Origin of the sequence: Thermococcus gorgonarius, from assembly GCF_002214385.1 — an archaeon.
Lineage (GTDB): Archaea > Methanobacteriota_B > Thermococci > Thermococcales > Thermococcaceae > Thermococcus > Thermococcus gorgonarius.
In genome coordinates, this window is sequence record NZ_CP014855.1 from 1,425,824 (window position 1) to 1,481,243 (window position 55,420).

Below are 55,420 nucleotides of genomic sequence, written 5' to 3' on the forward strand. Positions count from 1 at the left end.
GAGTTAAGGCCCTGATGGGGCTTTTGAAGGAAAAGTTTGAGCTTGACGTCTTCTTCATAGACGAGCCGACAGGACTTTGAGGCTTTTACTTTTTCAGTGGATTTCCGAAGGGATCTATAAGACCGGCCCGTATAAGGGAAGAACTTATTTTGGGCCCGATCCTGCTCCTCACGAGCCCGATGGTTATTATATCAAGGGGTGGCAAACCCCTCTCTTCCCTTGCCTTGTTAACTACCAGAGCGCCCTTGTAGGTCTCTTCACTAACGACTATGGCCTCAAGGCTTTTCATCCTGTCGGCAAAACCGATGGCACTGTTAATCTTTATAATGCGGTAGTTGGAGTAGCCGTTGACCTCAAAGAACTTTATCAGATCCCTGAGACGGAGCTCATAGGGGAGGATCTTCTCTGCGTAGGGCTTGTTCCTTATCATCTCGTCCGAGGTGAGTCCGACGTATACGTATTTTCCCACTTCAAACGCCTTCCTCAGAAGGGCTTTATGGCCAAGGTGGAGCCTGTCAAAAGTGCCCCCAACCACTACCTTTCTGTAGGGCTTTCTCACCATCGCCGACCCTCACAGGGGCTCAAACTCCCTGAGGAGTAGCGCTTTCTGTTTCTCATCTAGGGCGTTCTCGTCTACGAAAACTATAAGGGCTTTCCTGCTTGAGACGATAATGTCCTTAAGGTTGATCAGGAACTTGAAGACTGCCGGAAAGTCGTTGTAGATTAGGAGATATTCCAGACAATCTATAACCACTATGGAGCCATTTTTCTCCGAGATAAATCTTATCGCCTCGTCCTGCATAACATGAAGGGCAGTGGGGGGAATCCCTTTTCCATATATCTGGGTTACCCACACGGGGACAACAAAGTCCCCAAGATCACTATAGAGGTCTGGATTCCTGGTAAAAACCAGCGTTGGCTCGCTGAGATCCTTAAGAATTTCAAGAAGGTCAAACACTTTTCCCCTGGATCCCAGGATTATATAAGAACCAGCCAAGGGGTTTGACTTTAAGCTATCTTTCCGTCCTTCCAAATCAGAGGGGATAACAACTGGAATGTACGATCTCTCAAGTGTCAGAACATAGGCTATCATAGTGTAGATGGATCCAATTATTGAGACCCCGTAGAAGGCCTCAATAAGATAATAATCATACGGAACTGGATAAAAATCAGCAATGAGATCAAGCATATTGCCCAAGACACCAAAAAACAGGAATAGAGAGGCTCTATTAACGAAAAACCTCAGTCCGGATACATAGATACGCCTACGCTTGAAGAAAAACCACCATATGTACGTTATCGCCAAAAGGAGTATTACATCATACACCACCTTCCACAGGGGCACCCTAAGGCTCATCCACGCATCCCCCAGTAAAGCAACACATGATAATTCCACCGGTTACTCCCATATAACCTCAACCTCATCGGTGCGGAACTTCTGTTTCACAACGGTATCCTCTATTTTAAACCTTACGCCACCGCGGTACATCCTCAGGCCGGTATAGGCTATCATGGCCCCATTGTCCCGGCATAGGTCGTAGGGTGGGACGAAAAACTCGATCCCCCTGTCTTCGGCCATTGTTTTGAGCATTTCCCTGAGCCTGTTGTTGGCTGCAACGCCTCCCACGAGGACTACCTCTTCCTTGCCGGTGTGTGCTACAGCTCTCTCGGTAACCTCCACCAAAGCCGCAAAGGCGGTCTCCTGGAATGAGTAAGCCAGATCCTCGACGCGGTACTTCCCGGTTCTGTACTTCCTGACAGCCTCGGTTAGGAGACCGGAGAAGCTCAAATCCATCCCCTTCACCGCGTAAGGAAGTTCAATGTAGCGCTCTCCCCTCTGGGCGAGCTTCTCTATCTTTGGGCCTCCTGGAAAGCCTATTCCCAGCTCCCGGGCAAAGGTGTCTATCGCGTTGCCTATGCCTATATCGAGCGTCTCGCCGAAGACGCGGTAGCGGCCGCCCTCAAGGGCAAGAACCTGTGTGTTGCCGCCGCTCACGTAGAGACCAACGGGGTCTTTGACGCCGAACATCTTGGTTATCTCAACGTGGGCGATGCAGTGGTTTACTCCAACTATCGGCTTGTTGTATTTTATTGCCAGCGCCCTTGCCGCCGTAGCGACAACCCGAAGTGCAGGGCCAAGACCCGGCCCCTGGGAGAAGGCTATCACATCAACGTCGTCCATCGTTATCCCAGCTGTCTCAAGTGCCTTCCTCAGAAGGGGCTTCAAAAGGCGCGCGTGGTGCTCAGCGGCCTCTTTCGGGTGAATACCACCCTTTTCAGTGGTGAGAGTATCGAATACGTTGGCGAGGACTTTCTTTTCGGTAACGATCCCGATGCCGAGGGTGTGAGCTGTACCTTCTATGCCTAGAGCTATCATAGTGGAACCCTCTAAAAAAGGCGTTAAAAAGGTTACCCGCCGGAAAAGTTGAGACGATAGTCGAAATCCACTACTGGAAAGGGGTACAGGAAGCAGTCGTCTCCTATTGTCTCGGCGTTATCTCCGAGGAGGAAGGAAATCACTTTGGTCGTCTCCGGATGCCTTATCCCGACATAGGGAATTCCGTGCCAGCTCTTCCAGCCAACTTCTCTACCACGATAGTTGAAAACAACCAGAGCGGCTATCAGAACTCCTGTATCTCCGTTCTTCTGGAGGTCTTCCATCAAAGTCCCGTTGGTGGAAAGAACCGCCAAAACCGTCTGCGGGATCGTGCCGTTTTGGGGCCTGATGGTTATCACACCGAGGTAGCGGAATTTCCCAGTAACGTTGTCAGGTAGGTAATCCGGGGTTCCAGAGCCCTTGATCAGGCTGTCTTGGAAGGAGTTTATGTCCTCAACGGTCCACAGTCTGCCTGCACCGCTGGTCGAGAACTCGACAGCACCGCCGGCGGGATTTAACGCGTATTCGTATCCCCGCAGTCCTCTTTTGAAACGGTAAGTGAAGGAGACCTCAAAGACTTTCTCGCCCGTTGCTTTGCCGTAGGGGACAGTTCCTTCAAGGGCCAACATCCGTGAGGGAGGGGCTTGGTCGGAGACATTTAGGAGCGAGTACCAGAGGTAAATCCTGATATCCTTTAGGGCTCCGGGGCCTTCAACGTGTGAAAACGAGAAGAGTATGAAGTTTGGAACACTCTTTCCGGGAGCGTATTCAAGGGGACAATCATAAATAGCCTGGACGTGGGTATCGTTCAGATATTTCTCCTCCCATCCAAAGGCAGGGCTGATCTCATATTCCCGTATTACATCAAAGGGGGCAATCGTGGGGCGAATGGAAGAGCCTGCGTACGCGGCATAAAAGCCGCCAATGAGAGCGGTGAGGATCACGAGGACTGCAAGCATTGATGTGGCTTTTTTCATCCTCATCACCGAGTACTTTCTACCCGTGCATGAATTATAAACTTTTTGTAGTATTTCTTCGAACTGCATGCTTTTTAAGCTCTGGAGCGGTGGGGGTAACATGCGTGTTATCGGTGTCATACGAAATTCGCGGCGTGAGAGGCTCAGCAGGGAGGAGTTCGAGGAGCTTTTGGAGAGTGCAGGGTATGAGGTTCTGGCGATACTTGAGCAGAATAGGGAAGAGCATCCGAGGTATAACATAGGCCGGGGAAAGCTTGAGGAGCTCAAAAGGCTCGTTGAAGATCTGAGGCCGGACAAAGTGGTCTTCGCCAACAAGCTCACCCCCAGTCAGGCTTACAACCTGTGGAAAGAGCTCAGGGTTGACGTCATCGACCGCTGGCAGCTCGTCCTTGAGATATTTGAGAAGAGGGCCCATTCCAAGGAAGCCAAGCTTCAGGTTGAGCTTGCCTCGCTCCAGTACGAAGTTCCCCTTGTGAAGGAGGCAATAAGAAGAATAAAGCTCGGTGACAGGGCGGGATTCAAGGGAATGGGTGAGTACCAAACTCAACAGTACCTGAAGCACATACGCTACAGAATGGGGAAGATAAGGAAAGAACTGGAAAAAGTCAGGGCGGACAGAGAAGTCAAGAGAAAAAGAAGGGAAGAAATGGGGTTTATTCTCGTGGCCCTGGTCGGTTACACCAACGCAGGCAAATCTACCCTGCTTAACGCCCTGGCGGGTGAAGAAGTCGAAGCCAGACAGCAGATGTTCACAACCCTGGCCACAACTACGAGGAGATTCAAACTCGGACGAAAAAGGGCCCTAGTAACGGACACGGTTGGCTTCATCGATAACCTTCCTCCCTTCATCGTCGAGGCCTTCCACTCAACCCTGGAGGAGATAACCCGGGCGGACATAATAGTCCTCGTTCTAGATGCGAGTGAGCCCTGGGCGGAGGTCAGAAGAAAAGTTCTGGCTTCACTCAGGGTTCTTAGGGAGCTTAAAGCCCCCGACAAGCCAATGATAATTGCCCTGAACAAGATAGACCTCGTGGAGGAGGAAGACGCCGAGGAGAAGGCGAGACTACTGGGAAAGCTCCTCGAAGAAGTTGCTCCAAACGTCAGGGCCATAGTTAAAATCTCGGCAAAGGAAGGCCGTCTCGAAGAACTCTATAGGGCACTTGAGGAATCGATTCCAGAGCTACCAAAGTACAGGGCATTTAGGGTCGTAATACCACCAACCGAGGACGCCGGGAAAGTCATCTCAACAATTGAGGCTATCGGAGAGGTTTTGGACGTTCAGTACGGGGAAAGCACCGTTGTCCACGCACTCATTCAGACTGGAATGATAAAAGAGCTCACAAAGATGAACGTCAGGATAGAACATCTAAACGAGTCCGACAAAGTGGAACAGCTGGAAAACGGCAAGTGATATTATTATCGCTATCGTTGGGGTTGCAACCCACCCAAAGACTATGTCCTTTATAACTCTTCTATCAACTCCCTCGCCGGTTATAAGACCAACACCGACAACTCCACCCACTATGGCCTGACTCGAACTCACCGGAAGGCCAAACATGTTGGCGAGACTCACGGATATTGCCGAACCGAACTGGGCTGCAAAAGCAGATATCGGGCCCAGAGCAGTTATCTTCTTGCCCACTGTGTGCATAACAGCGTAGCTGAACGTCAAAGAACCCATGGCTAGACTCAGAGCAACCAGGCTCCCCGCAACCCTGGGTTCAAGGAAACCCGCACCAACTATCGGTCCGGAGGCATTGGCAACCTCGTTCGTTCCAAAGTTAAACGCCATGTAAGAGCCACCAAGGATGGCGAGGGCCTTGTAGAGGGCCTCGATAGTGGATATGCTCTTTATGTTGGAGACAACCTTACCATAGAACTTGTAGAGCACTGCCGCGAGAACACCCGCAAGAATCGGGGAGAAAACCCATGCAAGGGCTATCTGGAGCATGGTGGTCCATCTTATGGGAGCACCTATGCTTATGCCAACCCCAACAACACCTCCGACTATGGCCTGGGTTGTAGATACCGGAAGGCCCTTTATAGTCGCTATCGTAACCCAAACCCCGGCGGAGAGGAGGGCTATAACGGCCAGCTCAAGGGTCAGGTAGCCGGGAGGCACGATTCCCTTACCGACGGTCTTCATGACTTTATATCCCTTGAGGTAAGCCCCCAGAAGGGTAAAGATAGCTATGGTGAGGGTGGCTTGCCTGAAGCTCAGTATTCCGGCCCCGACGGCTGTACCCATGGCATTGGCTGAATCGTTTGCACCTATGTTCCATGCGATGTAGAAGGCAACCGCTATTATTGCAACCGCCACTGCGTCCATGCCAGCCCCTCCACTATATAGACTATATGGTGTAATGTAGTCCATTAAAAAGTTTGCCTCAGCGAATACATCCATTTCCCCCTGCAGAGATATCATCATCAGCGCCCCAGAATGTTCACCTTTACCCAAAGACGCCTGTCGAGAAGGCCTTAGGTCAATACCGAAACCTAAATAAATGTGTTGGACTAATCCAAACTGAAAAAACCCAGGGAGGCATGAAAAATGATCGAGATTCGTTTTCACGGTAGGGGTGGACAGGGTGCCGTTACGGCCGCAAACATTTTAGCCTCAGCAGCCTTCAAGAGTGGCAAATACGTCCAGGCGTTCCCGTTCTTTGGCGTCGAGAGGCGTGGAGCGCCGGTTACAGCTTTCACAAGGATTGACGACAAGCCGATAAGAATTAAGACCCAGATCTACGAGCCAGACGTTGTCGTCGTCCTCGACCCATCGCTCCTTGACACCGTCGACGTTACCGCCGGTCTCAAAGACGGCGGAATCGTCATCGTTAACACCGAGAAGAGCAAGGAGGAAGTTCTCGAAAAGCTCAAGAAGAAGCCGGCAAAGCTGGCCCTCGTCGATGCCACAACCATAGCCCTCGAAATCCTTGGCCTTCCAATTACCAACACGGCCATCCTCGGGGCGGTTGCTAAGGCCACTGGGATAGTCGATCTCAAGTACGTCCAAGAGGCCATTAAGGAGACCTTCTCCGGAACTCTCGGCGAGAAGAACGCCAAGGCCGCCGAAGAGGCATTCAACAAGACCGTTGTTTACGAGCTCTGATTTTCTCTGCTTTCCTTAACTTTGGGGGAGGGGAGGAGCTTGAACACTCTGTTTGGAGAGAAAAAGGCGGAGGCAAAAAAGATAGTCTTCACCTCCGTTGATCAGTACCCTGAGGCCCCTATAAGCCTCGGGACTACCCTGAGCAACTTCACCGGTGACTGGAGAACCTTTATGCCTGTTGTGAACGAGGACAAGTGCGTCAAGTGCTACATCTGCTGGAAGTTCTGTCCCGAGCCTGCAATCTACATCAAGCCCGACGGCTACGTGGCCATAGACTACGACTACTGTAAGGGCTGTGGAATCTGCGCGAACGAATGTCCGACCAACGCGATAACAATGGAGAAGGAGGAGAAGTGATATGGCCGAGTACAAACCCATTAAGAAGGTTGTGAGCGGTAACTACGCGGCCGCTTACGCCGCACTCCACGCGAGAGTTCAGGTCGTTGCCGCTTATCCAATAACTCCTCAGACGAGCATCATTGAGAAGATAGCCGAGTTCATAGCCAACGGCGAGGCAGACATCCAGTACGTTCCCGTCGAGAGCGAGCACTCCGCTATGGCAGCCTGTATAGGCGCCTCCGCCACGGGAGCGAGGGTCTTCACGGCTACCGCCGCCCAGGGACTGGCTTTGATGCACGAGATGCTCCACTGGGCGAGCGGTGCGAGACTGCCGATAGTTATGGTCAACGCCAACAGGGCTCTGGCTCCGCCGTGGAGCGTTTGGGACGAGCAGACCGATTCACTCTCACAGAGAGACACCGGATGGCTCCAGTTCTACGCCGAGAACAACCAGGAGGTTTACGACGGCGTTCTGATGGCCTTTAAGGTAGCCGAGGACAAGCGCGTTTCACTGCCGGCAATGGTCATTGAGAGCGCCTTCATTCTGAGCCACACCTACGACGTCGTCGAAATGATTCCGCAGGAGCTCGTCGACGAGTTCCTCCCGCCGAGGGACCCGCTCTACACGCTAACCGACTTCGACAACCCGATTTCCGTCGGCGCTTTAGCCACTCCGAACGACTACTACGAGTTCAGGTACAAGGAAGCAATGGCCATGGAGAGGGCCAAGAAGGTGATCAAGGAAGTCGGCAAGGAGTTCGGCGAGCGCTTCGGAAGGGACTACAGCCAGATGATAGAGACCTACAGGACGGACGATGCAGAAATAGTGTTCATGGGAATGGGGTCACTCATGGGAACCGTCAAGGAGGCCGTTGACCTCCTCAGGAAGGAGGGCTACAAGGTCGGAGCGGCGAAGGTCCGCTGGTTCAGGCCCTTCCCGAAGGAAGAGCTCTACGAACTCGCCAAGGAGGTTCCAGCCATAGCCGTAGTCGACAGGAACTTCTCCTTCGGTCAGGAGGGAATACTCTTCAACGAGTCCAAGGGCGTTCTCTTCAACACCGACGCGAGACCCCTCATGAAGGACTACATCGTTGGTCTCGGTGGCAGGGACTTCACGGTAAACGACGTCAGGGCAATAGCCAAGGACATGAAGAAGACCCTTGAGAAGGGCAGGGTTGAGGAAGAGGTAGTGTGGTACCACCTTAAGAGGTGAGAGAGATGGAGATTCCCGAGAGCATTAAGAAAAGACTTACCCTTCCCGCTGAGGAGCACTTCTATGCAGGCCACACAGCCTGCCAGGGCTGTGGCGCTTCCCTTGGCTTAAGGTACGTCCTCAAGGCCTACGGGAGGAAGACGATAGTTACCATTCCAGCCTGCTGTTCAACAATCATAGCCGGTGCCTGGCCCTACAACACACTTGATGCCCCGCTCTTCCACACGGCTTTCGCAACAACTGGAGCCGTCATAAGTGGAATTGAGGCAGGACTCAAGGCCCAGGGCTACAAGGTCAAGGGCGAGGACGGCGTCATGGTCGTCGGATGGGCCGGTGACGGTGGTACCGCTGACATAGGCCTTCAGGCCTTGAGCGGTTTCCTTGAAAGGGGCCACGATGCTGTCTACATCATGTACGACAACGAGGCCTACATGAACACCGGAATCCAGAGGAGCGGTTCTACCCCCTACGGTGCCTGGACGACCAACACCCCGGGCGGAAAGAGGCACTTCCTTGAGAAGAGGCACAAGAAGAAGGTCATTGACATTGTCATAGCCCACGAAATTCCTTACGCGGCAACTGCGAGCGTTGCCTATCCAGAAGACTTCATAAGGAAGCTCAAAAAGGCTCAGAAGACACCCGGCCCGAGCTTCATCCAGCTCTTCGCGCCGTGCCCGACCGGCTGGCGCTCACCGACCGACAAGAGCATCGAGATAGCTCGTATGGCAGTCCAGACGGCTTACTTCCCGCTCTTTGAGTACGAGAACGGAAAATACAAGATAAACATGCCAAATCCAAAGAAGGAGCCGAAGCCCATAGAGGAGTTCCTCAAACTCCAGGGCAGGTTCAAGTACATGACCAAGGAGGACATAGAAATCCTCCAGGGGTGGGTCAACCACGAGTGGGAGAAGCTGAAGAAGCTCGCCGAGGTCTTCGGCTGACCCTTTCGTTTCATTTTTGTCCACGCAAAGTTTAAGTTTCAAGTTGATAACTCACCAGAGGTGATATATATGGCTGAGAGCCCGTTTAAGGCCGACATTGAGAGGGTTCAGAAGGAGTATAGCGAAAAGATGACACCCGGAGCGATAGCATACATCCCGGGAAGCAGCGTCGTCAACAAGACGGGAAGCTGGAGAGTTTTCATGCCGGAGTTCAACAGGGACAAGTGCGTCCGCTGCTACCTCTGCTACATCTACTGCCCCGAGCCTGCAATTTACCTGGATGAAGAGAACTACCCGGTCTTCGACTACGACTACTGTAAGGGTTGTGGAATCTGCGCCAACGAGTGCCCAACCGATGCAATAGTTATGGTTAGGGAGACCAAGTGAGGTGGTGAAAGATGCCGATTAGGACCGTTATGAAGGCCAACGAGGCGGCCGCCTGGGCGGCTAAGCTCGCAAAGCCGAAAGTTATAGCCGCGTTCCCGATTACGCCCTCGACACTCATTCCCGAGAAGATAAGCGAGTTCGTTGCCAACGGAGAGCTCGATGCGGAGTTCATCAAGGTCGAGAGCGAGCACTCAGCGATTTCAGCCTGTGTTGGAGCTTCGGCAGCTGGAGTTAGAACATTCACGGCAACGGCCTCCCAGGGTCTGGCTTTGATGCACGAGGTTCTCTTCATCGCCGCTGGAATGCGCCTTCCGATAGTCATAGCCGTTGGAAACCGCTCACTCAGCGCTCCAATCAACATCTGGAACGACTGGCAGGACACCATAAGCGAGCGCGACACCGGCTGGCTCCAGTTCTACGCCGAGAACAACCAGGAGGCCCTAGACCTCATACTCATAGCCTTCAAAGTCGCTGAAGACGAGAGGGTTCTCCTACCGGCCATGGTCGGCTTCGACGCGTTCATATTGACCCACACCGTTGAGCCCGTGGAAATTCCTGACCAGGAAGTTGTTGACGAGTTCCTCGGTGAGTATGAGCCAAAGCACGCCTACCTCGACCCGGCCAGGCCGATAACCCAGGGCACCCTTGCCTTCCCGGCCCACTACATGGAGGCTAGATACACCGTCTGGGAGGCCAACGAGAACGCCAAGAAGGTCATCGACGAGGCCTTTGCCGAGTTCGAGAAGAAGTTCGGAAGGAAGTACAGCAAGATTGAGGAGTACAGAACTGACGACGCCGAAATAATCTTCGTCACCATGGGTTCACTCGCCGGAACCGTCAAGGAGTACGTTGACCACCTCCGCGAGAAGGGAATCAAGGCCGGTGCCGCGAAGCTCACCGTTTACAGGCCGTTCCCGACCGAAGAAGTTAGGGAGCTTGCAAAGAAGGCCAAGGTCCTGGCTTTGCTCGAGAAGAACGTCACCTTCAGCGTCGGTGGAGCCCTCTTCCAGGACTTCAGCAGGGCTTTGATCAACCAGAAGGAGAAGCCGATACTCGTTGACTTCATCCTCGGCCTCGGTGGCAGGGACGTCACCTTCAAGGAACTCGACGAAGTCCTTGAGATAAGCAAGAAGGCCCTCGCCGGAGAGGAGTTTGATGAGGTCAACTGGATCGGCCTGAGGAAGGAGATACTGTGAGGTGAGGAAGATGGCCGTTAGGAAGCCCCCGATTACCACTCGCGAGTACTGGGCACCCGGTCACGCCGCCTGTGCTGGCTGTGGCTGTGCCACTGCTCTCAAATTAGCTACCAAGGCCTTCAGCGAGGCCATGGAGGAGAAATATGGCGATCCCAACGCCTTCGCCATAGCCCAGGCAACCGGATGTATGGAGGTTGTTTCAGCAGTGTTCCCGTACACGGCGTGGAAGGTTCCGTGGGTTCACGTGGCCTTTGAGAACGCAGCAGCAGCTGCCAGCGGTGTTGAAGCCGCTTGGAAGAAGCTCGGCAGGAAGGGCAAGATATTGGCCATAGGCGGTGACGGTGGTACCGCTGACATAGGCCTTCAGGCTTTAAGCGGTATGCTCGAGAGGCGCCACAACGTGGTTTACCTCATGTACGACAACGAGGCCTACATGAACACCGGAATCCAGAGGTCAAGTTCAACCCCCTATGGTGCCTGGACCACCACCTCACCACCGGGCAAGTACTCCATCGGTGAGGACAAACCCAAGAAGTGGGTCGCCCTAATAGCTGCCGCTCACCAGATACCCTACGTCGCCACCGCGAGCATAGGAAACCCCTTCGACTACGTCAGGAAGATGAAGAAGGCGGCAAAGGTTGATGGACCAGCCTTCGTGCAGGTCCACTGCACCTGCCCGACCGGCTGGAAGAGCCCGCTCGAGAAGGGCGTTGAGATAGCTCGCCTTGCCATCGAGACCGGCGTCTGGCCGCTCTTCGAGATCGAGAACGGCGACTTCTTCAACATCAAGATACAGGCACCGGGAGGAGGAGCCAAGGTCAAGCGCGAGGGCGGAAAGATAGTCGCCATTGAGTTCAAGAAGCCCATCGAGGAGTACCTTAAGTTACAGGGCAGGTTCAAGCACCTCTTCAAGAGGCCCGAAGCAATAGACGAGCTCAGAGAGCAGATCAAGGCCATGTGGAAGGTTCTTGGTGTGGACGTCTACCTCCCCAAGCCGGAGGAGTGATTTTCTCTTTTTCTGTTATCTTTTCTTGGTTGATTGACATATTAACATCGTCTCATTGGGTGAACCAAATGACTTATAAATCGTAACACGATTTTGTACTTTGGTGATACCAATGAAGGTTCTCGTGAGCGGTAAAGGCGGTTGCGGAAAGAGCACCATAAGCGCGATGCTTGGAAAGTATTTGGCTGAGAAGGGGTACCGCGTTCTAATCATAGACGCCGACGAGTCAAACCCGGGCCTCTACAGGATGCTGGGCCTTCCAAAGGTCAAAACGCTCGCGGAACACCTTGGGGGCAAGACGAGGGCCAAGATACTCATGGCGGCCGAGGGCCAGGGGGAACTCGACGAAGAACTCTTCAACTGGACCCTTGATGACATTCCTGAAGAGATACTCGCCAAAAAGGGGAACCTGGCCGTTCTCACGATAGGTAAAATTGAGGAGGCCGAGGAAGGCTGTGCTTGCCCCTACGGCTTCCTGGCCAGAAAGCTCCTCGAGGGGATTAAGCTTGGGGAAAACGAGGTCATCATAGTTGACACCGAGGCAGGAATAGAGCACTTCGGCAGGGGCGTTGACAAATACGTTGACGTTGTAATCGACGTTGCAGAGCCTTCAGTTGAGTCAATAGAGCTTTCGAAAAAGATAGCCACGCTGAGCAGGAGCCTCGGCCTCACTCACGTCTTGGTTCTCAACAAGGCTCTGCCCGGGGTTGAGGACAAGCTTCCGGTTAAACCCGACGTCACAATACCCTTCGACCAGGGCTTCATACTCGACAGCCTAAACGGGAAAGAAGTCAGGCCAGTGAAACAAATAGAAGAACTCTGGGAAATAATCCCCGGATGAGCACATTTGGAAAAACTTGACGTTCTGACACATTCCTCAATTTCTTTTAACAAAATTCCGGCAAACCTTTTTAGGACTTCTCATTTCCCTTAACTTTTCCCGGCGATTAAATGCCACTCCGAACCTGATTTGGGCAAACGGCTATTTTCATTTCGGTTTTTGGCTTATTAAGTTGCCCCAACTTATTTTCGTCATCCAACGATTATCATATTGACAATCAACGAAAAAATTTTAAGGAACTCTAACATCTTCTTTCGAAAAATCGGGTGGTTGCCATGCAGGTAGGCGAAGGATTTTTGAAAGAGCGCTACATTCCACTGCAAGCCTTTCGGGAGGAGCACAAGAAGTCCATCGAGAACCTTGAGGAGTTCTGGGCAGAGCAGGCAAAGGTCCTCGACTGGTTCAAGACATGGGACAAGGTCTTGGACGACTCAAGGGCGCCTTTCTTCCGCTGGTTCGTTGGAGGGGAGCTGAACGCGAGCTACAACGCCCTGGACAGACACATAAAAGCGGGAAAAAGGAACAGGGCCGCGATAATTTGGGAGAGTGAGAATGGCGAAACAAGAACTCTAACCTACTACGAGCTTTACCGCGAGGTCAATCGCTTCGCCTCAGTCCTGAAGAACCTCGGCGTTGGTAAGGGCGATAGAATAGTAATCTACATGCCACTCGTTCCAGAGGTTGTCATAGCCATGCTCGCCAGCGCGAGGATCGGGGCGATTCACAGCGTCGTCTTCTCCGGATTTTCAGCGGAGGCTTTAGCGACGAGGATAAACGACGCTAAGGCGAAGGTGGTAATCACCGCAGACTACCTCTACAGGCGTGGTAAAGCTCTGAACCTCAAGGAAATAGTGGACAAGGCCCTTCTCGAGACCCCGAGCGTCGAGAGCGTCGTTGTCCTCAAGAGGGGCTCCGATGATATCAACATGGTCGAGGGAAGGGACTACTACTGGCACAACCTCCTTGAGGGCGCTGAGAAATACGTCGAGCCCGTCCCGGTCGAGAGCAACCACCCGCTGTTCATCCTCTACACGAGCGGAACGACCGGGACGCCGAAGGGCATAGTCCACTCCACAGGTGGCTACCTCGTTTACGTTGCAAAGACGATGCAGTGGGCCTGGGGGATAAGAGAGGACGACCTCTTCTGGAACACCGCCGATGTTGGCTGGATTACGGGGCACAGCTATCTCGTCTACGGACCTCTGACTCTCGGCCTGACCGTGATGATGTACGAGGGGGCGCTCAACTATCCAAAGCCAGACAGGCCCTGGGAGATAATCGAGAAGCACGGAGTTACGATATTCTACACCGCGCCGACGGCGATAAGGATGCTCATGCGCTATGGAGATGAATGGGTGAAGAAGCACGACCTCTCAAGTTTGAGACTTCTCGGTTCCGTCGGCGAGCCGATTAATCCTGGGGCATGGAAGTGGTACTACGAAGTCGTAGGAGGGAAGCGCTGTCCCATCATCGACACATGGTGGCAGACCGAAACCGGCGGCTACATGATTTATCCCTCGGCTGGAATACAGCTACCTCCTCTCAAACCCGGATCGGCTACCTTCCCGGGGCTGGGGGTTGATGCAGACGTCTTCGACTCGGAGGGCAAGCCTGCAAAGCCGAACGGGCGTGGCTACCTTGTAATCAAGAAGCCCTGGCCCGGAATGCTCCTCGGAATATGGGGCAACGACGAGCGCTACATAAGAACCTACTGGCAACGCTTCAGCAGGCCGGACGAGGGGGTCTGGATTTACTACCCGGCTGACTATGCTATGAAGGACGATGAGGGCTACTTCTGGATATTCGGCAGGGCAGACGAGGTTCTCAATGTCTCCGGCCACAGGATTGGCACTGCCGAGATAGAACACGCTTTAGTCCTTCACCCGGCCGTTGCTGAGGCAGCCGTCATAGGCAAACCCGACGAGATAAAGGGTGAAGTGCCTGTGGCCTTCGTGATACTCAAGGCTGACTACGCTCCAACCGAGAGGCTGAAGAAGGAGCTGATAGACTACGTCAGGGAAACCCTCGGACCGATAGCGGCTCCAGCCGAGGTCTTCTTCGTTAACAAACTGCCGAAGACGAGGAGCGGAAAGATAATGCGCAGGGTTTTGAAAGCCCTCGCGAGCGGGAAGAGCCTCGGCGATCTCTCGACGCTTGAGGACGAGGCGAGTGTTGAAGAGGTTAAGAAAGCCCTCGAAGGCTTCGAGATGCGCTAGCGGATCTTTGCCTTTTTATTTCCTCCCAATTTGTCAAAAGAAAAGGGGAAAGTCAGCATATCCTTGGCACGGGGTCTCCTTCTGGAGGTTCCATAAAGCGCTTTCCTCCGATTCCCGTCTCAAGGATAACCTTCCCGCGGTATTCTGGGATTACCTCGCCAATTATCGCCGCGTTCTTGCCCTTCTCGGTTTTCCTCATTGCCTCAAGGGCCTCCTCGGCGTAGTCTTTAGCCACAACCATCACTACCTTGCCCTCGTTGGCAACGTCGTATGGGCTTATGCCGAGCATCTCACTGGCGGCCCTGACCTCCGGCCTTATTGGAATATCCGCTTCCCTTACGAGGATTCCCACGTTACTCTTACGAGCGATCTCGTTGAGAGCGTTGCTCAAACCAGCCCTCGTCGGGTCCTTCATAGCGTGGATGTTCTCCCAGCCTATGGCATCTGCAACGGCTTTAACAACGTCCCATATTGGCGCAACATCGCTCTTCAGCTCGGTCTCAAAGGCTATTCCCTCGCGGTGGCTCATCAGCGCTATCCCGTGGTCTCCTATCGTCCCGCTGACCAAAACAGCGTCTCCGACTTTGGCCCCGGCATCGCTTATCGGCCTCTCGGCAATGCCTATTCCAGCGGTGATGACGAACATCTCTATCGGGTCTTCGACGACCTTAGTGTCGCCTGTGACTATTGGAACGGGCACTTCCTTAGCGGTTTCATCCATCGAGCGGAGAACCCTCTCAAGGACCTCCATATCAAGGCCCTCGCCGATTATCATGGAATTCGCCAAAGCGAGCGGCTGGGCACCCATAACAGCCAGGTCGTTCACCGTCCCGCTGACTGCCAGCCTGCCGATGTCTCCGCCGGGGAAGAAGAGCGGCTTAACCGTGTGGCCGTCTATTGTGAAGACTAGGTGCTTATCGCCGAAGGGTATCGTTGCGCCGTCGTCCAGGGCGTCAAGTCCTATTCCACCGGCGCTCTTGAGGGTCAGCGTTTTGAGTATCACGTCCCTCAAAAGCTCCTCCATTATCTCTCCGCCGGCTCCGTGCTCGAGCTTTATCTTTTCTCCCATTTTCAACCCTCCAAAAGGCCCTTTTCGCGAAGGTAATCAACGGTAAAGCCGAGAAATTCCTCGGCGCGTCTGATATTCCCACATGCCTCCCCCCTCGGTGATATCAACAACAAAAGAGTAATCCGCGGTCTGTCTCAGGTTAAAGGCAGTTCTCAAGTGAGTAAAAAATTTGTGAGGGACTTCACCAGTCTTAACGAACTCCTTGCCGAGGAGTGCTATCACTGTGAAATGCTTGGAAGCACTTATGCCTTTTGTGAGTAGAATTGCCTCGGCACAGTAGAACATGGTGTAGTATGCCCTCGAAAGTGCAAAACCATAGAAACCCTTTTTCAGCAAGGTTTTGGCTGCTTCAAGACTCTCCTCGGCCTTTTTTATCATGTCCTCATATCTGCTCATACCTTTATTCCCTCCACGTGGACGGTCTGGATCAGCGGGTCGTGTTCCATTCTGGGACTCAGCGGATAGACGATGAGGGAAATAATGATGCCCTTCTCCAGGACGTACTTTTCAGTAATCTCGTTTAGTTTATCGTGTTCCTCAAGGCTCAAACGTCTCCTGGTTACTAGCAGAACGTCAACGTCGCTTCCATCCCTCGCCTCTCCCCTTGCGTATGAACCGAAGAGTATGACCTCGACTAGGTCATCGCCGAGTATCTCCTTCAGCTTTCCCTTGACCTCCCTCAGGATTTCGAGGAGTTCGTCCCTTGGAATGACAGGCATATCTCCTCCTCCGGTGAAACTTCGGCGTTCCAAACTTAAACTTTATAGTGTCAAATCCTCTCTGCTCAGGTAGCCCTCAAGGTAGAGGCCACCGAGGAAGGCCTGGCCGACGTTTATCCCGTTGTCTCCGCGCGGAACTTCTGTCGTAACTTGAAACCTCAGTCCAGATGCTTCAACAGCCTTTCTTATTGTCTTCACGATGAGCTCGTTGTAGGCTACGCCGCCGCTTATGGCAACGTCCTTCACGCCGAACTCCTTGGCTTTATCTATGGCAACGTTCGCGAAGGCCCTCGCGAGAGCCAGGTGGGCTGAATACGCTATGTCCGCCGGAGACGCTTTCTCGATTGCATCAAGGGCTTGAAGGAACAGCTCTTCCACCTTTATCACCTCGCCCTCGACGGGAACTTCGAACTTCAGGTCGTTCTTGCCCTTCATCGCAAAGCTCTCAAGCTTCATCGCCGGTTCGCCCTCGTAGTGCCTCCTGTAGGCGACGTTGAGCAGAACCGCTAAGGAATCTAGAACCCTCCCAGTCGAGGAGGCATAGGCCGTGTTTACGCCCTTGGCGAGCTGGTTGAGGATAACGCTGAACTCGACCTTTCCGTACTTGAGGCTCTCGGCAGCTTTGGGACAGCAGTGCCCTATTATCTCCCCAAGCTCCTCGATTGAGTAGACCTTGCTCAGAATCCCCATCAACGCCCTCAGCGGGTAGTAGCTCGCTAAATCCCCGCCGGGGAGCGGGTAGTAATCTATGTGGGCCAGCCTTTCGACGTCCTCATAACTCAGATAGAGAACCTCACCGCCCCAGACGTTTCCGTCAGTTCCGTAGCCAACTCCGTCGAGGGCAATCCCAACTGCCGATTCAAGGTTCTTCTCCGCCAGAACGCTCGCTATGTGGGCGTAGTGGTGCTGAACCTGGAGGAGCTCAACGTCAAGCTCGTTAGCCAGCTCCATAGCCAGCTTCGTCGTGTTGTAGCCCGGGTGGAGGTCGGAGATGATTAAGTCAAAGTCCTTGACGCGGAGAATCTTCCTGAAGTGCGCTATTGCCTCGCGCATGAACTCAAGGACTTCGAGCTTCCCGGTGTTGCCTATGTACTGGCTCGGGTAAACCTTTCCGTTCTTTGCAACGCCAAATGCATTCATCAGCTCTGCCCCAACGGCCAAACCGCGGTAATCGAAGGGAATCTCTACCGGCAACGGCACAAAGCCCCTGCTCCTCCTTATCACGGCCCTCTTCCCGTCCACAAAGCGAACAACGCTGTCGTCCGCCCTGTTGAGTATCTTCCTGTTGTGCAGGAGAAGGTAGTCGGCCATCTCTTTAAGCTCCTCGAAGGCCCTCTCGTTGTCCTTGACCATGGGCATTCCGGGGTAGTTCGCTGAGGTCATCACGTAGACTTTAGTCTTGCTCCAGTGGAAGAGTATGTAATGTGTTCCCGCGTAGGGGAGCATGACTCCGATGGTGTGGAGCCCCGGCGCGAGGTTCTCGGGCAGGGGGAAGGGTTCCTTCTTGCGGAGCGTTATTATCGGCCTCCTGTAGCTGGTTAGTTCTTCTTCCTCTTCCCTGCTCACGTAGGCGAAGCTCTTAACAGTCTCAAGGGAGTCGGCCATTATCGCGAAGGGCTTCTGTGGCCTGAAGGTTCTCCTCCTGAGTTCAGCTACTACCTCTTCGTTGGTTGCGTCGCACGCTAAATGAATCCCACCGATGCCTTTAATGGCCACTATGTAGCCTTTGTCTATAAGCTCGGCCGCCTTCCTCAGCGGGTCGCCTGTTAACTCTTCTCCATCGCTCGTGTATAAGCGGTAACTCGGCCCGCAGACGGGACAGGCCGTCGGCTCGGCATGATAGCGCCTGTTGAGAGGGTCTTCGTACTCGCTCCTGCAGAAGTCGCACATGGGGAACTCTCTCATGGTCGTGTTCTCGCGATCGTAGGGGAGGTCTTCAATTATCGTGAACCTTGGCCCGCAGTTGGTGCAGACGATGAACGGATACATGTAGCGCTTGTTTGTTGGGTCAAAAAGCTCCCTCAGGCAGTCGTCGCATATAGCTATGTCGGGCGGGATTATGGAGTCGCCTCCCTTTCCACCCTTCGAGCTTCTCTCGATGTAGAATTCCGGGAAACCCTGGGGCGGGATTTCCCTCTTCTCAACATTATCGATCCTCGCGAGCGGCGGCTTCTTGCGGTATAGGTCCCTGAGAAAGGCCTCTATATCCTCTTCCCTGCCCTCAACCACTATCTCAACTCCCGCATCTCCGAGGTTCTTGACGTAGCCCTTGAGGTTGTGCTCGTGAGCTATTCTGTAAACGAAGGGCCTGAATCCAACGGCCTGGACTATTCCCTGAACGTGAAGGTGGTACGCCTTCATCCTCTCACCTGTCCCTCCTTTGCAATCGGAGGCTTTATAGGTTTCCAAAACCAAAAGTTGAAAACGATAGGGGAGTTTTGAACCTTTGGTGTTAGAACAAGACGCCGTACTTGTAGAATATCTGGCAGGTTCCCTCGTAGGACACCATGCACGGGCCAACGGGATGCCTCGGCGTGCAGGTCTTGCCGAAGTGCGGGCAGTCGGTTGGGAGCGCCAGTCCCCTCAGCACTGCACCGCAGAGACAGCCCTTTTCGAGGTCGGGCAGGTTCTTCGGCACCTCAACCTTGTAGAGGTTCTTGATGTCGAGTTCCTTCCACTCGTCTCTCAGTTCAAGGCCCGTCCCCGGGAAGACACCTAAGGCGCGCCACTTGGCATCCACGACCTTGAAGTACTTGTTTATAAGCCTCTGCGCGACCACGTTTCCCTCGTACCTAACTGCCCTCTTGTACTCGTTCACCACTCGCGCGTCGCCTTCCTTGTACATTCTGATTAAGAGGAGGATGGCTATTAGAACGTCGTTCGGCTCGAAGCCCGCTACGACCTGCGGGATTCCATACTTCTCGCTCAGGAACTCCCAGCCCTTAACGCCGATTATCGTCGAAACGTGGCCGGCATCTATGAGCGCATCTATCCTGCTCTTCTGCTTTATGAGGACCTCTATTCCCTGGGGCGTGAGCCTGTGGACGGAATATATCTTGAAGTTCTCAAGACCCTCGTTTATGACGGCGTTTATCATCCCTGCCGTTGGCGCGGTTGTGGTTTCGAAGCCCGGGCTGAAGTGGACGACGGTCTTGTCAGGGTTCTCCTTCGCTATCCTGTAGGTGTCGAAGATGGAGTAAACTATTCTCACGTCAAAGCCCTCGCTCTTTAGGTCGGCGAAGCTCCCCATAGGTGTCGGAATCTTGTACATGTCCCCGAAGGTGGTCAGGATTATCTCCTCGCCCTCTTCCCTTGCTTTCTTCATGATGAGCTGCATAGCCACTATGTCCTCGACGGGGGTGATACAGACGGGACAGCCGGGCCCGCTCACGACCTTAACGTTCTCGGGCAAAAGGGAGCGTATTCCCGAGCGGGTTATGGTATCTTCATGAGTGCCGCAGACGTGCATTATCCTTATCTCGCCGTCTAAGGTCTTTGCCTCTTCTTTGATTTTCTCCACGAGCTTTTGGGCTATCCTCTTATCCCTGTAGGGCTGGACGACTTCCTCAACAGTCATCTCAATCACCCGGGTAGTAGTAGCCGCCTATCGCGTCCTCTTCGACCTTGAAGACTTCTTCCCACGCGTTCAGGATTTCTTTGGCTGTCTTTTCGTCAACGCGCTCGATAATGAAGCCCGTGTGTATCAGGACGTATTCTCCAACTTTAACGTCGGGCATCAGGTCTATCCTGGCCTCTCTCTTAACTCCCCCGAAGTCAACCCATGCGGTTCCCTTCTCGGGGTTCACCTCAAGCACCTTCGCAACCGTTGCGAGACACATCTCTCTCACCGTCCAGAAATACCAACGGTTGTTATTTAGCCTTTCTAAAACCTCAGGTTTTCAACCAGCGAGAACTTCATCTCGACCTTTGCTCCCTTGTGGTAGGAGCAGTGCTCCAGCGTTTCCCTGGCCTCTTCTTCGCTCACCTTCTCAAGGACTATGCCGTAGTATATTGTAACATAGTCGCCTGGCTTGACATCGCTTATAAAGTCGAGCTTAGCTTCCTTGAGCTGACCTTCGACATCGACTATAGCCTTGTTGCCCCTGACCTCAACGACCCTGCCTGCTAACATCAGGGCCATAGCTATCAACCGAAGGTTAAAGAAAGGGATTTATATTTCTTGCTCTGACTGGTCAGTCAGATAATTTTTCCATGGAGGAAATGACGAGGCAGATGGTGAAGGATGGTTCCATGAGAACTGAGGGAAGGCCGCGGAGATAGACGAGGAGATAATCTCGGCTGTTCTCTAATCGAACCCTTAATTGTCCTATTTTTCAACTCTCTGGTTTTCTCTCCATCCCATGGAAAAGCTTAAATCCTCCTTTGCCCATAGATGTCCAGTAGTTAATGACCAGATGGTCAGGTGTGTCAGATGTCCACCAAGTCTCCTGGGAAGACGCGGGAAAAGCTCGTCTCGGCGGCAATGGAGCTTTTTGCAAAGAAAGGCTTTGACAAGACTACCGTGGATGAGATAGTGGCCAAAGCGGGCGTTGCTAAAGGCACTTTTTACCTCTATTTCAAGAGTAAAGACGACCTTATCAAGGAGCTTGCCTTCGAGGTTATGCCGATAATGGCCATGCCATCTTTAAATGACCCTTACATAACCCTCAGCTACCCCACCCTTGAGAGTTACCTCCTCCAGCTCGGGAAGGAGTTCCTCGACTTTTACTCCGAGAACTATCGAGCTGATATATTCTTCCACATGCTTTCTGTGAGGAGAAGGATGAAGAGCCTCAACGAGATTTACAGTCAGTCCTGCTCCGAACTTCTCCGTGAGGGGGCTAGGAGAATAACTGCTTACGTTAAAGTGGGCTTTGAGGACGCTCTCATAGCGTTCCAGATGTTTCTGGCTTCCCTTATGCACTACCTCCATGCCGGGGATTGCCTGGGCTTCTCCAGGGAACACTACCTGAAGAAGGTCATCTCTGCTGTAATACACCACCTCAAGCTCTCGGCCAGCGTATAATTTTGTTTAACATCTTTGAATTTGTTTAACTGCATGGATTTCTCTGTTCAAAAAAACTATATAAGGCATTGTTCACCAATGTTAATGACTGGTCAGTCATTACAAGGGTGATGCCCATGGCAGAGAAGTTAGTACCTGTTGTATGCCCATGGTGTTCCGTGGGCTGCCGTTTCTACGCGGTCAGTGCCAACGGATACATCAGGAGAATAGAGTTCGACTACGACCATCCAACGATAGCAAACAGGGGTAAGCTCTGCCCCAAGGGAGTAGCTTCCTACCAGTTCATCAACAGTCCGAAGAGGCTTAAGAAGCCCCTCAGGCGCGTCGGCGAGAAGGGTGAAGGAAAGTTCGAGGAGATAAGCTGGGAAGAGGCCTACAAGATAATCGCCAGCAAGATTAGGGAGATAAAGGAAACCTACGGCCCGGAGGCGATAGCCTTCCTCGGGAGCGAAAAGATAACCCTTGAGGAGAACTACCTCGTCCACAAGCTTTCCAAGGCTATAGGAACCAACCACCTCGACTTCCCTGGACGGTACTGCCAGTACTCGAATAGCCCCGCAAGGACCATGGTGTTTGGAAGTGCCGCTGCCACAAACCCCTTCGAGGACATAGCCAAGGCTGAGCTGATAGTCATATGGGGTCACAACCCGGCCGAGACGGCTCCGGTTCTCTTCGGGCAGTACATCGAAAAGGCCCTTGACAACGGTGCCGAGATGGTTGTTATTGACCCGCGCTCAACTAGGGGTCACAAGTACGCCTCGCTCCACCTCAAGCCCTATCCGGGAACGGACCTGGCAATAGCGCTCGCCATGCTTAACGTGGTTATAACCGAGGAGCTCTACGACAAAGAGTTCGTCCAGGAGAGAACTACCGGGTTTGAAGGGCTCAAGGAGTCGGTCAAGGATTACACCCCTGAGTGGGCCGAGAAGATAAGCGGTGTCCCGGCCGAGGAGATAAGGAAGGTTGCGAGGCTTATCGCAACGAAGAGAACTGCTTTCCTCGTCAATGAGGGTATGAACCAGCACGTTAACGGTCTGAACACTGCCATTGCCATAGCCAACCTCATAGCGATAACCGGTAACATCGGCAAGGAGGGCGTCTGGAGCGGTGTCTTCCCCGGAGCGCAGTGCGGTTTCTGTGCCGCCATGAGCGGTATAGCTCCAAACAAGCTCCCGACCGGGAAACTCGTCACGGATGAGGCAGCGAGGGAGGAGCTTGAGAGGCTATGGGGCTTCCCGATTCCCGACTGGATTGGCCTCGACCTGACAACGATGGTCAGGGAGATAGGCAACAAGATACGCATGATGTACATCGTTGGCGGCAACATCGCCAAGTCAATGCCCAACAGTGGGTGGGTGAGGGAACAGCTCAAGAAGCTCGACTTCCTCGTTGTTCAGGACATATTCCTTACTGAGACGGCCATGTACGCGGACATAGTTCTTCCGGCTGCTGCCTGGTTCGAGAAGACTGGAACTGCAATAAGCGCTGAAAGAAGAGTTCAGAGAACCTACAAGGCAGCAGAAGCACCGGGAGAGGCCAAGCCTGACTGGCTCATCATCGTGGAGCTTGCCAAGGAGCTAGGCCTGGGTGAGTACTTCAAATACGAACACCCGGACGAGGTACTCAGGGAAATCAATAAGGTTATACCCGTTTTCAAGGGGGCAACGCCGGAGTATCTCGCGGAGCACCCCGAAGGATGCTTCTTCCCCTGCAGCGAGCCTGGCGAAGGCACCAAGATTCTCTTCAAGAATGGCTTCAAGACGCCCGACGGAAAGGCCCACCTTCAGCCGGTGGACTGGCGCGAGCCACCGGAGATGCCTGACGAGGAGTATCCGTTCTGGCTCACCAACTTCAGACTCGTTGGACACTGGCACACGGGAACCATGTCCTTTGAGAGCCCGAGCCTGCAGAAGCGCTGGCCCGAGGAGTACGTCATGATCAACCCGAAGGACGCCAAGACACTTGGCATAAAGAGCGGCGATCTCGTGAAGGTCTCAACGAGGCGCGGAAGCATTCTCGTTAGGGCAGAGGTCACCGAGCACATCAGGGAAGGGGTCATAGCGATGCCATGGCACTGGCAGGCCAATTTCCTCACGCTGGACGAAATAAACGAGAAGACCAAGATGGCCGAGCTGAAGGCCGTCGCCGCTAAGGTCGAGAAGGTGGAGGAGTGAGGTGGTTGAGATGGCCCACAAGAAGATCTTCCTCGATTATAAGCGCTGCATTGGCTGTAAGGCCTGTGAAGTGGCCTGTGAAATGACCCACGGCGAGGCAAGGATCAAGGTCTTCGAGTTCCCAGACCTCTTCACGGTTCCGTTCAACTGCCGCCACTGTGAAAAGGCACCGTGTCTCAACGTCTGCCCAACTGGAGCACTCTTCAGGGACGAGGACGGGGCGGTTGCCTTCGACCCGCTCAAGTGTATCGGCTGTCTCATGTGTGCCGTTGCCTGTCCCTTCGGAGTTCCCAAGCTGGACGAGGAGAACAAGATCATGGACAAGTGCGACCTCTGTGCCGACAGGAGGGAGGAGGGCCTTCTCCCGGCCTGTGTATCCGCCTGCCCAACTGAGGCCCTTAAGTTCGGCGAGATAAACGAGGTGCTCTGGAACAGGGAGGGGAAGATAGTCGCCAACCTCAAGAGCTCAGCGGAGAAGGGTGAGGGCGAAGAAGCCTACCTCATCCTCTGATATTATTTTTGCAAAGAAACCAAGGGTTAAAAACCAACGGGTGATGAAAGGTGAACGGAGAAATCTTCCTCGCATCGGCCCTGCTTCCTTTCCTGCTACTGTTACTCTTCAAACTTGAGGGCAGAGCCGCTGACGCAGTGGCCTCGACTATAATCGGCATTGCTCTCCTTATCAACGCCTACGGAACCTACGACTTCTTCCAGGGAGGGGCCGAGAAGGTCTACCATTACGCTTACGCCAGCGGGGGCAACCTCGGTGAGGTCCTCGGCCTCAACGTTGACGTCGCCTCAGTTCTCATGGGCTTCACGTCCCTGCTGATAGCGTTCCTGCTGGTTCTCTACGCGGCTGACTACATGGGACCAAGGAACAGAGCCCACCCGCTGGAAGGGGGGAAAGGTAAGTTCTACGCCTTCTTCGGCCTGCTGACGGGTGCTTCTATGGTCTTCATATACTCCACGAACTTAGTTCAGTTTATAGTGGCCTTGGAGCTTATGGCGATAGCGCTGCTCTACCTCGTGGACTTCTACGGGGACGCAAGGGGCAAAGCCCTCAAGGGCTTCCTCGTCCTCAACCTCGCGGTTCTCCTCATGGTAATCGCCACTGCGATCCTAGGAAACGGCCAGGAACTTGCCAAAATGGGTTCACTTGCCCAGTCAACCAAGGACACCGCCTTTACACTGCTCATATTCGCGGCGCTGACGATGAGCTCCCAGCTGTTCTTCTACTCCTGGCTTCCAGATGCCACGGCCGGCCCGGTTCCAGCTTCAGCGTACGTCCACGCCGCTTCCATAGTCCCGCTCGGGAGCTTCATGCTCTTCAGGGTTATCCAGTACATGAACCCGGGCAAGGACGACTTCTGGCTCCTCGGTCTCCTCACAGTCGCCCTCATCGTCCTGATGATGATCTACTACCCGCTCCAGAGGGACGGCAAGAGGCTCATAGCCTACTCAACCATAGCCCAGGCCGGAGTTGCGTACATAACTCTCGCCTACGCACTCCTTGGGCACGTTGAGGGCCTCCAGATAGCAGTTTACCAGGTCGTAAACCACGCCTTCGTCAAAGCCCTCGCGTTCATGAGCGTTGGCGTTTTCGCCTACTCCCTTGGAACCACGGACTTCACGATGATCAAGGGAATCAGAAAAAGCCTCCCATGGGCAAGCATTGGCTGGTTCCTCAGCTTCTTTGGACTGGCTGGAGTTCTGCCGCTCGGCTTGTTCTTCAGCAAGGCCTTCACCATCATGAGCACCAGGCACGCCCAGGGCATAGCCTCGTGGCTCTTCCCTGGAACGGTTCTCTTCGACGCGGCGATATTCCTCGTGGTGACTCTGCTGTGGTTCAGAGAGATATTCTTTGGAGAACCGGCACCATCAACCGAAGTCCACTCCTCCAAGCTCATGTGCGCAGTAATGATAACACTCATCCTCATAGGCATAGTCGCCCCCTGGGTCACCCTGGACATAGTGATGAAGATAGGTTTCGTGGGGTGATGTGGGATGTTCATAGAATATGCCCTTGGAGCGTTCATCATCGGTGGCCTGCTCGGCTTCATTAGGGATTACAAAGCCTCTGTAAAGGCGTCGAGCTTTATGGCATTGATAGGCTCCCTGGCACTCCTAGGCGAGGTTTACAACGTCTACACAAACGGTCCCCAGAGGATCGACCTCTACGGAATCCCGCTCCACATAACCAACCTCTCAAGCGTCTTCCTTCTGATAATAGGCATCGTTGGAACCGCGGCTTCTCTCTACGCCATAAGCTACATGGACATCTTTGAAAAGACCGGCAAGGGCTGGGTGTACGCAATAGCATACAACACCTTCCTTGCGAGCATGGCTCTTGTCGTTACAGTGAACAGCATGGAATACTTCGTAATGGGCTGGGAGTTAATGACGCTCAGCTCATTTATACTGGTCTTCTTCAGCGAGAAAGCCAGAGACGTGGATGCCAGCGTCAAGTACTACATCACCATGCACTTCCTCGACACGATACCGCTCTTCCTTGCCCTCGGTACGGCCTACTCCCTCGTCGGGAGCTTTGAAAATCTCAGCTTCGACAACATCGCCACCGCCCTCGCGAGCGCTCCAGCCCATACCAAGATAGTCTTCGGCGGACTTCTTCTGATAGCATTCATGACCAAGGCTGGAATAGTGCCCTTCCAGTTCTGGGTTGCGGAAACCTACCGCGCCGCACCAACCAGCGTCTCAGCTGTCATGGCAGGTGCAATGGAAAAACTGGCTCTCTACGGCCTGATAGCCCTCGTTTGGAATCTGGTTGGAACCAGTTACTACCTGGGAATAGCCATAGCCCTCCTCGGAGCGATAACCCTCACCGTTGGAACGCTATACGCCCTGAGGGAGACCAACGCGAAGAGGCTCTTGGCTTACCACAGCGTCGGTCAGATGGGCTACATCTGGCTCGGAATAGGCATAGGCATGGCCCTCATACCAAAGGGCGGGGCTCTGGGAGCGATAGGCGCACTCGGAGCCTTCGCGGGGCTCTTCCACGCCCTCAACCACGCGATATTCAAGAGCTCCCTCTTCCTCTCGGCCGGAGCAGTTGAGTACAGAACAGGAACGGTTGACCTCAACGAGCTGGGTGGCCTCGGAAAGCAGATGAAGTGGACCGCCCTGGCCGCGCTCTTTGCTTCGCTGGCAATAGCAGGAGTTCCACCTTTCAACGGTTTCATAAGCAAGTGGCTCATCTACGTCGCTGGCTACCAGTCCAAGGACTTCCTGCTGGCATTTGGTGCGGTTCTGGCTGCTTTTATCAGTGCGGCAACGCTCGCTTCCTTCGTCAAGTTCTACGGAACACAGTTCGGCGGCGAGATGAAGAGGTACGAGGAAGTGAGAGAAGTTCCCGGAACGATGCTCGTCGGTCAGTGGATACTGGCTGGCTTAACTCTCGTGATTGGCATTTTCCCGGGAACTGTAACCGGAATCCTCAACGTCTTCAACGCCCCAATAGAGGACGGCGTTTACAGGATAGGCTTTGATTCGGTGCTCTTCAGCCCAGTGCTCTTCATAGTCCTCGTTGCAGTCCTTGCGTTTGGCCTCTACCTCAGCTTCAGGCCAGAGTTCGGTAAGGAGGCAAAGCCCTGGGACTGCGGAGCAACCGCTTTGAACGAGGACGAGTACAGAGTGGATGCCGAGGGCTACTACATAAAATATGAGGAGAAGATTGGCTCCTTCTACCGCTTCGGCGACTGGTTCTACAGCGTTGGAAGGGCGATAATTCACTACATAACGAGGGCCTACCTCTGGATTGCCAGCTACTTCGTCAAGGTAGTCGATACCCCCTACACCAGGATTGAGACTCTCGACGACCTCAGGAAGGGCCAGGTCCTCAACGCCGACGAAGAGGTCCTCAAACCGCTTATCAGGTTCCTCAGAATAGCCTACGATGTGCTCCCAGGGATACGGCTCGGAACCTTCGTGGTGATAGCCCTAATCGTCGTTGGGGCCGTCATAGGAATACTCATGGTGCTGTGAGGTGAGGAAGATGGAGATAGACGCCGTAAAACTCGGCTTCAGCCTCGCCGGTATCATCATAATGCTCTTCCTCCCGCCATACCTTGACGGTATCGCGAGAAGGGTAAAGGCCAGACTCCAGTACAGGCGCGGGCCACCGCTCAGCCAGACCTGGTACGACCTCCAGAAGCTCTTCGGCATGCCCTCCGTTAAACCCACCAAGAGGGCGTTCTTCACCTGGGCACCCTACATAGCCCTCGCCTCTGCAATATCCGCCGCACTCCTGCTTCCCTACGGCAACGTCGTCCCAGTAGACTTCGGCTTCAACCTGGTGGTGTTCTTCTACGTTATCCTGATGGTCAGCGTTGCCCTCATGCTCGCGGGCCTTACAGTGCAGAACGCCTTTAGTCACCTCGGTTCCGCAAGGGAAATGCAGATAGTCCTCACAGTCGAGCCACTGATAGCCGTACTCTACGGAGTTCTGGCCTACAACGCGGGTTCACTCAACATAGCCGACATAATAGCGAACCTCCACGCGACGCCCTCGCTCATACTGACCTACATCCTCTTGGCCTACGCACTCTACGTCGAGAGCGGCTTCGTGCCCTTTGACATAGCCGAGGCCGAGCAGGAGGTAATAGGAGGCCCGCTCACCGAGTACAGCGGAAGGCTCCTCGGTGTCTTCTACTATGCAATCTACATCAAACGCTTTGCCCTGCTGTGGTTCTTCGTCAGCCTGCTGACGCTCCCGTGGCTCGGCCCGATCAGCACGCCTGAGAAGGGGGCACTCGTCCTAGCTTTACAGTTCCTGCTAACTGTAGCGTTCTACCCGATCATAGCGGCACTCGAAGCCACTAACGCAAGGCTCAGGATAGACCATGTCGTTAAGATGAACACTAGGGCTTTCTTTGCGGGGCTGATAATACTCGCGATGGCGTTTATGGGGTGGTGAAGATGGTAACGACAAGGGATTTGGAAGCTCACTTCGAGTTTGAATGCAAGGCCTGTGAGAACGGCCACTGCTCAAAGGCTGACGTGGAAAGCATACTGGCCGAAAGAAAGGGCCTTAGGGAATTTTACGAGGCGTTCAAGGAGCACATAAGGGAATGCAAGAGGATGACCTACGGGCAGTATCAGTTCGTAATAGACCGTGAGGTTCTCCCCGAGGCGGTGCTCTGGTGGCACAACCACCCCGAGTTCAAGGAGACCCATCTCTCAACCGCAGTGGGAACGGACGAGAGACCCCTCAGCGGTCGCTTCGTTTACATGCCATTCCTCAACGTCCAGGTCGAGCCCTTCAACATGGACGAGAACTACTGGGTCTTCCTCAAGGCATACATGCCCGCCGACGACCCAAGCTTTCCGAGCGTGGCGGCAAAGCTTCCCGCTGCCCTCTGGATAGAGAGAGAAGTCAAGGACTTACTCGGCTTCAATCCCGTTGGCCATCCCGACCCGAGGAGGCTCATCCTTCCGGAGGACTGGCCCGAGGGAGTTTACCCGCTCAGGAAGGACATGGACTACAGGCACTCGCCGATAACCGAGCCGAAGACGGAATACAGGGAAACTCCAGAAGGAACCACGCTCGTCCCCATGGGGCCTGTCCATGCGGGCGTTGAGGAGCCAGCCCACTTCAGGCTCTTCGTTAAGGGCGAGGAGATAGTTGACGTTGACTACCGCGGTTTCTACTCCCACCGTGGCATTGAGAAGACCGGCGAGGGAAGGCTCACATACAACCAGGTACTCTTCCTTGCGGAGAGAATATGCGGTATCTGTGGCTACCAGCACTCGGTTTCCTATGCAATGGCCGTTGAGAGGTTGGCCGATGTTGAGATACCCGACAGGGCCCGCTACATCAGAACCCTCCTCCTTGAGCTTGAGAGGATTCACAACCACCTCCTCTGGGTGGGTATAGCGGCACACCTCGTCGGCTACGACACGGGCTTCATGCACGCATGGCGTATTCGTGAGCCGGTAATGTGGCTCGTCGAGAGGCTTACCGGCAACAGGAAGCAGTACGGTATGAACATCGTCGGCGGTGTCAGGAGAGACCTCCTCGATTACAGGAAGGAGGAAGTCCTGAAGGTCGTCAAGCAGATACGCGAGGAGACAAAGAAGTTCCTAGACATCGCCCTGAACACAAACACTTTCATCAAGCGCGCTGAGGGAGTGGGAATACTTCCGTACAAGGTCGCCAAGGCCTATTCCGTCCTCGGACCAACGGCAAGGGCGAGCGGAAGGAAGATTGACGCAAGGCTCGATCAGGCGACAAAGACGGCCACCGCTTACAACGAGGTTGACTTCAAGGTTCCGGTCTACAAGGAGGGCGACGTTCTGGCAAGGGTTCTCGTCAGGATGGACGAGCTCTTCGAGAGCATCTGGATCGTCGAGCAGCTCATCGATCAGATGCCTGAAGGAGACATAATGGTTCCGATAGGCGACCTGCCAGAGTATGAAGAGGCCCTGGGCTTCACAGAGGCCCATCGCGGTGAGGTGGTTCACTACGTCATGACCGGCGAGAAGAACAAGGTCTACCGCTGGAAGGTTCGCGCACCGACCTACAACAACCTGCCGGCTGTTCCGGAGATGCTCAAGGGTTACCACGTCGCCGATGCACCACTTATCATAGCGAGCATTGACCCGTGCTACTCCTGTACGGAGAGGGTGCAGTTCGTGGACGTCGAGACGGGCAAGGTTAAGGTCCTAACCGAGGCCGAGTTCAACGAGCTATCAATCAAATACAAGGGGGTGTTCTGATGGCCGAGGCCCCGGCCTACAGCGAGAGGCTGAAGAAGTGGGATCGCTTCGAGGCCGAGAAGTTCAGCAAGAAGGCCCCGGTCACCACCCCTTATCCTTTTATTGACATCGAGAAGCCTCCAGAATACAGAGGAATACCGCACATCAACCCCGAAAAGTGCATAGGCTGTGGAGCCTGCGTCAACGCCTGCCCGCCCGATGCCCTGATAATGGAGTGGGACAAGGAGCACGGTGTCAAGAGGCTCACCTACAACGCAGCGCGCTGTATTAGATGTGCCCGCTGTATAGAGGTCTGTCCGACCGGTGCGATGGAGCCAACAACGCGCTTCGAGGTTGCAACCGACAACAAGGAAGACCTGGTCGAAGTTGTGGAGCACAAGCTGGCCTACTGTGAGGAATGCGGGGAATACCTTGACTTCACTGAGAGGCAGATAGAGTACGTCAGGAACATTCTCCCGAAGGAAATCTTCGACATGTACGCTCTGGAAGACAGAATAAAGCTAACCCAGGAGGAGAAGATGCGCAGAACCGTCGTCAAGCTCAGGGAACTTGAGGGCAACGTCTATCCGGCTTTCATGCTCGTGGAGAAATCCGATAAGGCTCCCAAGAAGAAGGGAGGTGAAGAGTGATGGGGAAGCAGAAGCTCAAGTCCGTCTGGGTCTATCACGTTGACGCAGGCTCGTGCAACGGCTGTGACATTGAAGTCCTCGACGTCCTCAGCCCTTACTACGACATCGAGAGGCTCGGTGTCAAGGTCGTCCCGACGCCGAGACACGCCGATGCGCTCTTCATTACCGGCCCACTCACAAGGCAGACGAGGATAGCCCTCAAGAAGGCCTACGAGGCCATGCCACCCAAGCCGAGGATTGTAGTTGCCATCGGAACATGCGCATGTAGCGGCGGAATATTCTACAACAGCTACGCCCTCTACAACACCTCCCCCCAGCGCGGAAGGGACAGGCTCAGGAGCGGCGGGCCCGAGATGATAGTGCCCATAGACATGTACATCCCCGGCTGTCCGCCCAGCCCTGAGGAGATACTCTACGGAGTTGCCCAGCTCCTAGGTATCAAAGAGAAGAAGATGAAGGGCGAATACTGGATAGCCCTTCCACCGGGAGAGGAGCCGAGCAGGGAGAACGAGATAAAGTTCAAGATACCCGACAGGCCAATACCCCTCCGCTACTGGCTCACGCTGAGGGAGGAGCTAAGAAGAGTGGTCGGCTACTACGACAGGGATGCTGTACTCAACGACTTCATTGAACTTGTGGGAAGGGCCTACGAGGAAGCCCCCGACAACCCGAGGGAGAAGCTCCACGACCTAATAACCGGTTACTTCCTCAAGGAAAAGGACTCCAGGGTAAAGGTGGCCATGCGCTTCCTTGAGAACGAGTTCTGGCGCTTGGTGGATGAATACAGGGAGTGGGGTGAGGCACTCAGGAGAAAGTACCCAGTTACTGCGGGTGTCTGAAGTGCCCTGGAAGCTTTACATTTTCAAATACGAAGACTATCCAGAGTACTCCGCGAGGATTACAGGCCACTACGCCGGCGACATGCTCATCATAGAGGAGGAGGGCGAGCTCAGCGAAGAGGCCGTGAAGCTCATAAAAGAGACCCTAGGGATAGGGGATGATGCAAGGTACTTCAACATACTCCCTTCCCAGGTGCTCAAGATACCGATAGAGAAACTGCCTGAGAAAGACAGGAAGACACTGCTCTCCGCTGCCGAGAAGCTCGACTCCGAGAGCAAGCTCCACGTTGAGTACCGCTACCAGCCGAGCTTCGATTGATTTTTATTCTTTCTTCACAACCTTTTCTGGGGGTGAAACGATGGACGCTGAAACTCTAACAAGGGCGAAGGAAGAGCTCGTGAGAAGAATAAAGGAGTTTTACGGTGACAACTTGCTCTCCATAATCTTTTATGGCAGGCACCTTAAGGATCCGAGCTTTCCGGAGATAGACGTCGTCGTTGTGATAGACAAGCCATACGATCCTGTCAAGCTCAACCGTATTGCTGACTTCGTTGAGAAGGTTCGCGACCCCATAGAGGAAAAATACGGCTACCACGTCTCCTTCGAGCTCTACACGCGTGAGGAGGCTGAGAACTTCCACTCGGGCTACTTAGATGTCGTCGTCAACTACGAAGTGGCCTACGATAAAAACAACTACTTCCAGAACCTCCTCAGGGACATGCTGAACCCCGAGAAGGCGATGGATTATGTGAAGTACATAAGCACCATCGAGTACGTTCCCGTTGATAGGGAGGAGAAGGAATGATAGGTGCCGTTTTAGCGGGCGGAAGGGGCAAGCGCTTCGGGGGTGACAAGCTCCTCTTTGAAATTTCCGGAAAGCCTTTGATTCTTTATACAATTGAGAGGCTCGAAAAAGCTGATTCAATAGATGAGGTTGTGGTAGTGGCCTCTCCTGAAAACGCTGATAAGCTCAAGCCCCTCGGCTACCGCGTGGTTGTTGACGAGCTCCTCGTAGGTCCTATCGGCGGTGTCTACACGGCCTTATCCCTCGGGGATGCCTTCGTGGTGGCAGGGGACATGCCGCTCCTCGTTCCAGAGTTCATTGACTTCATAGTCGAGCGCTTTAAGACGGCTAAAAAGCCCGCCTGCGTTCCGAGATGGGGCAACGGCTACCTTGAGCCGCTCCATGCGGCCTATTCTTCGGAGTTCAGAGAGTTTTTAGAAGAGAATATCAAAGCAGGGCAGTATGCGATAAACCAGGCAATAAGGGAGAGCGACGCCTGCTACATCGAAATCGAGAGCCTTCCGGAGAAGTGGAGAGAGAGCTTCTTCAACGTGAACACGAGGAAGGATTTGGGGAGAATTGGGAAATACAGGGGGCCTTGAATCTTCTCTTCTCATCCGTGCCGCCATCTGATCCATTTCTTCCTGGACTCGGGCAGGTAAACGAGCACCGCCGCGAGGATGAAGATAGAGCCGAGAACGTCTCTTCGGAAATACCACAGCAAGAAGCCGGTGCCGAGGAAGAGGTCTTTCAGTGTCTCCTCCTTGCTCTCTTCCGCTTTCAAGTCTAAGATGGCGGATGCAATGCCCAGGATTCCCGCCACAAGCCACACGTATTCAATCATACCCATCACCGCGCAGGATTCCCGCTAGTAACTCGGCAAGCCTCTCGGCCTTTTCCTTTATCAGCTCGCTCGGTTCCTCGAAGAGTCCCGTTGAAGCTGGCTGACAGCCTATTAAGACGAAATCAGCTTTAATGAGCGTCTTCATAAACCCGGTGACGAACTTCAGCGGAAGGCCGTGGGTCGAAACTGCCTCGCCTATCGTTCCCTTCGGGTCGGCTATTATGTATTCACCGACTTCTCCTCTGAAGTCCACGGCATCGACGAAAACAACGAGTTCCGGATTGAACTCCTTTATTTTCCCGGTGTAGTTTTCGGGAACTTCGCCGCAGTTTATCACGAGAACATTGGGATTGTCGAGGAGCTCTTTAAGCCTCTCTGCGACGAGAACTCCAAAGGCGTCATCCCCGCGGATGTCATTGCCAATGCCGCAGATCACTATCCTTTTCTTTCCCGCAAAGATTTCTTCGAGGGCGTTCATAGGGGACACCTCAAATTTTATCCAGTACAAACTCCAGAACTTTCTTTGCCGTTTCTATAGCCTCAGCGGCAATCTCCTTAGGGACAGTATAGTACCCCGGATATCTAACTTCAACGGCAAAATCCGAGAGGTAGTGGGCGTTCATGTCGTAGAGCCTTTCAAAAGATGGGTCTACCTCTTTACACAGTTCAATCAGGTAAGCGATGTCGTGGGTTCTGGGAACGGGTTTGCCTGCCTTCACAAGAAAAGCCTTCAGGAACTTCTCAACTGCTTGCTGGGCGTGGAATGCGGCATAATCATAGATTCCGTTCTCAAGGGCCAGTTCAGCGAGCCTGAGGTCGTCCTCGCCTTTGTTTATCCATCGCTCGTAACTCATACCCTGATTCCCTCCGAGAGGGCGTAGCTGTAAACGTAGCCGGGATCGTTTTTTAGTTTATCAAGTTTCTCTCTGGATATTATGAGGACGTCGATGGGCATTCCCCTCTTCGCGAGCCTCTTCCTAATCTCTCCACTGAGGTGGAGGCGCTCCCTCCAGCTAAGCTCTCTCCCGGTGACGATTAGGATATCCCAGTCGCTGTCCTTTCTAAAATCCCCCCTCGCGCGGGAGCCGAAGAGGATAATATCCTCTAACCCTATTCCCAATTCTCTGCAGACCTCGACAACTGTTTCCTTGATGAGTTCTTTTTCCTTCATTCCCGACCCCTAGACAAATTTGAAAAACTGGAGAAAACCCTTTCGCTCAGAGCTTCCCCGCCACTTCCTTTATCCTCTCCGCGAACTCAGTCTTCATGAGCTCGTCAACGTTTCCTATTCTGGCGTCGAGGTCAGGGTAGAAGGGTATCCCCGCTAAGTAGGGAATTCCGAACTCCTTTGCTAAGGCCTCGACGTCCTTTTCCTCGTCCAGCTTCATGTTTTCAACGATTCCGAGAACCCTGTGCTTCTCTTCAAGGAGGAGCTGGACGAGCTTTCTGACCACGTTGAGGGCGAGCTTTGAGGGCGTCGCTACAACCAGGAATTCACCCCTCTTGAGGAAGCGGAGCACATCGAGGAGCTGGTCGCCGAGGCCGGGCGGCATGTCAATGACGAGGTAGTCCAGCTCGTCCCAGCGGGTTATTGTGAGGAGCTCGATTAGAGCGTCGCTTATCTCCTTCCCGCGGAGCGGCGTCGGCCTGTCCTCGGTGTAGTAGGCTATCGTCATGAACTTAATTCCGTGGACTGTATGCGGAACGACGCCTTTGTCCTCCTCAGGGAACTCCTTCGGCTCAAAGCCGAGGATGACGTGGTCGCTCGCCCCGTGGAAGTCGAGGTCGAGGAGGCCTACCTTGTGGCCTTTCTCGGCCAAAGCTAAAGCCAGCGTTGTAGAAACCAGCGACTTCCCTACTCCGCCCTTTCCGCTGACGACCGGGATAATCCTCTTAACCTTCTCAAGCCTCGCGCTTATAGCTATCTCGCGCGGGTCTATACCTATCATTCCTCTCCCTCCTTCTCTATCATTATTCCCGCGACGTAAACGCCCCTACCCTGGACCACCTCAAAGTCGTGGCTCCCGCACTTTGGACAGGCCAGAAAGGCGTGCACAACCTCGGGGATGAAGTGAATGTCCTCCTTAATGCGCTCGTCGAAGGAATCTTTAACTTCCTTGAGCTTCCACTCATGGCCGCAGTTCCTGCACCTAAAAACCGCTTCCTCTTCTTCAAAGATTATCTCCGCACCCTCTGCGACAGTGCCCGTGAAGAGTTGCTCCATCGCGAACTTCACTATGTCTTCCGCGACGTCCTGCAGTTCGCCGAGAACAACCTTGACGGCCTTGACGCGCTTCGCTCCCTCCCTCTGGGCGTAGTCGAGGACAGTTCTAACTATGGCATCCGCTAAGGCCCACTCGTGCATGGTATCACCAAATTGGCATAAACGTAACACCTTAAAAAGGGTTGAGTTGAAAACCATACGTTGAACTGATAATGGGTGAGGGTCATGGGCGTTGTTCGCTTTGGCGTTTCAGTCCCTGAGGAGCTTCTTGAGAAGTTTGACAGGATCATCGAGGAGAAGGGCTACGTCAACCGGAGCGAGGCCATACGCGATATGATGCGCGACTTCATAGTCAGGCACGAGTGGGAGCAAGGCGACGCTGAAGTGGCTGGAACTATAACGATGCTCTACAACCATGACGAGGCCGATGTTGTGAAGGAGCTCCTCGATTTGCAGCACGACTACCTTGAGGAGATAATTTCGAGCATTCACGTCCACATGGACGAACACAACTGTCTTGAGGTCGTTATCGTCAAAGGAAAGGCAAGCAGAATAAAGGAGATAGCGGACAGGCTGTTGAGCCTGAAGGGAGTAAAGCACGGCAAGCTCGTCATGACTGGAACTGGAAAGGAGCTCGTTTAGGGTTCGCAGGGCAGTATCTATTTCTCCTTTTGGGTTCTTCGTGGGTTAGACGTTTGTAACCTCCGGTTAATAACACCAAATTCCAGAAATGGTTAAAAAGCGTGCTATTAAATCATGAAATGGTGATACTATGCTCAACCTCAACCGGCTGGTGGAGGCAGGAGATGCAGAGGGCATCCTCGAATACGCGAGGGAGTTTCACGGGCACGTCTGCCCCTACCTCGCGCTCGGGATACGGGCGTCCCTCCTGGCGATGGAAGAACTCGACGTCGGAAGGCTCGACTACTCGGGAAGCGTTGACGAGAGCATTCTCGCGATAGTCGAGGTGAACAGTTGCTTCACGGACGGCGTGCAGGTCACCACAGGCTGCACCCTCGGGAACAACTCGCTGATTTACTTCGACCTCGGAAAGACTGCCTTGACGCTCGTGAAGCGCTCGACGTGGGAAGGGGTGAGGGTCTACGCAGACGCAGAGAGGCTGGCCAAGTACTACCCACCCGGGGCGAGGGAGCTCTTCAACAAAGTCATCAAGGAAAGAAGGGGGACTCCAGAGGAGAGGGCAAAGCTCTGGAAGCTCTGGGAGGAAGCCGCTCACAGAATGCTCCACCTGCCGAGGGAGGAGTTCAAGGTCGAGCGCGTTAAAGTGCCGCCGATAGAGCAGGCACCCATATTCGATAGCGTACGTTGTTCGAAGTGCGGTGAACTCGTCATGGAGACGAGAGCTGTCTACCTCGATGGAAAGCCCTTCTGCCTCCGCTGCGCCGGGAAGAAGTACCTCGGCGTGGTCGGCAGGGGAATAATCGAACTCGGAGGGAGGGAGTGAAATGAAGAAATTACTCTCCCTTTTCATCATCGCGCTGGTTGTATCCCTCAGCGGCTGCATAGGGAGCATGAACACGGGGGGCACTAGTAAGGAGACCGTGACTGTCACTGACTCCCTTGGGAGAACGGTCGAGGTGCCGGCGAAGGTGACGAAGGTCGTCGCCGCTGGGCCAGGGGCATTGAGGCTCATAGTTTACCTCAACGCCAGCGACATGGTGGCTGGTGTTGAAGACTTTGAGAAGCGCTACTCCTACGGCAGGCCCTACATCATAGCCCATCCCGAACTCAAAGAACTGCCCAGCATAGGGCCCGGCGGGCCTGGCAAGCTGCCTGACTTCGAGGCCCTGATAAACCTCAAGCCCGACGTGATATTCATGACCTACGTCGATAAAAAGACCGCCGACGATATACAAGAGAAGACCAGAATTCCGGTCGTGGTTCTCAGCTACGGCGAGCTGGCGACCTTCGACGACGAGGAACTCTTCAAGTCCCTTGAGCTCGCTGGCAGGATACTCGGAAAGGAAGAAAGGGCGAAGGAGGTCATAAACTTCATCAAATCCGTCCAGGATGACCTTTCAAAGCGCACTGAGGGTGTGGAGCCCAAGAAGGTCTACGTCGGTGGGATCGGCTACAAAGGCGCCCACGGCATAGAGAGCACCGAAGGGGAGTACCCACCGTTCGTGGCGGTTCGCGCGGATAACGTCGCCGACGAACTCGGCAAAGGGCACCACTCGATAGACAAGGAGAAGCTCCTCGAGTGGCAGCCGGACTACATCTTCATCGACGAGGGTGGATTGAAGCTCCTCCTCGACGACTACAGGAAGAATCCCGACTTTTACAGCTCGCTGAAGGCAATAAAGAACGGCAACGTCTACGGCCTGCTCCCGTTCAACTTCTACACGACAAACATAGGCACTGCGCTGGCGGATGCATACTACATCGGAAAGGTCCTCTACCCAGAGCGCTTCAGCGACGTCGACCCAGCGGAGAAAGCAGACGAGATATACACCTTTCTCGTCGGGAAGCCGGTTTACAGGGAGATGGCCGAGCAGTTCGGAGGCTTTGGAAAGATAGACCTCGAGAACGGAACCGTTAAGTACTCACTACCAACCTCACCGTGATGGCCATGGACTACGAGAGGTACGTGGCGAGAAAGCTCTTCATTGGCGTCCTCCTTCTCCTCTTTACGATTCTGGTCAGCCTCTACTCCATCTCCCACGGCTCCTACTACATTCCCCTACGGGAGGTGCTCGACGCCCTCCTTGGAAAGGGGAGCGAGAGCGCTCACCTTGTCGTCTGGAAGGTCCGCATGCCCCGTATAGTGGCCGGCCTCCTCGTCGGCTCTGCACTTGCAGTTGCCGGTGCCGTTATGCAGGGATTCCTGAGGAACCCCCTTGCCACGCCTTTCACGATGGGCGTTTCCCACGGGGCCATGTTCGGTGCCTCCCTCGCCATAATCCTCGGTGCCGGCTATGCCGAGAGCTCTGGAAGGATATCCCTCGACAACCCCTACGCCGTCGTGCTCTTCGCCTTCATCGGCGCAATGACTGCGGTCGGGGTGATTCTGCTCCTGGCAAGGCTTAAAGGCCTGTCCCCGGAGGCTATAATCCTCGCCGGAGTGGCCATGAGCTCCCTCTTCGTCGCCCTCACCACATTCGTCCAGTACTTTGCCGACGAGCTTCAGCTGGCGGCGATGGTCTACTGGAGCTTCGGCGACCTCGGCAGGGCCACGTGGAGAGAGGACGCCATAATGCTGGCCGTGTTCACTCCGGTCTTCGTATACTTCGTCATAAAGAGGTGGGACCTGAACGCTTCGGCCGCCGGCGATGAGGTGGCGAAGAGCGTCGGCGTTGAGGTCGAGAGGGTTCGGCTGATATCGACCTTCCTCGCGGCGCTGATAACGGCCGTCAGCGTTGCTTTTGTCGGAGTTATCGGCTTCATAGGTTTGATAGCACCGCACGCCATAAGGCTCGTCGCCGGTGGTGACTACCGTTTCCTGATACCGCTTTCAGCCCTCGCGGGTGCGTTCCTGCTCGTGACTGCTGACACCGTCGCCAGGCTGGTACTGGCCCCGATGGTGCTTCCGGTTGGGATAGTGACCTCGTTCCTTGGGGCACCGACGTTCATATACCTGCTCGTGAAGATGGAGGGAAGGAGATGAAAGCTATAAAGGCCAGAAACCTCAGCTTTTCCTACAACGGCGCCGATGTTCTGAAGGGGATAAACCTTGAGGTTGAAGAAGGCGAGTTCTTGGCGATTCTCGGCCCGAACGGGGCCGGAAAGAGTACCCTCCTCAAGTGCATCTCAGGAATCCTGAACTGCAGGGGCGTCGAGGTTTTTGGAAAACCTATCGGAGAGTATTCTCGGAATGAATTAGCCAGAATAATTGCTTACGTGCCCCAGAGAACCGAGCCGGGCTTTATGACGGTTTTCGACACCGTTCTCCTCGGAAGGAGACCTTACATGGGACTGAGACCATCGAAGAAAGACCTCGAAGCTGTCAAAAGGGCACTCGAAAGAATGGGGATAGCTGGCTTTGCCCTGAAAACCACCAACAAACTGAGCGGCGGGGAACTGCAGAAGGTGGGCATAGCCCGGGCACTGGCCCAGGAGCCCAAAGTTCTGATGATGGACGAGCCGACGAACAACCTCGACATAAGGAGCCAGCTGGAGGTCATGCGCCTCGCGAGGGATTTCTCCGCAGAGGGCGGTACTGTCATCATGGTGATGCACGATGTCAACCTCGCCCTCCGCTTTGCCAGACGGTTTGTTTTCATGAAAAACGGCAGAATAGTTGCTGACGGCGGGAGGGAGATACTGAAGCCTTCCCTCTTCAGGGAGGTTTACGGTGTCAATGTGATAATAGAAGAGGTGAGGGGAATCCCCCTCGTCGTGCCCGTTTAGCTGATCCAGCCCACCAGCTTCCTCACGCCTTCTCTGAGCTTTTCCTCGTCCTCCTTTGTTGGCATCCCCTTGCTCTCTACCGTATCGACGAGGTCGAACTTGCTCCTGCTGATGAGGGTCTCTATCTTCTTGCCCGCAACGCCGCCCCAGCCGAAGGCACCGACAATGAGGACCGGCTTCTCGTAGTTGGCCTTGTCGAGTATCTCGTAGAGGGTGTAGCGTATTCTTGGATGTATCTCAGCCTCGTAGGTTGAGGCGCCGATTATCAAAGCCTCGCTGTCCGGAACCTCACCGAGTATGTCGCTCACAGCTGGAGCCTCCTTGTCCGTGAAGCGGTAAACGACGGGCTTCTTGCCGAGCTTCTTGAGCTCGTCGATAACGATGTTCATCCTCCTCTCAACGAAGCCGTACATTGAGTCGTAGATGACCAGCACCTTGTCCTTCGTGGCCTTTCCTGCGCCAACGGCCTCGTAGTGCTCGAATATCCTCTTAGGGTTCTTTCTCCACACGAGTCCGTGGCCGGGCAGTATCATCCTTGCCCCCTCAACGATGCCGAGCTCCTTGAGCTTCTTTATGTTCTGGACGATGTACTTGTGGTAGTGGCCGATGACGGTAACGATGTACTTGGTGACGTGCGGCAGGTACTCCTCCACAACTCTCTCGTCGCTGTCGTCTATCGTCTCCGGAATTCCGTAGCCGCCGCCGGCGTCGCAGCTGAATATGAGCTTATCTTCAACCACGTAGGTTATCATCGTGTCGGGCCAGTGGAGCCAGGGGACGGCTATGAAGCGGAAGGTTTTGCCTCCAATCTGCATCTCCTCGCCGTCCTTGACGACCTTGAAGTTCTCAACTACCTTCTCACCGTAGAAGCCCTGGAGGAGGTTCCTCGCGAAGGTCGTGCCTATTACCTGTGCCCTGTAGCCGTTCTCTTCAAGAACCTTCGGCAGTGCTCCGCTGTGGTCCGGTTCTGTATGGTGGACTATTATGTGCGTTATCTCCTTCGGGTCAACGAGCTTTTTCAATGCATCCATGAAGAGGTCGGTATATTCGGCCTTGGTCGTGTCAAAGAGCACAACCGCGTCTTTCAGCTTCATCAGGTAGGAGTTGTAAGTTATGCCCTCCGGGATGTCCCAGGTGGCCTCGAAGTACTTGATCTTGTCATCGTCAACCCTGATGATGTACAGTTCGGGATCGGTGCAGAGCTGCTCAACCCTAACGTCGACCATTGGCATCACCGTAGGGAGTTCGAAAGAACGGATAAAAAGGTTTTCATCGAAAAAATAGAAATTCGAAAAGGGAACTCACTTCAGGTAGAGAATCGCCAGGGTTATGACATAAAGAAGCATCACACTCCCAAAGACGCTCCAGCCGAGCCTTTTTATGTCCTCTATCTTCGCCACGTAGGTGCCCTCCCTCAGGTTTCTGAGAAGCCTCACCGTCGGCTCTATCAGCGCCAAGACGAGGTAGGGGTTATAAAGAACCACGAGAAAAGCTGGAAGCCACGCAATCAGCGGGTACTTCCTCGGGAACTTCCTGAAGGCAAGCTTTGTCTCAACGTAAGCCGCTCCAATCGCCTCGTAGTAGGCTAAGAGGAACCAGAATACAAAGATGTCATCGCTGAAAGGCCTGCCAGAAACTGCCGGAGCAAATAAAGCCGGCACCGCAGGAAGGAGATTGCCAAGAGCGTATGTTACCGGGCTCTTCCAGCCTTTGGTTCTTGAGAACGCGAAGTGGAGCGCAAAGAGGACCGCGACGACGCCAAACGGGATTGTAAGTACGCTGATTAAATCGTCAATGCTCCTCCACCAGTAGAGTGCTGGAATGAGGTAGGTCAGCCCGTTAATGCCCAGGGCGACGGCCATGTCCTTAAGCTTCCATGCCCGGTAGGAGTCGAAGGCGTAGTCGAAGGTGAAGAACGTGACGAGTGCAACAGCCATCCCGATGAGCCAGCCCAGCCAGTCAGCATGAGCCAGGATTAAGCCGCCTATCATTGATAGAACTATCGTTCCGCCCGCTCCAGGTTCCCTCGGAATCTGGAAAACTCCACCCATCTTCATCCCTACTCATCCTAAATCTGCACTTTAAATCCTTTTCTGGGCGCATCTGGGTAGAGAATTATCAGGATTCCAAAAAGAGAAAAACAGCAAGGAACAAAAGCCAGAAGTTACATGGATTCCAGTGATTGTTTTCTCATTGGCGCAAACTAAACGGCTTCCACAAAATTGACGTGCTCTGAATATAAAAGGAAAAGATCAACTCTTCTCCTTGAAGAACTTCTTCACGAGGTCAAGTTTTGGCTCGCGCTTCCAGAGCGGGGTCTTGTCCTTCCTGTAAGCTGGAACCATCTCCTCGAAGGTCGGCTTCTCGTTGATGTAGAAGATTCCCAGCGGGAGCGGGTTGCTCTCAAGGGCGCGTTTAAATGCCGCTTCCCTGTCGTAGGGGTCGTGGTCGTCCATCCAGTAGGTGTGCTCCCTGTACCATGCGTAGGTGTTCACCTTGTTGAAGCTGACGCAGGGGTGCAGGATGTCAACAATCGCGAGGCCCTTATGCTGAATCGCCTTCTTGATGATCTCGACGCTCTCCTTGAAGTAGCCCATAAACGTTCTTGCCACGAAAGAGGCGTTTAAAGCCACCGCAAGCGCGACCGGGTTGAAGGGCTCCTCAAAGACGCCCCAGGGCTGTGTTGGCGTCTTCATTCCGAGCATCGTCGTCGGTGAGGCCTACCCCTTGGTGAGGCCGTAAACCTGGTTGTCGTGAATGAGTACCGTTATGTCGGGGTTCTTCCTTATCGCGTGCATAAGGTGGTTTCCGCCCTCCGCGTACATGTCGCCGTCTCCGCCTTCAGCTATAACCGTCAGCTCCGGGTTAGATGCCTTAACGCCAGTCGCTATGGGTATTGCCCTTCCGTGGAGCGTGTGGTAGCCGTTGGCGTTGACGTAGTGGGGCATCTTTGCCGCCTGGCCAATTCCGCTGATTATCGCGACTTGGTTCGGTTTTAACCCGAGTTCAGCCAGGGCGGAGATGAGTATGTTCCTTATGCCGAAGTTTCCACAGCCGGGGCACCAGGCTATATCTTCACTCCCCGGCCTCTTTGGCTCAAAGAGTTCTCTTCCGGTGGGAAGCTGAACGTTCATTCTACCACCCCCTTGAGGGCCTCAACAACCTCTTCAACAGGGAAGGGCCTCCCATCGTACTTGAGAACCCTGTGGTCGGCCCTAACGCCGAGTTCTTTCCAGAGCAAATCGGCAAACTGGCCCGTTATGTTGTTCTCCACAACTATCACCTTCCTGCCCTCGAAGAACTTCCTGACTTCAGGGTTGAGCGGGTAGACCCAGCTGAAGTGTAAGTGTGCCACTTTATCGCTCCCGAGCTTCTCAAGGGCTTCCTCGACGACGTGGAAGGTCGAACCCCAGCTTACCACGAGGTATTCTGCATTCTCGTCGCCGATCAGCTTTGGAAGCGGGGCGTTCCTTTTTATGGTTTCGAGTTTTCTGATAGCCCTTTTCTCCTGCATCTTTATTGTCAGCTCTGCATCCTCTGTTATGTCTCCCCATTCGTCGTGCTCGTTTCCGTTGGCTATCACTACTTCCTCGCCGTAACCGGGAACGGCCCTCGGCGAGATCCCGTCCTCGGTCAGCTCATACCTCCTGTAGCCGGGCTTTGCTTCAACGATGTGGCGCTCGAACTTGACCCTGCTCACATCGGGCGCAGGCAGGTTGTAGTAGGTGTCCACGAAGTACTGGTCGGTGAGGACTATCACGGGCACCTGGTACTTATCGGCCAGGTTGAGGGCCTCTGCAGTAAGGTAGAACGCCTCCTCGAGGCTTCCTGGGGCGAGGATTATCCTCGGGAAGTCTCCGTGGCCGGCGTAGAGGACGAGGTTATGACCTCTATGAAAACTTTGGGCCCCTTTGGCCTTTCCTCTATCATTCCCGCCCTCTTCATGAGCTCGAGCATTTTCTTGCGCCTTATCATCTCCAGCTCGTCCATGCCCTCACCCCTATGGGAGTGAAAAATCGGGTTTAAAAGAGATTATGTGAAAAAACTTTCAAAAGCCTGGTTTTCACATGTACTCCCACACGCCAGTGCCCCTGAAGTTGTGTATTATCCAGGCCCGTCCAGGGGGAGAAGACTAGCCAATCCAAAAAAGTTGCTTGCCCCTATAAAAGAAGCTGAGGCCGCGACCTTATGGGAGAGCTTCCAGAGCCAGGCCCAGCCGTATGCTACGGAGAGGATGAAGTATATCCGAATGGTCAGCAGTATCTAAAGTGAGAGAAGAGCAGGGAAAAGAATAAGAAAGAAAAGCTTCTTGATCTTCCGGTGAAGTTCAGAATACTGCTTTTCCACTTCTTTTCTCGAAGATATGGATTTTCTTCATGTCAAAGACTATGTCCACTTCTTCGCCCTCACTGACCTTCGACTCCGCAGGGAACTTACCCACAAGAGTAACATCTCCAACCTTCAGGTGAACAACCTTCTCCCCACCGAGATTTTCCACAATCTCAACCAGCGCCCTGGCCATGTTCTCCCCGGGAATCTTGACCTGCGCGAAGAACGCATCGTACACGTCCTCCGGGCGGATTCCGAAAATCACTTCTTTTCCGATCAATCCGGCCTCCTCGAGGACTTCAACCTGATCGGGCAGGAGTTTAAGTTTGAAATCCCCAAAGTCCGCGAAGCCTTCCTCCGTAATGTTCACGCTCATGAAGTTCATTGGCGGGCTTCCAATGAAGCCGGCCACGAAGGTATTAGCCGGCCTGTCATAAACCTCTTCCGGGGTTCCAACCTGCTGAAGTTGCCCCTGGTTGATTACAGCTATCCTATCGCCCATTGTCATTGCTTCAACCTGATCATGAGTCACGTAAATCGTTGTCACGCCAAGCTGCCTCTGAAGTCTCTTCAATTCCGCACGCATTTTAACTCTCAACTTAGCGTCCAGGTTACTCAACGGCTCGTCCATGAGGAAGACCTGTGGTCTCCTCACTATCGCTCTGCCTAGGGCTACCCTCTGCCTCTGACCTCCACTGAGCTCTCTGGGTTTTCTGTTCAGGAGTTCACTCAACCCAAGCATTTCTGCAACTTCTCTAACGCGCTGGTCAATCTCACTCTTCGGAACTTTCCTGAGTTTTAGTGGGAAGGCTATGTTGTCGTAAACCGTCATATGCGGGTAGAGAGCATAGCTCTGGAAGACCATGGCAATGTCCCTGTCTTTGGGTGGCACGAAGACTCCTTTTTCTGGGTCGGCGACTAGTTTGTCGCCGATGTAGATTTTCCCCTTGCTGGGTTCTTCCAGGCCCGCTATCATCCTAAGCGTGGTTGTTTTACCGCATCCACTCGGACCCAGGAGAATCATAAACTCCCCATCCTTAATGTCAAGGTTTATGTCCTTAACAGCCTCAAACTCCCCAAATATCTTCCACACATTCTCCAGCCTGACCTCAGCCATCACACTCACCCCTGAATATCTTCATTGTTATGAGATTTCTTCGGACGGAGCACGACGCCGACCGCCTCGTACTCCTCAAGTATGGAGAACGGTCCTCCGATGAGGACTTTTCTATCCCCAGTGTCCAAAATGAAGTTGTTTATTATCCTGGTGTTCGTAAAGTCGGTAACCCTACCTCTGAGTACCTCTCCAGAGATCGTGTGAACCTCTGCGTCCACCTCAAAACCCTTCGTGAGGAAATTCTCAATCACCTGAATGGCGTGGTAGAACACTGCGAACCTCATATCTCCATTTCCATTCAACGCGAAATTCATGGGCTTTGATTCCTCGAAGATGTCCCTGAGGTAGATGTAGTAGGAGAATATTATCTCCGGGAAGTTGGACTTGAAGCCGGAGGGCAACTCTTCCTCAACGTTGAAGACCAAGCTGGGAGAGACCAGAACCTCAGTTGTGTCCCTCATGGCGATTATGTGCCCTATCTTGTCGGTCAGTCTTATGAAGACGTTCCCTTCCATAGTCAGACCCGGCTCCTCGTCAGTGTAGATGGAGACCGTGACCCCCTTCTCCAGAAGCCCCCTGAGGCCGTCCTCGACCTTCGGGAGGAAGCCCTTCGGGGCGAGCAGTGTGAACTCGAACTTTGCCTTCTTCATCATAGTTTTCAGGCTCAGGAGGACTTCCTCGGGAGAGGAGAACCTCCATATCGCGTACTTCTGTTCCTCAACGCCCATGCTCTCCGCGAATTGCCTGATTTCCTCGACCAGTTCTTCCAACGACCTGCTGTAGCGGTGGAATGCCACTTCGGGCTCGACCGCCACGAAAGTCCTGGCCTTGCCCTCCAGCTCTTCAACGAAGCCTCTTTCTTTAAGGGAGGTCAGGACGTCATAGGTCCGGTTGTAGGGAATTTGAGCCCTCTGGGAAATACCCCTGGCGGTTAGGGGACCATATGAGAGGAGGGTTATATAGGCAAGCGCCTCGTACTTGGTGAACCCAAACTTCTTGAGCTTTTCCAGCAGGCTCTCCACATTACCTCACCTTTACCAGTGTTCCCTCTGCACGGACTACCTTTGAGGCAACTTCTACCCCGGACCTTATAGCCTCTTCCATCTCGTGACCCTGTGAGAGCTTTGCCAGCACCGTTCCCAGAAGTGAGTCCCCCGCTCCAGTCGGGTCAACCAGCTCCGCCTTCTCTGCCGGCACCCTGATGTATCCGCCCTCCTCCGTAAGTGCTATGACGCCCTTCGAGCCCATGCTCAGGATGACGTTCTTGGCACCCAGTTTTTTGAATCCTCTCAGAACGGCTATCGGATCCTTGATTCCCAGGAGCTCCTTGGCGTCGTCGAGAGAAGGCTTGACTAGGTCTGCCAGCGAAATGGCCTCAAGCAGGGCCTTCTCGTCCGCTCCCCACTTTTCCCATATCCGCCTTCTGTAGTTGGGGTCAACGGAAATTAAAGCGCCGTTCTCTTTGGCGGACTTCAGCGCCTCCAGTATCGTTTCCCTGGCAGGAGAGAGTGAGAGTGCAAAGGCCGAGGTGTGCACAATCCTCGCGTCCTTCCAGGTCTCTTCCAGCTGCCCCTTTGTTATGAACCTGTCGGCCCCTCTGTAGATTATTGGAATTGGGGTCTCACTCTCGGCCTTTATTAGCACTAAAGTTGTGTTGTGATCGACAACCGAGAGCGTCGGCTTGAAGTCTAATTCCTTGAGCTCCTTCTTTATATTGTCCCCAAGGAAGTCATCCCCTATCGTGCCTATAAATGAGGACTTTGCCCCCGCCTGCTGGGAATAAAAGGAAACGTTAAGGCAGGAGCCTCCGGTGTGCATACTAATCTTCCCGTCTATAAGCTTCAGATCCACCAGCACTTCCCCGATTGATAGCACGTCCAGCATGTCTTTCCCCTCACAGCCCCTCGTAGAGGTCCCGCATTTTCCGAGCTACACTGTCCCAGGAGTACTTCTCGGTAACCTTTCGGTAGGCTCTCTCGGCGAAGATCTTTCTGAGCCCTTCGTCCTCAAGCATGAAGGCTATTTTCTTACCCATCTCCTCTGAGTCCCTCGGATCAACGAGGAAGCCGTCATACCCGTCCTGGAGAACCTCCGCCGGACCTCCAAACTTCGTGGCGACGATCGGGGTCTTGCACGCCATGGCCTCTAGCATAACTATCCCGAAGGGTTCGTAGGGTGAAGGCAGAACGAAGACGTCCGCAGCTGAGTAGTACTTGGGAACCATGCTGACGGGCTCTATTGCGGGGATTATTTTGACATACTCCTTAACTTCAAGCTCCTCAATGAGGCTTAGGAGCTTGTTCATCTGCTTCTCTTCTTCCTTCGCCCCGGTACCGGTGCTTATGAGCACGAGAAAGTTTCTTTGATAATACTTCTTTATGTAAGGGACGCTTTTTATCAGCAGATCGAGGCCCTTCCTGGGGTCGAGCCTTGCGAGGGTGAAAACCAGAGGAACTTCTGGGAGGCCGAGCTCCCTCTTCAGCTCTCTTTTGTCGCCCATGGGTCTGTAGAAGGTCGTGTCCACGCCGATGGGGATGACGTGTATCTTGCCCTCGTCAATCCCGTAGAGGCTCGCGATGTCCCCCTTCTCGATCTCCGTCGTGGCGACTATGGCATCACTCGTCTCATAGATTTTCTTCTCGAGCTCTATCCTTTCCCTGTAAGGCTCGAAGTCGCCGAGGGCCTTTGCCTTCAGTATTCCCAGCGAGTGGGAGGTGTGAACCATCTTAACCCCGTGGCGATCCTTGAGCTCCATCCCCACGAAGCCGCCGTCCCAGTAGTGGGTGTGAACAATATCATAGCCCTCTTTCTCGAAGTACTCGGAAACCTTGTCCGTGAACTCTGGTAGGTAAGGCATGAGCTTCTCCTTGGGGATGAAGCCATCGGGTCCGCACTCTATCCTGATCACTCTGACGTTCTCGTTTATGTGCTCTATCTCCTTTCTTCCACCCCTCTGCCTCGTGAATATGTCAACCTTTACTCCCAAAGCCCCTAAGTGCCTGCTCAGCTCCTTAACGTAGACGCACTGGCCGCCCGTATCGGGCTCGCCGAGCTTCCCGAGCGGGTCACCGTGGGGAGTTACCATGGCAACCTTCATCTTCGATCACCCCTTAACTCCTGTTGTGGCAATACCTTTGATGTAGTACCTCTGGCCTAGGAGGAACAGTATCACCGACGGCAGGGAAACGAGTATAGTTGCCGCCGTGAGAAGATGGTACTGGGCGATAAACTGCTCCTGGAATATGGTCAGGCCGAGCTGGACGTTCCTCATCTCCGGAGACTTGACGAGTATCAGCCACTTGAAGAGGGAGTTCCACTCCGCTATGAAGGTGAACATGAAGAGCGTCAGTACCGCTGGAGTCGCCAGGGGGAGCATGATCTGCCACAGTATCCTGAACCTCGATGCTCCGTCAACTATTGCCGCTTCTTCTATATCCTTAGGGATCGTGAGGAAGAACTGTCTGAAAAGGAAGACTCCAAAGCCGTTGAAGAACCACGGGATCGCGAGGCCCTTGTAAGAGTCTATCCACCCGAACTTCGCGAGCATGACGTAAAGTGGGACGATGATTATCTGCTCGGAGATCAGCATTGAAGCTATTGCGACGTTGAATATGAGGTCCCTCCCCCGGAACTCCATCCTGGCGAGGGCGTAGCCGGCCATCGCGGAGGTGACTATCTGGCCGAGGGTAACCGTTATCGCCACAATAAAGCTGTTTAGGAATTTTCTCGGGAACTCCGCCTGTTCCCATGCTATCCTGTAGTTTTCCCACCTCCAGACCTCGGGGAGGAAAGTTCCGTGTGCTATTTCCACAGGGGTCTTCAGAGACGTGAAAAACGTCCAGAGAATTGGAACCAGGATTATCCCGACGAAGACCCAGAGGACTGCATGGGTTAGCAGGCTCTTTATCGAGATTTTTGTACGTGTCCTAGTCCCATCCATCTTTCTCACCTCAGTATATCGCCTCATCACCGAAGACCTTTCTCTGAAGGTACTGGACTGCTATTACAAAGAACAGCAAAATGACAGCCACCGTGGCGCCCTCCGAGAACCTAAACCTCTCAAAGCTCAGGACGTAGATGTAGTACGCCAGTGTCGTTGTTGACATCAGAGGCCCCCCGCCGGTCATCGTATAGATCTGGTCGAAGTCCCTGAAGGAGAATATCGTGAGCATAACCAGAACCAGCACGTGGGTTGGCTTGAGGAGCGGGAGGGTTATATGGAGGAACTTCCGGAAGGACGTTGCTCCGTCAACCTCAGCAGCCTCGTAGTACTCCTCGGGTATTGTCTGCAGGCCAGCGAGATAGATAACCATGAAATAACCAACCCTGGCCCAAACCGTGGCTATTATAACCGCGAGCATGGCGTAAGATGTGCTTTTGAGCCAATCGAGTGGGGAAAAGCCGAGGGCTTCAAGGACGCGGTTTACCAGTCCGTAGTCCGAGTTAAACATCCAAACCCAGATTATTCCAGTCGCTACGAAGGAAATCGCTGTTGGGGAGAAAATGGATGTTCTGTAAAAGCTTTTGAGCCTTATTTTGGTGTTTAATAGGACTGCTGCTATAAGAGAGAGAACCATTGTCGTAGGAACCACGCCGAGGATATATATGATAGTGTTTTTCAAGACTTGCCTGAACTCCTCGCGCTGGAGGATCATCTTGTAGTTGTCGAGGAAAACGAACTCTTTTGCACCAAGTCCCCTCCAGTCAAAGAAGCTTATGTAGAAGAGGTTCAGTACGGGGTATATGATGAACGTGATGAGAATTACAAGTGCAGGGGCCAAGAAGCCGTAGGCCTCCAGTGTATATTTCATTTTTCTCCGAGAGGGCAGTGAAACCATTCCTTACACCTCCCTAAACTAAAAAAGAGAAAGAGGTCAGGACTTAAACAGGGGTTCAACTTTCGCTTGAGCTTCCTTGAGGGCAGTGGCAGGATCCTTCTTCTGAAGCAAGGCTGCCTCAATGGCCTCTCCTATGGCTGCGGACATATCTGGATACTGAGGAACTGGAGGCCTGGCCTTACCGTACTGCAGGTTCTCCACGTATATCTTTATGAAGGGGTTCTCTTCCAAGAACTTCTTGTACTCCGGGTCTTCAAGGGCGCTCTTACATACCGGGAGGTAGCCCGTCTTAAGCGCCCACGTAACCTGGAACTCGGGGCTCATGACGAACTTGGCGAACTCCCATGCAGCCTGCTCCCTCTCGGGCGTTGTCTTGAATATGAAGAGGTTCTCACCGCCAATGTTGGTGGCTATCCTCTTGTCGTAGGGCATCAGCATAACTCCGGTCTTGTCGAGCCATCCTTGTTCCTTCAGAACGGGATAGTTCCAGGGCCCGTTTATGGTCATGGCAACCCTGCCGGCGAAGAAGTCGTCGAGCTTGTAGCCCGCGTTGGGCTCGCTGAGCTTCGCAACCTTGTCCTTGTAGACGAGGTCAACCCAGTACTGGAGGGCCTTTACGCCGGCGTCACTAGCGAAGGTTGGCTTGCTCTGATCCTCGGAGAGAAGCTCGCCACCGGCCGACCAGAGGAAGACCTCCCATGTCCAGACCGTCCACTCGAGCCTTCCGAAGGGAACCATGAACCCGTACTGGTCGATTTCACCGTCTCCGTCTTTGTCCTTCGTGAGCTTCTTGGCCAGCTCCCTGAACTCGTCCCAGCTCAGGGCCTTACCCATGTAGGCCTCGGGGTCGAGCCCGGCCTCTCTGAAGAGTTCCTTGTTGTAGTAGATGGCTAAGTTGTTGGTGTCAAAGGGGGCAGTGTATATCTTGCCCTTGTATGTTCCAAGCTCCCAGAGCCCCTCGTAGATGTCCTCCTTGTTGAAGGACGGGTCGTTCTTTATGAAGTCCTCAACCGGGGCGAGAACTCCGGCCTCAGCAAAGAATCCAGTCTGAGCCGGGTTGAGCCAGACGAGATCCGGTGGAGTGCCAGCCTGAGCGGCGGCCATGATCTTAGGAACCGCCTTGTCCTGAGCGCCATAGTTGACGAGTTTTATCTTGATGTTAGGATGTTCAGCCTCGAACTTCCTGACGAGTTCCTCAAGAACCTTCTGGTTTTCTGGGGCTTCTATCCCATGCCAGAACTCAAGTTCAACTACTTTTCCGGTTGCAGTGCTGTCAGATTGGCCTGTGGTACCAGTGGAGGTCTTTTCTCCGGATATGCATCCGCTCGCTGCGACTCCCAAAATCAAAACACTAACGAACAAAATCCCGAAGAGTGCTTTTTTCTGCATTGGTCACCACCATATTGTACTCCTAGTACAATACAGTAGGTTCAAGGTATATAAATTTTTTCAGTACAAAAGAGCACCTTTGAGCACCAGGGATAACAAGAGTTTAACCAGAAAACTCATAACGGCAGTTCTTCAAAGATGAAAACTGTAGGAGAGTTTTCACATGCACTCTCACAGGTCAGTGCCCCTGAAGTTGTGTGCTATCCTGGTCCTCCGCTCGCAGGAGAAATGTAGAAAACAAAAAAGTTCATTAAACGGCTCACAGAATTGTTGGCAATATTTAGTTCGAAAAAATATTAAGAACGTCGATAGGGGAAACGTTAATAGTGATTTTCTGCTATCAGACCTTGAACCTATCCAAAATTTTGGAGGTGGGAGCAGTGATAGGATGGATAGGCCTTGGCCACATAGGCAGAGCGATGGCGGAGAGGCTGTCGGAGGAGTATGAGCTTATAGTGTGGAATAGAACTCTGGAAAAGGCAAAGGGATTCAGGAACGTCGCCAAAAGTCCAGAAGAAGTAGTCGAAAAAGCCGACATCGTGTTCCTTTCCCTCTACGACAGCAATGCAGTTGAAGAGGTTTCGAAGAGAATTCTAAGCAAGGACATCGAGGGGAAGATCATCGTTGATACTACCACAAACCACCACAGGAAAGTCCTTAGGTTCCACGAGCTCTACAAAAATGCAGGGGCACACTACCTTGAGAGCCCGGTAATTGGAAGCGTCATACCGGCAAGAAACGGCCAGTTGACTATTCTCGTAAGTGGGGAAAAAGAGGCCTATAAAAAGGTCCTGCCGTATCTGGAGAAACTCGGGAAGAAGATATTCTACTTTGAGGAGCCAGGAAAAGCTACAAAACTCAAACTCATCAACAACTTCGTCCTCGGGGCATTTATGACGGCCCTCGCGGAGGCAATAGCTCTTGGCGAAAAGGCGGGTATACCAAGGGAGGAACTCGTGGAAGTCCTCGAAAACGGTGCTGGAAACTCAGTAGTCCTGAAGGCAAAAAAGGAGAAGATGCTCAGCGAAGATTATTCAACGCACTTCTCGATTAAAAACCTTGTAAAAGACCTTTCCTATGCCTATGATCTGGCCTTAGATTCAAACAAAACTGTCCCTCTGAATGCAGTTGTTAGGGAGCTTTACAGGGTTGGCTTTGAAAAAGGTCTTGAAGAGCTCGACTTCTCAGCTATTTACAAGATACTTCGGGAGTTTTGATTATAAAATGATAGGCAAGTCTCCTTTTTATGTTAACTTTTTTGTGAGGGCTTTTGATGCACCTTCCCATCATGGGTGTAGCCTTCAGAAGGTCCCGCTCCCAAGGCCGCAGATGTTTGCGAAGGGGCAATAAAGCACGAGGACACGTACATCATAAAAGGGAATGGTCTTGAGAGGGTGACCTGAGCTTTTCCCTCCTCTGCATTTTCAAGCCGGGCAGTAATAAAAAGAAACGGATCATCAAAGCTCCTCAATAACAGCCCTCACGTCTTCAAGCGGCTCCTTGATGACCTCTACAACGTCCTCAGCCGTGTTTATAGCTATGTAGACTTCCCCGCCCTTCTCGTAGAGGAGAACCGGGCACGGGGCAAAGGAGCCGATCTCGTACTCCACCTTGGTCATCTCGTAGAACTTCTTCGGGTTGCAGACATAGAGGATTCTATATGGTTCCATCTCAACGCCGAGCTTGGCCTTCACAACGTCGCTCGGCGTGAACTCAAGCACGACCTTGTAGCCCTTCTCCTCAACCTTCGCCTTAAACTTCTCTTCGGCCTCCTTGAGCCCCATGTCGAGTTTCCTCCTGTACCTGAACATTTTACCACCCCCTTAAAGCTGTGAGAGTGATTCAAAGAGCTTGCTCCAGAGTTTGAGTGTGGTCACCTCGGTGAGCATCAGCATGCCGAGAGCAATCAGGGTGAGCCCGAGGGCCAGTTCCCACTTGGAGCTTTTTCCGCCGAGCGAGACCCCACGGGAGAGCAGTTTCCTGTTTATCCACTCACCCAGGTCTTTGGACATGGTGATGAGGTAAACTGTAAGGCCCATCCCGAGACCGTAGGTGCCCATGACGACCACACCCTTGAGAGTCTCCCCGGTTAGGGCCGCCGTAATGACAGCGAAGCCGACGTAAGGCGCTATACAGCCGAGCCACGTCGCCCCCAACGCGGAACCGAGGGCGAAGTCGTAGGCGATGCCCTTCTTTGAGACTATTCCCTCAGCTGGAGAGAAGCTTAGGAGCCTCTCGAGCCTTGCCCTCAGGTCAGCACTTACAAAGCTCGCTCCAATGAGTATGAAGCCAACTCCGCCGATGAGGTAGAGCGCCCCCTGTATTTGGGAAGCGTAGCTCCCCAGACTGCCAACCAGCGCACCGAGGAGGGCGAAGGAAGCAACCATGCCTACTATTATTACTTCCACCCTTCTCCTAGCGAAGGTGAGCGAGAGCGCCCCCGCTATAACCGGCAGCACGCAGGGAGAGAAGACGCTAAGCACCCCGGCGGAGAAGATGGGGAGAAGAACCGTGAGGCTCAGCCTTGTGCCCGAAGATTCCTCCGTCACTACTTCTTTTGCGGTTTCCGTCTGAGTACTGTTGGTGGTTGAGTTCTGGAGCTCGTCTCCAATTGCCGTTTTTATAAAGAACTCCAAACCATCTGGAGTCAGGGCGCCAACGGCAACTCCCTTGAGAACCTTCTCGCCGTTCTCGACCTTGAAGAGAACCATCGTTGGCGTCCCCGGGACGCCGACGTTTATCTTCTCCCCTGGATTCTTCGGCGTGTAATAGCCTGAGTTCTCGGGCTGGATTACGAAGACCTTCTCCTTTACGACGTATCGAAGATTAGTGAGCTCTCTTCCTTTGTAGACGTCAATAGCCACCAGGTTGATGCCGCTCAGAACTTCCCTGGCCTTCTGCGTTGGAAAAACGCTCTCCTTCATATAGCGACAGGCAGGACAGCTCTGGGAGTGGTAGAAGAGGAAGAAGTATTCCCCCTCGTGGGCGGATATGAGAGCGTTAAGTTCCTCCTCGCTCGAAACGTCGTGGAACCCAAGCCCCCCGTAGGAGACCTCGCCGGCAGCGACGAACCCCGCGAAAATGAGCGATAGCACGAATATTAAGAGCGCTCTCCTCACCCCGTTCACCCGGAATAGCTCAATAACGCCGTTAAAAAGACTTTTCTTGAAGGATTTTTCATTAAAATGTCATTGGAACGTAGCTTTTTTTCCAAATAATCCGCAATTATTTTTCCCACGTATTCGACTCCGGTGTACTTTTCAAGGGAAACTGTGAACTTAAGCGTGTAAAAAGGTTTTAGAAAGGCTTGATGCGAAGGGGAAATGTTCTGAAGCCGTGGAATAAGCACGGGGTTAGGCCTTAAACGGCATTCCGAACTCGTTTTTACTAACCTTTTCCCATTCGAAGACATCTTCCCCGTGGGGAGGCTTCTTCTCCGCGGGATAGCCAACCCCAATGATGCAGAGGACGCGGTAGTTTTCTGGGATGTTCAAGAGCTCCCTGACGTACTCCTCGGCCGTTTTCTCTTCACTGTGCATCCTGTTCCTTATCTGCACCCAGAAGGAGCTCAGGCCAAGGTCAAAGGCAGCTAACTGTATGTGCTCTGCCGCTATGCTTGCATCTTCAATCCATACGTCGCTCCTGCTCTCGTCCGCGGTTACAACGATCGCCAGCGGCGCTGTGGCCAGACCTGAAGCCCCAAGCTTGGCCTTAGACAGGGCCTTCAACTTCTCCT

General features: G+C 53.5%; 59 protein-coding genes and 3 pseudogenes (2 of these 62 cut by a window edge). 29 read left to right on the plus strand and 33 right to left on the minus strand.

What is annotated here, in order from left to right; all coding sequences use genetic code 11:
- Positions 1–80 carry the 3' end of a Nif3-like dinuclear metal center hexameric protein gene (locus tag A3K92_RS07950; RefSeq protein ID WP_088885745.1) on the plus strand. Its footprint begins 673 nt before the window's first position, so only the last 80 of its 753 coding nucleotides appear in the window; the start codon falls outside the window, past its left edge; the stop codon is at positions 78–80.
- 5 nt (positions 81–85) lie between these two features.
- On the opposite strand, the gene coaD is transcribed toward A3K92_RS07950, so the two are convergent.
- Genes coaD through A3K92_RS07970 form a run of 4 tightly spaced genes read right to left on the minus strand, consistent with a single transcriptional unit; the run spans position 86 to position 3,363 of the window.
- The gene (gene coaD / locus A3K92_RS07955) at positions 86–562 is read right to left on the minus strand and encodes a phosphopantetheine adenylyltransferase (RefSeq protein WP_088885746.1); all 477 of its coding nucleotides are present in this window, start codon (positions 560–562) and stop codon (positions 86–88) included.
- A 9-nt stretch (positions 563–571) separates the two neighbouring features.
- Positions 572–1,357, minus strand: coding sequence for a DUF835 domain-containing protein (locus A3K92_RS07960; protein ID WP_088885747.1), 786 nt, complete (start codon positions 1,355–1,357; stop codon positions 572–574).
- A gap of 42 nt (positions 1,358–1,399) precedes the next feature.
- Positions 1,400–2,377, minus strand: coding sequence for a bifunctional N(6)-L-threonylcarbamoyladenine synthase/serine/threonine protein kinase (locus tag A3K92_RS07965; protein WP_088885748.1), 978 nt, complete (start codon positions 2,375–2,377; stop codon positions 1,400–1,402).
- 32 nt (positions 2,378–2,409) lie between these two features.
- Positions 2,410–3,363, minus strand: a complete 954-nt coding sequence (locus A3K92_RS07970) for a hypothetical protein (protein ID WP_157722446.1) — start codon at positions 3,361–3,363, stop codon at positions 2,410–2,412.
- A 91-nt stretch (positions 3,364–3,454) separates the two neighbouring features.
- Here A3K92_RS07970 and hflX point away from each other — a divergent pair, with 91 nt between their 5' ends.
- A complete protein-coding gene (gene hflX, locus A3K92_RS07975) occupies positions 3,455–4,765 on the plus strand; it encodes a GTPase HflX (RefSeq protein WP_088885750.1) in 1,311 nt (436 codons plus the stop codon).
- Here the strand turns inward: hflX and A3K92_RS07980 are convergent.
- Positions 4,721–5,683, minus strand: a complete 963-nt coding sequence (locus A3K92_RS07980) for an inorganic phosphate transporter (protein ID WP_088885751.1) — start codon at positions 5,681–5,683, stop codon at positions 4,721–4,723. The genes hflX and A3K92_RS07980 overlap by 45 nt on opposite strands.
- 222 nt (positions 5,684–5,905) lie before the next feature.
- On the opposite strand from A3K92_RS07980, the gene A3K92_RS07985 reads away from it, so the two are divergent.
- From A3K92_RS07985 to acs, 9 genes are all read left to right on the plus strand, one after another.
- Positions 5,906–6,463, plus strand: coding sequence for a pyruvate/ketoisovalerate ferredoxin oxidoreductase subunit gamma (locus A3K92_RS07985; protein WP_088885752.1), 558 nt, complete (start codon positions 5,906–5,908; stop codon positions 6,461–6,463).
- Positions 6,464–6,502: 39 nt separating this feature from the next.
- On the plus strand, positions 6,503–6,820 hold the full coding sequence (locus A3K92_RS07990) for a 3-methyl-2-oxobutanoate dehydrogenase subunit delta (protein WP_088885753.1): 318 nt from the start codon (positions 6,503–6,505) through the stop codon (positions 6,818–6,820).
- A gap of 1 nt (position 6,821) precedes the next feature.
- A complete protein-coding gene (gene porA, locus A3K92_RS07995) occupies positions 6,822–8,015 on the plus strand; it encodes a pyruvate ferredoxin oxidoreductase (RefSeq protein ID WP_088885754.1) in 1,194 nt (397 codons plus the stop codon).
- A 5-nt stretch (positions 8,016–8,020) separates the two neighbouring features.
- Complete coding sequence (locus A3K92_RS08000; RefSeq protein WP_088885755.1) at positions 8,021–8,956, plus strand: 3-methyl-2-oxobutanoate dehydrogenase subunit beta; 936 nt, start codon at positions 8,021–8,023, stop codon at positions 8,954–8,956.
- Between the two features lie 69 nt (positions 8,957–9,025).
- Positions 9,026–9,343 (plus strand): pyruvate synthase subunit PorD, encoded by a 318-nt coding sequence (porD, locus tag A3K92_RS08005; protein ID WP_088885756.1) that lies wholly within the window; start codon positions 9,026–9,028, stop codon positions 9,341–9,343.
- Positions 9,344–9,354: 11 nt separating this feature from the next.
- Positions 9,355–10,539: a pyruvate synthase subunit PorA gene (porA, locus tag A3K92_RS08010; RefSeq protein WP_088885757.1), complete on the plus strand. Its 1,185-nt coding sequence runs from the start codon at positions 9,355–9,357 to the stop codon at positions 10,537–10,539.
- A gap of 10 nt (positions 10,540–10,549) precedes the next feature.
- Positions 10,550–11,545 carry a pyruvate synthase subunit PorB gene (gene porB / locus A3K92_RS08015; RefSeq protein WP_088885758.1) on the plus strand — a complete coding sequence of 332 codons (996 nt, stop codon included), beginning with the start codon at positions 10,550–10,552 and terminating at the stop codon, positions 11,543–11,545.
- 112 nt (positions 11,546–11,657) lie between these two features.
- The gene (locus A3K92_RS08020; RefSeq protein WP_088885759.1) at positions 11,658–12,386 is read left to right on the plus strand and encodes an ATP-binding protein; all 729 of its coding nucleotides are present in this window, start codon (positions 11,658–11,660) and stop codon (positions 12,384–12,386) included.
- 275 nt (positions 12,387–12,661) lie between these two features.
- Positions 12,662–14,602: an acetate--CoA ligase gene (gene acs / locus A3K92_RS08025; RefSeq protein ID WP_088885760.1), complete on the plus strand. Its 1,941-nt coding sequence runs from the start codon at positions 12,662–12,664 to the stop codon at positions 14,600–14,602.
- A gap of 52 nt (positions 14,603–14,654) precedes the next feature.
- Here acs and hypE read toward each other — a convergent pair whose 3' ends face one another.
- The 7 genes from hypE to A3K92_RS08060 form a co-directional block, all read right to left on the minus strand.
- Positions 14,655–15,671: a hydrogenase expression/formation protein HypE gene (gene hypE / locus A3K92_RS08030; RefSeq protein WP_088885761.1), complete on the minus strand. Its 1,017-nt coding sequence runs from the start codon at positions 15,669–15,671 to the stop codon at positions 14,655–14,657.
- Between the two features lie 36 nt (positions 15,672–15,707).
- On the minus strand, positions 15,708–16,067 hold the full coding sequence (locus A3K92_RS08035) for a HEPN domain-containing protein (RefSeq protein ID WP_335755188.1): 360 nt from the start codon (positions 16,065–16,067) through the stop codon (positions 15,708–15,710).
- Positions 16,064–16,390, minus strand: coding sequence for a nucleotidyltransferase domain-containing protein (locus tag A3K92_RS08040; RefSeq protein ID WP_088885762.1), 327 nt, complete (start codon positions 16,388–16,390; stop codon positions 16,064–16,066). The genes A3K92_RS08035 and A3K92_RS08040 overlap by 4 nt, the downstream gene beginning before the upstream one ends.
- Positions 16,391–16,432: 42 nt before the next feature.
- A complete protein-coding gene (gene hypF, locus A3K92_RS08045) occupies positions 16,433–18,751 on the minus strand; it encodes a carbamoyltransferase HypF (RefSeq protein ID WP_088885763.1) in 2,319 nt (772 codons plus the stop codon).
- A 91-nt stretch (positions 18,752–18,842) separates the two neighbouring features.
- Entirely contained in the window at positions 18,843–19,967 is a 1,125-nt protein-coding gene (gene hypD / locus A3K92_RS08050; protein WP_088885764.1) for a hydrogenase formation protein HypD, read from the minus strand.
- Between the two features lies 1 nt (position 19,968).
- The gene (locus A3K92_RS08055) at positions 19,969–20,229 is read right to left on the minus strand and encodes a HypC/HybG/HupF family hydrogenase formation chaperone (RefSeq protein ID WP_088885765.1); all 261 of its coding nucleotides are present in this window, start codon (positions 20,227–20,229) and stop codon (positions 19,969–19,971) included.
- Between the two features lie 44 nt (positions 20,230–20,273).
- Positions 20,274–20,531, minus strand: a complete 258-nt coding sequence (locus A3K92_RS08060; RefSeq protein WP_088885766.1) for a HypC/HybG/HupF family hydrogenase formation chaperone — start codon at positions 20,529–20,531, stop codon at positions 20,274–20,276.
- Between the two features lie 291 nt (positions 20,532–20,822).
- On the opposite strand from A3K92_RS08060, the gene A3K92_RS08065 reads away from it, so the two are divergent.
- The 12 genes from A3K92_RS08065 (at position 20,823) to mobA (ending at position 33,177) form a co-directional block, all read left to right on the plus strand.
- Positions 20,823–21,416: a TetR/AcrR family transcriptional regulator gene (locus A3K92_RS08065; RefSeq protein ID WP_088885767.1), complete on the plus strand. Its 594-nt coding sequence runs from the start codon at positions 20,823–20,825 to the stop codon at positions 21,414–21,416.
- Positions 21,417–21,526: 110 nt separating this feature from the next.
- Entirely contained in the window at positions 21,527–23,590 is a 2,064-nt protein-coding gene (gene fdhF, locus A3K92_RS08070; protein WP_232460864.1) for a formate dehydrogenase subunit alpha, read from the plus strand.
- Between the two features lie 10 nt (positions 23,591–23,600).
- On the plus strand, positions 23,601–24,101 hold the full coding sequence (locus tag A3K92_RS08075; protein WP_088885769.1) for a 4Fe-4S dicluster domain-containing protein: 501 nt from the start codon (positions 23,601–23,603) through the stop codon (positions 24,099–24,101).
- Between the two features lie 50 nt (positions 24,102–24,151).
- Entirely contained in the window at positions 24,152–25,588 is a 1,437-nt protein-coding gene (locus A3K92_RS08080) for a hydrogenase 4 subunit D (RefSeq protein ID WP_088885770.1), read from the plus strand.
- A 6-nt stretch (positions 25,589–25,594) separates the two neighbouring features.
- Positions 25,595–27,589, plus strand: a complete 1,995-nt coding sequence (locus A3K92_RS08085; protein ID WP_088885771.1) for a proton-conducting transporter transmembrane domain-containing protein — start codon at positions 25,595–25,597, stop codon at positions 27,587–27,589.
- A 10-nt stretch (positions 27,590–27,599) separates the two neighbouring features.
- Entirely contained in the window at positions 27,600–28,520 is a 921-nt protein-coding gene (locus A3K92_RS08090; RefSeq protein ID WP_088885772.1) for a respiratory chain complex I subunit 1 family protein, read from the plus strand.
- Between the two features lie 2 nt (positions 28,521–28,522).
- Positions 28,523–30,322 (plus strand): hydrogenase large subunit, encoded by a 1,800-nt coding sequence (locus A3K92_RS08095; protein WP_088885773.1) that lies wholly within the window; start codon positions 28,523–28,525, stop codon positions 30,320–30,322.
- The gene (locus tag A3K92_RS08100) at positions 30,322–30,951 is read left to right on the plus strand and encodes a 4Fe-4S binding protein (RefSeq protein ID WP_088885774.1); all 630 of its coding nucleotides are present in this window, start codon (positions 30,322–30,324) and stop codon (positions 30,949–30,951) included. Before A3K92_RS08095 ends, A3K92_RS08100 begins: the two co-directional genes overlap by 1 nt.
- Positions 30,951–31,790 carry an NADH-quinone oxidoreductase subunit B family protein gene (locus tag A3K92_RS08105; protein ID WP_088885775.1) on the plus strand — a complete coding sequence of 280 codons (840 nt, stop codon included), beginning with the start codon at positions 30,951–30,953 and terminating at the stop codon, positions 31,788–31,790. Before A3K92_RS08100 ends, A3K92_RS08105 begins: the two co-directional genes overlap by 1 nt.
- A 1-nt stretch (position 31,791) precedes the next feature.
- Entirely contained in the window at positions 31,792–32,109 is a 318-nt protein-coding gene (locus A3K92_RS08110) for a hypothetical protein (protein WP_232460865.1), read from the plus strand.
- A gap of 40 nt (positions 32,110–32,149) precedes the next feature.
- Entirely contained in the window at positions 32,150–32,596 is a 447-nt protein-coding gene (locus A3K92_RS08115; protein WP_088885777.1) for a nucleotidyltransferase, read from the plus strand.
- Positions 32,593–33,177, plus strand: a complete 585-nt coding sequence (gene mobA, locus A3K92_RS08120) for a molybdenum cofactor guanylyltransferase MobA (RefSeq protein WP_088885778.1) — start codon at positions 32,593–32,595, stop codon at positions 33,175–33,177. The genes A3K92_RS08115 and mobA overlap by 4 nt, the downstream gene beginning before the upstream one ends.
- An 11-nt stretch (positions 33,178–33,188) precedes the next feature.
- On the opposite strand, the gene A3K92_RS08125 is transcribed toward mobA, so the two are convergent.
- From A3K92_RS08125 to hypA, 6 genes are read right to left on the minus strand one after another with little or no spacing between them, the layout of a single operon-like run.
- Positions 33,189–33,425: a hypothetical protein gene (locus A3K92_RS08125; protein WP_157722447.1), complete on the minus strand. Its 237-nt coding sequence runs from the start codon at positions 33,423–33,425 to the stop codon at positions 33,189–33,191.
- Positions 33,412–33,897, minus strand: a complete 486-nt coding sequence (locus A3K92_RS08130) for a hydrogenase 3 maturation endopeptidase HyCI (RefSeq protein WP_088885780.1) — start codon at positions 33,895–33,897, stop codon at positions 33,412–33,414. Before A3K92_RS08130 ends, A3K92_RS08125 begins: the two co-directional genes overlap by 14 nt.
- Positions 33,898–33,907: 10 nt before the next feature.
- Positions 33,908–34,273 carry a HEPN domain-containing protein gene (locus A3K92_RS08135; RefSeq protein WP_088885781.1) on the minus strand — a complete coding sequence of 122 codons (366 nt, stop codon included), beginning with the start codon at positions 34,271–34,273 and terminating at the stop codon, positions 33,908–33,910.
- Positions 34,270–34,590 carry a nucleotidyltransferase domain-containing protein gene (locus tag A3K92_RS08140; protein WP_088885782.1) on the minus strand — a complete coding sequence of 107 codons (321 nt, stop codon included), beginning with the start codon at positions 34,588–34,590 and terminating at the stop codon, positions 34,270–34,272. Before A3K92_RS08140 ends, A3K92_RS08135 begins: the two co-directional genes overlap by 4 nt.
- 46 nt (positions 34,591–34,636) lie before the next feature.
- Complete coding sequence (locus tag A3K92_RS08145; protein WP_088885783.1) at positions 34,637–35,368, minus strand: Mrp/NBP35 family ATP-binding protein; 732 nt, start codon at positions 35,366–35,368, stop codon at positions 34,637–34,639.
- Positions 35,365–35,784 carry a hydrogenase nickel incorporation protein HypA gene (gene hypA / locus A3K92_RS08150; RefSeq protein ID WP_088885784.1) on the minus strand — a complete coding sequence of 140 codons (420 nt, stop codon included), beginning with the start codon at positions 35,782–35,784 and terminating at the stop codon, positions 35,365–35,367. The genes A3K92_RS08145 and hypA overlap by 4 nt, the downstream gene beginning before the upstream one ends.
- Positions 35,785–35,868: 84 nt before the next feature.
- Between hypA and nikR the strand changes: the two genes are divergently transcribed.
- From nikR to A3K92_RS08175, 5 genes are all read left to right on the plus strand, one after another.
- On the plus strand, positions 35,869–36,285 hold the full coding sequence (gene nikR / locus A3K92_RS08155) for a nickel-responsive transcriptional regulator NikR (RefSeq protein WP_088885785.1): 417 nt from the start codon (positions 35,869–35,871) through the stop codon (positions 36,283–36,285).
- 130 nt (positions 36,286–36,415) lie between these two features.
- Complete coding sequence (locus A3K92_RS08160; RefSeq protein WP_088885786.1) at positions 36,416–37,108, plus strand: FmdE family protein; 693 nt, start codon at positions 36,416–36,418, stop codon at positions 37,106–37,108.
- Position 37,109: 1 nt separating this feature from the next.
- Positions 37,110–38,228 carry an iron ABC transporter substrate-binding protein gene (locus A3K92_RS08165; protein WP_088885787.1) on the plus strand — a complete coding sequence of 373 codons (1,119 nt, stop codon included), beginning with the start codon at positions 37,110–37,112 and terminating at the stop codon, positions 38,226–38,228.
- A gap of 5 nt (positions 38,229–38,233) precedes the next feature.
- Positions 38,234–39,268 (plus strand): FecCD family ABC transporter permease, encoded by a 1,035-nt coding sequence (locus A3K92_RS08170; RefSeq protein WP_088885788.1) that lies wholly within the window; start codon positions 38,234–38,236, stop codon positions 39,266–39,268.
- Positions 39,265–40,011, plus strand: a complete 747-nt coding sequence (locus tag A3K92_RS08175; RefSeq protein WP_088885789.1) for an ABC transporter ATP-binding protein — start codon at positions 39,265–39,267, stop codon at positions 40,009–40,011. The genes A3K92_RS08170 and A3K92_RS08175 overlap by 4 nt, the downstream gene beginning before the upstream one ends.
- Here the strand turns inward: A3K92_RS08175 and A3K92_RS08180 are convergent.
- The 12 genes and pseudogenes from A3K92_RS08180 to A3K92_RS08240 form a co-directional block, all read right to left on the minus strand.
- Positions 40,008–41,237, minus strand: a complete 1,230-nt coding sequence (locus A3K92_RS08180; RefSeq protein WP_088885790.1) for an FprA family A-type flavoprotein — start codon at positions 41,235–41,237, stop codon at positions 40,008–40,010. The two genes, A3K92_RS08175 and A3K92_RS08180, sit on opposite strands and share 4 nt — an antisense overlap.
- A gap of 75 nt (positions 41,238–41,312) precedes the next feature.
- Positions 41,313–42,068, minus strand: coding sequence for a hypothetical protein (locus tag A3K92_RS08185; protein ID WP_232460866.1), 756 nt, complete (start codon positions 42,066–42,068; stop codon positions 41,313–41,315).
- Positions 42,069–42,263: 195 nt separating this feature from the next.
- Positions 42,264–43,145: pseudogene (locus A3K92_RS08190) on the minus strand (thiamine pyrophosphate-dependent enzyme).
- Positions 43,142–43,876: pseudogene (locus A3K92_RS08195) on the minus strand (2-oxoacid:acceptor oxidoreductase subunit alpha); the annotation flags it as partial. The pseudogenes A3K92_RS08195 and A3K92_RS08190, both read right to left, overlap by 4 nt.
- A pseudogene (locus tag A3K92_RS08200) lies at positions 43,876–44,001 on the minus strand (thioredoxin family protein); the annotation flags it as partial. The pseudogenes A3K92_RS08200 and A3K92_RS08195, both read right to left, overlap by 1 nt.
- Positions 44,002–44,338: 337 nt before the next feature.
- Complete coding sequence (locus A3K92_RS08210; RefSeq protein WP_088885792.1) at positions 44,339–45,457, minus strand: ABC transporter ATP-binding protein; 1,119 nt, start codon at positions 45,455–45,457, stop codon at positions 44,339–44,341.
- Between the two features lie 5 nt (positions 45,458–45,462).
- Positions 45,463–46,479, minus strand: coding sequence for a TrmB family transcriptional regulator (locus tag A3K92_RS08215; protein ID WP_088885793.1), 1,017 nt, complete (start codon positions 46,477–46,479; stop codon positions 45,463–45,465).
- A gap of 1 nt (position 46,480) precedes the next feature.
- Entirely contained in the window at positions 46,481–47,341 is an 861-nt protein-coding gene (locus tag A3K92_RS08220; protein ID WP_088885794.1) for a carbohydrate kinase family protein, read from the minus strand.
- 10 nt (positions 47,342–47,351) lie between these two features.
- Entirely contained in the window at positions 47,352–48,554 is a 1,203-nt protein-coding gene (locus A3K92_RS08225; RefSeq protein ID WP_088885795.1) for a glycosyltransferase, read from the minus strand.
- A gap of 6 nt (positions 48,555–48,560) precedes the next feature.
- A complete protein-coding gene (locus A3K92_RS08230) occupies positions 48,561–49,397 on the minus strand; it encodes a carbohydrate ABC transporter permease (protein WP_088885796.1) in 837 nt (278 codons plus the stop codon).
- A 10-nt stretch (positions 49,398–49,407) separates the two neighbouring features.
- The gene (locus A3K92_RS08235; protein ID WP_088885797.1) at positions 49,408–50,295 is read right to left on the minus strand and encodes a carbohydrate ABC transporter permease; all 888 of its coding nucleotides are present in this window, start codon (positions 50,293–50,295) and stop codon (positions 49,408–49,410) included.
- A gap of 36 nt (positions 50,296–50,331) precedes the next feature.
- Complete coding sequence (locus A3K92_RS08240; protein WP_088885798.1) at positions 50,332–51,684, minus strand: ABC transporter substrate-binding protein; 1,353 nt, start codon at positions 51,682–51,684, stop codon at positions 50,332–50,334.
- Between the two features lie 380 nt (positions 51,685–52,064).
- Here A3K92_RS08240 and A3K92_RS08245 point away from each other — a divergent pair, with 380 nt between their 5' ends.
- On the plus strand, positions 52,065–52,901 hold the full coding sequence (locus tag A3K92_RS08245) for an NAD(P)-dependent oxidoreductase (RefSeq protein ID WP_088885799.1): 837 nt from the start codon (positions 52,065–52,067) through the stop codon (positions 52,899–52,901).
- A 240-nt stretch (positions 52,902–53,141) separates the two neighbouring features.
- Here the strand turns inward: A3K92_RS08245 and A3K92_RS08250 are convergent, their stop codons facing one another.
- The 3 genes from A3K92_RS08250 to A3K92_RS08260 all read right to left on the minus strand — a co-directional run.
- The gene (locus tag A3K92_RS08250; RefSeq protein ID WP_088885800.1) at positions 53,142–53,495 is read right to left on the minus strand and encodes a DUF302 domain-containing protein; all 354 of its coding nucleotides are present in this window, start codon (positions 53,493–53,495) and stop codon (positions 53,142–53,144) included.
- A gap of 12 nt (positions 53,496–53,507) precedes the next feature.
- Positions 53,508–54,812 carry a cytochrome c biogenesis protein CcdA gene (locus tag A3K92_RS08255; RefSeq protein WP_335755189.1) on the minus strand — a complete coding sequence of 435 codons (1,305 nt, stop codon included), beginning with the start codon at positions 54,810–54,812 and terminating at the stop codon, positions 53,508–53,510.
- A gap of 225 nt (positions 54,813–55,037) precedes the next feature.
- Positions 55,038–55,420, minus strand: the 3' portion of a protein-coding gene (locus A3K92_RS08260; RefSeq protein ID WP_088885802.1) for a nitroreductase family protein. Its footprint extends 157 nt past the window's final position; 383 of the gene's 540 nt are visible here — the last part of the coding sequence; the start codon falls outside the window, past its right edge — the gene reads right to left on this strand; it ends in the stop codon at positions 55,038–55,040.

What these genes read in the sequence shown, in the direction of transcription:
- hflX (WP_088885750.1), top strand. Translation starts at nt 3,455, where the DNA reads ATGCGTGTTATCGGTGTCATACGAAATTCGCGGCGTGAGAGGCTCAGC.
- hypF (WP_088885763.1), bottom strand. Translation starts at nt 18,751, where the DNA reads ATGAAGGCGTACCACCTTCACGTTCAGGGAATAGTCCAGGCCGTTGGA.
- A3K92_RS08220 (WP_088885794.1), bottom strand. Translation starts at nt 47,341, where the DNA reads ATGCTGGACGTGCTATCAATCGGGGAAGTGCTGGTGGATCTGAAGCTT.
- A3K92_RS08240 (WP_088885798.1), bottom strand. Translation starts at nt 51,684, where the DNA reads ATGCAGAAAAAAGCACTCTTCGGGATTTTGTTCGTTAGTGTTTTGATT.
- A3K92_RS08180 (WP_088885790.1), bottom strand. Translation starts at nt 41,237, where the DNA reads ATGGTCGACGTTAGGGTTGAGCAGCTCTGCACCGATCCCGAACTGTAC.
- A3K92_RS08035 (WP_335755188.1), bottom strand. Translation starts at nt 16,067, where the DNA reads ATGAGCAGATATGAGGACATGATAAAAAAGGCCGAGGAGAGTCTTGAA.
- porB (WP_088885758.1), top strand. Translation starts at nt 10,550, where the DNA reads ATGGCCGTTAGGAAGCCCCCGATTACCACTCGCGAGTACTGGGCACCC.
- A3K92_RS08185 (WP_232460866.1), bottom strand. Translation starts at nt 42,068, where the DNA reads ATGAAGATGGGTGGAGTTTTCCAGATTCCGAGGGAACCTGGAGCGGGC.
- A3K92_RS08175 (WP_088885789.1), top strand. Translation starts at nt 39,265, where the DNA reads ATGAAAGCTATAAAGGCCAGAAACCTCAGCTTTTCCTACAACGGCGCC.
- coaD (WP_088885746.1), bottom strand. Translation starts at nt 562, where the DNA reads ATGGTGAGAAAGCCCTACAGAAAGGTAGTGGTTGGGGGCACTTTTGAC.
- nikR (WP_088885785.1), top strand. Translation starts at nt 35,869, where the DNA reads ATGGGCGTTGTTCGCTTTGGCGTTTCAGTCCCTGAGGAGCTTCTTGAG.
- A3K92_RS08075 (WP_088885769.1), top strand. Translation starts at nt 23,601, where the DNA reads ATGGCCCACAAGAAGATCTTCCTCGATTATAAGCGCTGCATTGGCTGT.
- A3K92_RS08020 (WP_088885759.1), top strand. Translation starts at nt 11,658, where the DNA reads ATGAAGGTTCTCGTGAGCGGTAAAGGCGGTTGCGGAAAGAGCACCATA.
- A3K92_RS08065 (WP_088885767.1), top strand. Translation starts at nt 20,823, where the DNA reads ATGTCCACCAAGTCTCCTGGGAAGACGCGGGAAAAGCTCGTCTCGGCG.
- A3K92_RS08250 (WP_088885800.1), bottom strand. Translation starts at nt 53,495, where the DNA reads ATGTTCAGGTACAGGAGGAAACTCGACATGGGGCTCAAGGAGGCCGAA.
- A3K92_RS07985 (WP_088885752.1), top strand. Translation starts at nt 5,906, where the DNA reads ATGATCGAGATTCGTTTTCACGGTAGGGGTGGACAGGGTGCCGTTACG.
- A3K92_RS08105 (WP_088885775.1), top strand. Translation starts at nt 30,951, where the DNA reads ATGGGGAAGCAGAAGCTCAAGTCCGTCTGGGTCTATCACGTTGACGCA.
- A3K92_RS08060 (WP_088885766.1), bottom strand. Translation starts at nt 20,531, where the DNA reads ATGGCCCTGATGTTAGCAGGCAGGGTCGTTGAGGTCAGGGGCAACAAG.
- A3K92_RS08100 (WP_088885774.1), top strand. Translation starts at nt 30,322, where the DNA reads ATGGCCGAGGCCCCGGCCTACAGCGAGAGGCTGAAGAAGTGGGATCGC.
- fdhF (WP_232460864.1), top strand. Translation starts at nt 21,527, where the DNA reads ATGCCCATGGCAGAGAAGTTAGTACCTGTTGTATGCCCATGGTGTTCC.
- A3K92_RS08140 (WP_088885782.1), bottom strand. Translation starts at nt 34,590, where the DNA reads ATGAAGGAAAAAGAACTCATCAAGGAAACAGTTGTCGAGGTCTGCAGA.
- A3K92_RS08135 (WP_088885781.1), bottom strand. Translation starts at nt 34,273, where the DNA reads ATGAGTTACGAGCGATGGATAAACAAAGGCGAGGACGACCTCAGGCTC.
- A3K92_RS08160 (WP_088885786.1), top strand. Translation starts at nt 36,416, where the DNA reads ATGCTCAACCTCAACCGGCTGGTGGAGGCAGGAGATGCAGAGGGCATC.
- A3K92_RS08055 (WP_088885765.1), bottom strand. Translation starts at nt 20,229, where the DNA reads ATGTGTCTCGCAACGGTTGCGAAGGTGCTTGAGGTGAACCCCGAGAAG.
- porA (WP_088885754.1), top strand. Translation starts at nt 6,822, where the DNA reads ATGGCCGAGTACAAACCCATTAAGAAGGTTGTGAGCGGTAACTACGCG.
- hypE (WP_088885761.1), bottom strand. Translation starts at nt 15,671, where the DNA reads ATGGGAGAAAAGATAAAGCTCGAGCACGGAGCCGGCGGAGAGATAATG.
- A3K92_RS08235 (WP_088885797.1), bottom strand. Translation starts at nt 50,295, where the DNA reads ATGGTTTCACTGCCCTCTCGGAGAAAAATGAAATATACACTGGAGGCC.
- A3K92_RS08210 (WP_088885792.1), bottom strand. Translation starts at nt 45,457, where the DNA reads ATGGCTGAGGTCAGGCTGGAGAATGTGTGGAAGATATTTGGGGAGTTT.
- A3K92_RS08165 (WP_088885787.1), top strand. Translation starts at nt 37,110, where the DNA reads ATGAAGAAATTACTCTCCCTTTTCATCATCGCGCTGGTTGTATCCCTC.
- A3K92_RS08095 (WP_088885773.1), top strand. Translation starts at nt 28,523, where the DNA reads ATGGTAACGACAAGGGATTTGGAAGCTCACTTCGAGTTTGAATGCAAG.
- porD (WP_088885756.1), top strand. Translation starts at nt 9,026, where the DNA reads ATGGCTGAGAGCCCGTTTAAGGCCGACATTGAGAGGGTTCAGAAGGAG.
- A3K92_RS07965 (WP_088885748.1), bottom strand. Translation starts at nt 2,377, where the DNA reads ATGATAGCTCTAGGCATAGAAGGTACAGCTCACACCCTCGGCATCGGG.
- A3K92_RS08125 (WP_157722447.1), bottom strand. Translation starts at nt 33,425, where the DNA reads ATGGGTATGATTGAATACGTGTGGCTTGTGGCGGGAATCCTGGGCATT.
- A3K92_RS08040 (WP_088885762.1), bottom strand. Translation starts at nt 16,390, where the DNA reads ATGCCTGTCATTCCAAGGGACGAACTCCTCGAAATCCTGAGGGAGGTC.
- porA (WP_088885757.1), top strand. Translation starts at nt 9,355, where the DNA reads ATGCCGATTAGGACCGTTATGAAGGCCAACGAGGCGGCCGCCTGGGCG.
- A3K92_RS08090 (WP_088885772.1), top strand. Translation starts at nt 27,600, where the DNA reads ATGGAGATAGACGCCGTAAAACTCGGCTTCAGCCTCGCCGGTATCATC.
- A3K92_RS08225 (WP_088885795.1), bottom strand. Translation starts at nt 48,554, where the DNA reads ATGAAGGTTGCCATGGTAACTCCCCACGGTGACCCGCTCGGGAAGCTC.
- A3K92_RS08230 (WP_088885796.1), bottom strand. Translation starts at nt 49,397, where the DNA reads ATGGATGGGACTAGGACACGTACAAAAATCTCGATAAAGAGCCTGCTA.
- A3K92_RS08085 (WP_088885771.1), top strand. Translation starts at nt 25,595, where the DNA reads ATGTTCATAGAATATGCCCTTGGAGCGTTCATCATCGGTGGCCTGCTC.
- A3K92_RS08000 (WP_088885755.1), top strand. Translation starts at nt 8,021, where the DNA reads ATGGAGATTCCCGAGAGCATTAAGAAAAGACTTACCCTTCCCGCTGAG.
- hypD (WP_088885764.1), bottom strand. Translation starts at nt 19,967, where the DNA reads ATGACTGTTGAGGAAGTCGTCCAGCCCTACAGGGATAAGAGGATAGCC.
- mobA (WP_088885778.1), top strand. Translation starts at nt 32,593, where the DNA reads ATGATAGGTGCCGTTTTAGCGGGCGGAAGGGGCAAGCGCTTCGGGGGT.
- acs (WP_088885760.1), top strand. Translation starts at nt 12,662, where the DNA reads ATGCAGGTAGGCGAAGGATTTTTGAAAGAGCGCTACATTCCACTGCAA.
- A3K92_RS07960 (WP_088885747.1), bottom strand. Translation starts at nt 1,357, where the DNA reads ATGAGCCTTAGGGTGCCCCTGTGGAAGGTGGTGTATGATGTAATACTC.
- A3K92_RS08145 (WP_088885783.1), bottom strand. Translation starts at nt 35,368, where the DNA reads ATGATAGGTATAGACCCGCGCGAGATAGCTATAAGCGCGAGGCTTGAG.
- A3K92_RS07980 (WP_088885751.1), bottom strand. Translation starts at nt 5,683, where the DNA reads ATGGACGCAGTGGCGGTTGCAATAATAGCGGTTGCCTTCTACATCGCA.
- hypA (WP_088885784.1), bottom strand. Translation starts at nt 35,784, where the DNA reads ATGCACGAGTGGGCCTTAGCGGATGCCATAGTTAGAACTGTCCTCGAC.
- A3K92_RS08130 (WP_088885780.1), bottom strand. Translation starts at nt 33,897, where the DNA reads ATGAACGCCCTCGAAGAAATCTTTGCGGGAAAGAAAAGGATAGTGATC.
- A3K92_RS08170 (WP_088885788.1), top strand. Translation starts at nt 38,234, where the DNA reads ATGGACTACGAGAGGTACGTGGCGAGAAAGCTCTTCATTGGCGTCCTC.
- A3K92_RS08115 (WP_088885777.1), top strand. Translation starts at nt 32,150, where the DNA reads ATGGACGCTGAAACTCTAACAAGGGCGAAGGAAGAGCTCGTGAGAAGA.